The sequence below is a fragment of the Polaromonas sp. JS666 genome (assembly GCF_900103405.1).
Taxonomy (GTDB): Bacteria; Pseudomonadota; Gammaproteobacteria; order Burkholderiales; family Burkholderiaceae_C; genus Polaromonas.
The window spans coordinates 383,223-438,655 of record NZ_FNHX01000004.1 but is presented as its reverse complement, the minus strand read 5'-3'; the positions used below and the strand labels follow the sequence as shown (position 1 = coordinate 438,655).

55 protein-coding genes (2 of these 55 cut by a window edge) are annotated in these 55,433 nt (G+C 64.8%); 20 read left to right on the top strand and 35 right to left on the bottom strand.

Annotated elements, in window-relative coordinates; all coding sequences use genetic code 11:
- From era to nagZ, 5 genes are all read left to right on the top strand, one after another.
- On the top strand, positions 1–767 hold the 3' portion of the coding sequence (gene era, locus BLQ85_RS13120) for a GTPase Era (RefSeq protein ID WP_074577776.1). Its footprint begins 178 nt before the window's first position; 767 of the gene's 945 nt are visible here — the last part of the coding sequence; its start codon lies off the left edge, out of view; the stop codon is at positions 765–767.
- Between the two features lie 153 nt (positions 768–920).
- The gene (gene recO, locus BLQ85_RS13115) at positions 921–1,670 is read left to right on the top strand and encodes a DNA repair protein RecO (protein WP_074577775.1); all 750 of its coding nucleotides are present in this window, start codon (positions 921–923) and stop codon (positions 1,668–1,670) included.
- A 12-nt stretch (positions 1,671–1,682) separates the two neighbouring features.
- Positions 1,683–2,489, top strand: a complete 807-nt coding sequence (locus tag BLQ85_RS13110) for a pyridoxine 5'-phosphate synthase (protein WP_074577665.1) — start codon at positions 1,683–1,685, stop codon at positions 2,487–2,489.
- 127 nt (positions 2,490–2,616) lie between these two features.
- Entirely contained in the window at positions 2,617–3,012 is a 396-nt protein-coding gene (gene acpS, locus BLQ85_RS13105) for a holo-ACP synthase (protein ID WP_074577664.1), read from the top strand.
- A gap of 36 nt (positions 3,013–3,048) precedes the next feature.
- Complete coding sequence (nagZ, locus tag BLQ85_RS13100) at positions 3,049–4,107, top strand: beta-N-acetylhexosaminidase (protein ID WP_074577663.1); 1,059 nt, start codon at positions 3,049–3,051, stop codon at positions 4,105–4,107.
- 19 nt (positions 4,108–4,126) lie between these two features.
- Here nagZ and BLQ85_RS13095 read toward each other — a convergent pair whose 3' ends face one another.
- The 23 genes from BLQ85_RS13095 to BLQ85_RS12985 all read right to left on the bottom strand — a co-directional run bounded on the left by BLQ85_RS13095 (position 4,127) and on the right by BLQ85_RS12985 (position 27,382).
- Positions 4,127–4,660 (bottom strand): YgjP-like metallopeptidase domain-containing protein, encoded by a 534-nt coding sequence (locus tag BLQ85_RS13095; RefSeq protein ID WP_074577662.1) that lies wholly within the window; start codon positions 4,658–4,660, stop codon positions 4,127–4,129.
- Between the two features lie 35 nt (positions 4,661–4,695).
- Positions 4,696–6,243: a lysine--tRNA ligase gene (gene lysS / locus BLQ85_RS13090; RefSeq protein WP_074577661.1), complete on the bottom strand. Its 1,548-nt coding sequence runs from the start codon at positions 6,241–6,243 to the stop codon at positions 4,696–4,698.
- A gap of 151 nt (positions 6,244–6,394) precedes the next feature.
- On the bottom strand, positions 6,395–7,057 hold the full coding sequence (locus BLQ85_RS13085; RefSeq protein WP_074577660.1) for an LON peptidase substrate-binding domain-containing protein: 663 nt from the start codon (positions 7,055–7,057) through the stop codon (positions 6,395–6,397).
- A 130-nt stretch (positions 7,058–7,187) separates the two neighbouring features.
- On the bottom strand, positions 7,188–8,060 hold the full coding sequence (accD, locus tag BLQ85_RS13080) for an acetyl-CoA carboxylase, carboxyltransferase subunit beta (protein ID WP_007866591.1): 873 nt from the start codon (positions 8,058–8,060) through the stop codon (positions 7,188–7,190).
- 107 nt (positions 8,061–8,167) lie between these two features.
- Positions 8,168–8,986 carry a tryptophan synthase subunit alpha gene (trpA, locus tag BLQ85_RS13075; protein WP_074577659.1) on the bottom strand — a complete coding sequence of 273 codons (819 nt, stop codon included), beginning with the start codon at positions 8,984–8,986 and terminating at the stop codon, positions 8,168–8,170.
- Positions 8,983–10,251, bottom strand: a complete 1,269-nt coding sequence (gene trpB, locus BLQ85_RS13070) for a tryptophan synthase subunit beta (RefSeq protein WP_074577658.1) — start codon at positions 10,249–10,251, stop codon at positions 8,983–8,985. The genes trpA and trpB overlap by 4 nt, the downstream gene beginning before the upstream one ends.
- Positions 10,229–10,960, bottom strand: a complete 732-nt coding sequence (locus BLQ85_RS13065; RefSeq protein ID WP_139200966.1) for a phosphoribosylanthranilate isomerase — start codon at positions 10,958–10,960, stop codon at positions 10,229–10,231. The genes trpB and BLQ85_RS13065 overlap by 23 nt, the downstream gene beginning before the upstream one ends.
- A complete protein-coding gene (truA, locus tag BLQ85_RS13060; RefSeq protein ID WP_074577656.1) occupies positions 10,957–11,751 on the bottom strand; it encodes a tRNA pseudouridine(38-40) synthase TruA in 795 nt (264 codons plus the stop codon). Before truA ends, BLQ85_RS13065 begins: the two co-directional genes overlap by 4 nt.
- Before the next feature lie 39 nt (positions 11,752–11,790).
- On the bottom strand, positions 11,791–14,565 hold the full coding sequence (locus BLQ85_RS13055) for a FimV/HubP family polar landmark protein (RefSeq protein WP_074577655.1): 2,775 nt from the start codon (positions 14,563–14,565) through the stop codon (positions 11,791–11,793).
- 253 nt (positions 14,566–14,818) lie between these two features.
- The gene (gene asd, locus BLQ85_RS13050; protein ID WP_074577654.1) at positions 14,819–15,958 is read right to left on the bottom strand and encodes an aspartate-semialdehyde dehydrogenase; all 1,140 of its coding nucleotides are present in this window, start codon (positions 15,956–15,958) and stop codon (positions 14,819–14,821) included.
- Between the two features lie 285 nt (positions 15,959–16,243).
- A complete protein-coding gene (leuB, locus tag BLQ85_RS13045) occupies positions 16,244–17,314 on the bottom strand; it encodes a 3-isopropylmalate dehydrogenase (protein ID WP_074577653.1) in 1,071 nt (356 codons plus the stop codon).
- A complete protein-coding gene (locus tag BLQ85_RS24260) occupies positions 17,311–17,898 on the bottom strand; it encodes a hypothetical protein (RefSeq protein ID WP_217631822.1) in 588 nt (195 codons plus the stop codon). The genes leuB and BLQ85_RS24260 overlap by 4 nt, the downstream gene beginning before the upstream one ends.
- Positions 17,898–18,548, bottom strand: a complete 651-nt coding sequence (leuD, locus tag BLQ85_RS13035) for a 3-isopropylmalate dehydratase small subunit (RefSeq protein WP_074577651.1) — start codon at positions 18,546–18,548, stop codon at positions 17,898–17,900. The genes BLQ85_RS24260 and leuD overlap by 1 nt, the downstream gene beginning before the upstream one ends.
- Positions 18,549–18,686: an entericidin A/B family lipoprotein gene (locus BLQ85_RS13030; RefSeq protein WP_074577647.1), complete on the bottom strand. Its 138-nt coding sequence runs from the start codon at positions 18,684–18,686 to the stop codon at positions 18,549–18,551.
- Positions 18,687–18,710: 24 nt separating this feature from the next.
- Positions 18,711–20,132: a 3-isopropylmalate dehydratase large subunit gene (leuC, locus tag BLQ85_RS13025; RefSeq protein ID WP_074577645.1), complete on the bottom strand. Its 1,422-nt coding sequence runs from the start codon at positions 20,130–20,132 to the stop codon at positions 18,711–18,713.
- 52 nt (positions 20,133–20,184) lie between these two features.
- Positions 20,185–21,159, bottom strand: coding sequence for a LysR family transcriptional regulator (locus BLQ85_RS13020; RefSeq protein WP_074577774.1), 975 nt, complete (start codon positions 21,157–21,159; stop codon positions 20,185–20,187).
- 182 nt (positions 21,160–21,341) lie between these two features.
- Positions 21,342–22,652: a citrate synthase gene (gene gltA / locus BLQ85_RS13015; protein ID WP_007866641.1), complete on the bottom strand. Its 1,311-nt coding sequence runs from the start codon at positions 22,650–22,652 to the stop codon at positions 21,342–21,344.
- A gap of 49 nt (positions 22,653–22,701) precedes the next feature.
- Positions 22,702–23,010, bottom strand: coding sequence for an FAD assembly factor SdhE (locus BLQ85_RS13010; RefSeq protein ID WP_074577643.1), 309 nt, complete (start codon positions 23,008–23,010; stop codon positions 22,702–22,704).
- Positions 23,011–23,034: 24 nt separating this feature from the next.
- Positions 23,035–23,739 carry a succinate dehydrogenase iron-sulfur subunit gene (locus BLQ85_RS13005; protein ID WP_007866645.1) on the bottom strand — a complete coding sequence of 235 codons (705 nt, stop codon included), beginning with the start codon at positions 23,737–23,739 and terminating at the stop codon, positions 23,035–23,037.
- Between the two features lie 49 nt (positions 23,740–23,788).
- Positions 23,789–25,582 carry a succinate dehydrogenase flavoprotein subunit gene (gene sdhA / locus BLQ85_RS13000; protein ID WP_074577640.1) on the bottom strand — a complete coding sequence of 598 codons (1,794 nt, stop codon included), beginning with the start codon at positions 25,580–25,582 and terminating at the stop codon, positions 23,789–23,791.
- Between the two features lie 49 nt (positions 25,583–25,631).
- Positions 25,632–25,997, bottom strand: a complete 366-nt coding sequence (sdhD, locus tag BLQ85_RS12995) for a succinate dehydrogenase, hydrophobic membrane anchor protein (RefSeq protein ID WP_007866650.1) — start codon at positions 25,995–25,997, stop codon at positions 25,632–25,634.
- 18 nt (positions 25,998–26,015) lie between these two features.
- Positions 26,016–26,462 carry a succinate dehydrogenase, cytochrome b556 subunit gene (sdhC, locus tag BLQ85_RS12990; protein WP_007866652.1) on the bottom strand — a complete coding sequence of 149 codons (447 nt, stop codon included), beginning with the start codon at positions 26,460–26,462 and terminating at the stop codon, positions 26,016–26,018.
- Positions 26,463–26,584: 122 nt separating this feature from the next.
- Complete coding sequence (locus BLQ85_RS12985) at positions 26,585–27,382, bottom strand: GntR family transcriptional regulator (RefSeq protein ID WP_254806423.1); 798 nt, start codon at positions 27,380–27,382, stop codon at positions 26,585–26,587.
- A gap of 302 nt (positions 27,383–27,684) precedes the next feature.
- Between BLQ85_RS12985 and BLQ85_RS12980 the strand changes: the two genes are divergently transcribed.
- The 6 genes from BLQ85_RS12980 (at position 27,685) to BLQ85_RS12955 (ending at position 34,423) form a co-directional block, all read left to right on the top strand.
- A complete protein-coding gene (locus BLQ85_RS12980; protein ID WP_007866656.1) occupies positions 27,685–28,671 on the top strand; it encodes a malate dehydrogenase in 987 nt (328 codons plus the stop codon).
- Positions 28,672–28,729: 58 nt separating this feature from the next.
- Positions 28,730–29,515, top strand: a complete 786-nt coding sequence (gene tam / locus BLQ85_RS12975) for a trans-aconitate 2-methyltransferase (protein WP_074577638.1) — start codon at positions 28,730–28,732, stop codon at positions 29,513–29,515.
- Positions 29,512–30,513 carry an HpcH/HpaI aldolase/citrate lyase family protein gene (locus BLQ85_RS12970; protein ID WP_074577636.1) on the top strand — a complete coding sequence of 334 codons (1,002 nt, stop codon included), beginning with the start codon at positions 29,512–29,514 and terminating at the stop codon, positions 30,511–30,513. The genes tam and BLQ85_RS12970 overlap by 4 nt, the downstream gene beginning before the upstream one ends.
- A 108-nt stretch (positions 30,514–30,621) precedes the next feature.
- Positions 30,622–31,218 (top strand): hypothetical protein, encoded by a 597-nt coding sequence (locus BLQ85_RS12965; RefSeq protein ID WP_371327284.1) that lies wholly within the window; start codon positions 30,622–30,624, stop codon positions 31,216–31,218.
- A gap of 51 nt (positions 31,219–31,269) precedes the next feature.
- Positions 31,270–33,885 (top strand): bifunctional aconitate hydratase 2/2-methylisocitrate dehydratase, encoded by a 2,616-nt coding sequence (locus tag BLQ85_RS12960; protein WP_074577631.1) that lies wholly within the window; start codon positions 31,270–31,272, stop codon positions 33,883–33,885.
- 37 nt (positions 33,886–33,922) lie between these two features.
- Complete coding sequence (locus BLQ85_RS12955) at positions 33,923–34,423, top strand: BON domain-containing protein (RefSeq protein ID WP_074577629.1); 501 nt, start codon at positions 33,923–33,925, stop codon at positions 34,421–34,423.
- 69 nt (positions 34,424–34,492) lie between these two features.
- Here the strand turns inward: BLQ85_RS12955 and BLQ85_RS12950 are convergent, their stop codons facing one another.
- Entirely contained in the window at positions 34,493–34,876 is a 384-nt protein-coding gene (locus tag BLQ85_RS12950; protein WP_074577627.1) for a hypothetical protein, read from the bottom strand.
- 17 nt (positions 34,877–34,893) lie between these two features.
- Positions 34,894–35,397, bottom strand: a complete 504-nt coding sequence (locus tag BLQ85_RS12945) for a pyridoxamine 5'-phosphate oxidase family protein (RefSeq protein ID WP_074577625.1) — start codon at positions 35,395–35,397, stop codon at positions 34,894–34,896.
- 257 nt (positions 35,398–35,654) lie between these two features.
- On the opposite strand from BLQ85_RS12945, the gene BLQ85_RS12940 reads away from it, so the two are divergent.
- From BLQ85_RS12940 to BLQ85_RS12925, 4 genes are all read left to right on the top strand, one after another.
- Complete coding sequence (locus BLQ85_RS12940; protein WP_074577623.1) at positions 35,655–36,683, top strand: iron ABC transporter substrate-binding protein; 1,029 nt, start codon at positions 35,655–35,657, stop codon at positions 36,681–36,683.
- A 33-nt stretch (positions 36,684–36,716) separates the two neighbouring features.
- On the top strand, positions 36,717–38,318 hold the full coding sequence (locus tag BLQ85_RS12935) for an ABC transporter permease (protein ID WP_139200964.1): 1,602 nt from the start codon (positions 36,717–36,719) through the stop codon (positions 38,316–38,318).
- A gap of 4 nt (positions 38,319–38,322) precedes the next feature.
- Positions 38,323–39,429, top strand: a complete 1,107-nt coding sequence (locus BLQ85_RS12930; RefSeq protein WP_074577621.1) for an ABC transporter ATP-binding protein — start codon at positions 38,323–38,325, stop codon at positions 39,427–39,429.
- A 124-nt stretch (positions 39,430–39,553) separates the two neighbouring features.
- Entirely contained in the window at positions 39,554–39,916 is a 363-nt protein-coding gene (locus BLQ85_RS12925) for a DUF1428 domain-containing protein (protein ID WP_074577619.1), read from the top strand.
- 6 nt (positions 39,917–39,922) lie between these two features.
- Here BLQ85_RS12925 and BLQ85_RS12920 read toward each other — a convergent pair whose 3' ends face one another.
- Positions 39,923–40,756 (bottom strand): helix-turn-helix domain-containing protein, encoded by an 834-nt coding sequence (locus tag BLQ85_RS12920; protein ID WP_074577616.1) that lies wholly within the window; start codon positions 40,754–40,756, stop codon positions 39,923–39,925.
- 152 nt (positions 40,757–40,908) lie between these two features.
- Here BLQ85_RS12920 and BLQ85_RS12915 point away from each other — a divergent pair, with 152 nt between their 5' ends.
- The 3 genes from BLQ85_RS12915 (at position 40,909) to BLQ85_RS12905 (ending at position 45,522) form a co-directional block, all read left to right on the top strand.
- On the top strand, positions 40,909–41,322 hold the full coding sequence (locus BLQ85_RS12915) for a hypothetical protein (protein ID WP_074577614.1): 414 nt from the start codon (positions 40,909–40,911) through the stop codon (positions 41,320–41,322).
- Between the two features lie 115 nt (positions 41,323–41,437).
- Complete coding sequence (locus tag BLQ85_RS12910) at positions 41,438–44,326, top strand: aconitate hydratase (RefSeq protein ID WP_175456111.1); 2,889 nt, start codon at positions 41,438–41,440, stop codon at positions 44,324–44,326.
- The gene (locus BLQ85_RS12905; RefSeq protein ID WP_074577610.1) at positions 44,326–45,522 is read left to right on the top strand and encodes an FAD-dependent monooxygenase; all 1,197 of its coding nucleotides are present in this window, start codon (positions 44,326–44,328) and stop codon (positions 45,520–45,522) included. Before BLQ85_RS12910 ends, BLQ85_RS12905 begins: the two co-directional genes overlap by 1 nt.
- 49 nt (positions 45,523–45,571) lie before the next feature.
- Here the strand turns inward: BLQ85_RS12905 and BLQ85_RS12900 are convergent, their stop codons facing one another.
- Positions 45,572–46,552 (bottom strand): tripartite tricarboxylate transporter substrate-binding protein, encoded by a 981-nt coding sequence (locus BLQ85_RS12900; RefSeq protein WP_074577608.1) that lies wholly within the window; start codon positions 46,550–46,552, stop codon positions 45,572–45,574.
- A gap of 27 nt (positions 46,553–46,579) precedes the next feature.
- Entirely contained in the window at positions 46,580–47,257 is a 678-nt protein-coding gene (locus tag BLQ85_RS12895; RefSeq protein WP_074577605.1) for a DJ-1/PfpI family protein, read from the bottom strand.
- An 82-nt stretch (positions 47,258–47,339) separates the two neighbouring features.
- Here BLQ85_RS12895 and BLQ85_RS12890 point away from each other — a divergent pair, with 82 nt between their 5' ends.
- Entirely contained in the window at positions 47,340–48,263 is a 924-nt protein-coding gene (locus tag BLQ85_RS12890; protein WP_074577771.1) for a GlxA family transcriptional regulator, read from the top strand.
- An 83-nt stretch (positions 48,264–48,346) separates the two neighbouring features.
- Here the strand turns inward: BLQ85_RS12890 and BLQ85_RS12885 are convergent, their stop codons facing one another.
- From BLQ85_RS12885 to kynB, 7 genes are all read right to left on the bottom strand, one after another.
- A complete protein-coding gene (locus BLQ85_RS12885; protein WP_175456119.1) occupies positions 48,347–50,068 on the bottom strand; it encodes a flotillin family protein in 1,722 nt (573 codons plus the stop codon).
- A gap of 90 nt (positions 50,069–50,158) precedes the next feature.
- Complete coding sequence (locus BLQ85_RS12880) at positions 50,159–50,779, bottom strand: YqiJ family protein (protein ID WP_074577600.1); 621 nt, start codon at positions 50,777–50,779, stop codon at positions 50,159–50,161.
- A 10-nt stretch (positions 50,780–50,789) separates the two neighbouring features.
- Positions 50,790–51,455 (bottom strand): PspA/IM30 family protein, encoded by a 666-nt coding sequence (locus tag BLQ85_RS12875; RefSeq protein WP_074577598.1) that lies wholly within the window; start codon positions 51,453–51,455, stop codon positions 50,790–50,792.
- Positions 51,456–51,468: 13 nt separating this feature from the next.
- A complete protein-coding gene (locus BLQ85_RS12870) occupies positions 51,469–51,945 on the bottom strand; it encodes a hypothetical protein (protein WP_074577596.1) in 477 nt (158 codons plus the stop codon).
- 57 nt (positions 51,946–52,002) lie between these two features.
- A complete protein-coding gene (gene kynA, locus BLQ85_RS12865; protein ID WP_074577593.1) occupies positions 52,003–52,860 on the bottom strand; it encodes a tryptophan 2,3-dioxygenase in 858 nt (285 codons plus the stop codon).
- On the bottom strand, positions 52,860–54,140 hold the full coding sequence (gene kynU, locus BLQ85_RS12860) for a kynureninase (protein WP_074577590.1): 1,281 nt from the start codon (positions 54,138–54,140) through the stop codon (positions 52,860–52,862). The genes kynA and kynU overlap by 1 nt, the downstream gene beginning before the upstream one ends.
- A gap of 18 nt (positions 54,141–54,158) precedes the next feature.
- Positions 54,159–54,806, bottom strand: coding sequence for an arylformamidase (gene kynB, locus BLQ85_RS12855; protein ID WP_074577588.1), 648 nt, complete (start codon positions 54,804–54,806; stop codon positions 54,159–54,161).
- Positions 54,807–55,023: 217 nt separating this feature from the next.
- On the opposite strand from kynB, the gene BLQ85_RS12850 reads away from it, so the two are divergent.
- A protein-coding gene (locus BLQ85_RS12850; protein WP_074577586.1) for an SDR family oxidoreductase crosses the window boundary here: on the top strand, positions 55,024–55,433 show its 5' portion. 355 nt of this gene lie beyond the right edge of the window; 410 of the gene's 765 nt are visible here — the first part of the coding sequence; the start codon lies at positions 55,024–55,026; its stop codon lies off the right edge, out of view.

Here is a 55,433-nt window from a genome sequence, read left to right as displayed (position 1 = left end):
CCACGCGCCACCGCATCACCGGCATGCGCACGGTCAAGGCCACGCAGTTTGTGTTCGTCGACACGCCGGGTTTCCAGACCCGGCACGGCAACGCGCTGAACCGTTCTCTGAACCGCACCGTGGTTGGCGCCGTCAATGACGTGGACCTGATCGTGTTTGTCGTCGAGGCCGGCCAGTTCAACCAGGCCGATGCCAAGGTGCTGGCCCTGCTGCCCGAAAAGACGCCCGCGATCCTGCTGGCCAACAAATTCGACCTGATACACCGGCGCGCCGAGATCGCGCCCTGGCTCAGGGAGATGCAGGAGAGGCACAATTTCGCCGAATTCGTGCCCATGTCGGCCAACAACGCCAGGGACATCGAGCGCCTGTTCGGCATTTGCGAAAAATACCTGCCGGTCCAGCCCTGGATGTATGGCGCCGACGAGCTGACCGACCGCAGCGACCGCTTCATGGCCGCTGAGATCATCCGCGAAAAGCTGTTCCGCCTGACCGGCGACGAGCTGCCCTACACCTCCACCGTGGTCATCGACCAGTACGAGGAAGAGGGCACCCTGCGCAAGATCGCCGCCACCATCATTGTCGAGCGCGACGGCCACAAGGGCATGATCATTGGCGAGAAGGGCGAAAAGCTCAAACGCATAGGCACCGAAGCCCGGCATGAACTCGAAACCCTCACGGGCGGCAAGGTGTTCCTGGAGATCTGGGTCAAGGTCCGCTCGGGCTGGGCCGATGATGAAGCGAGAGTCAAAACCTTTGGCTACGAGTAGCGGAGTTACGGTGCGCCTAGAAATTCGATGGCCGGGATGCAGGCCAAGGCGCCCGGAGCACAGGACACCGGAATGCACTTGGGTGCATGAGGATTCCGAGCACCGCGCAACGCCGGCATGCGCCCGGCCATCGGATTTATAGGCGTACCGGCCATGGCCACCAAACGCATAGGCGATGAGCCGGCCTACGTTCTCCACCGCTACGACTGGAGCGAGTCCAGCCTGATCCTGGAGGTGTTTACCCGCAAGTACGGGCGGGTGGCGCTGGTGGCGCGTGGGGCCAAGAAGCCGAGTTCGAGTTTCCGGCCGATTTTGCTGCCGCTGCAGCCGCTGCATATCGCTTTCGGCGGCGACGCTGAAATTCGCACCCTCAAGAGCGCCGAATGGCAAGGCGGCCATGTGATGCCGACCGGGGATGCGCTGCTGTCGGGCTATTACCTCAATGAGCTGCTGATGCGCCTGCTGGCGCGCGACGATCCGCACCCCGTGCTGTTTGACGCCTATGCGGCCACGGTGCAACTGCTCGCCGCGCAGAGCGCCGAGACCTTGCAACTGGCCTTGCGCGCCTTCGAGCTGCGGCTGCTGCGCGACATCGGCCTTTTGCCGCTGCTGGATCTTGAGACCGCCACGCTGGCGCCGCTGGATCCGGGCATCCGCTATGTGCTGGTGCCCGAGGCGGGCCTGCGGCAGGCGCATGATGACGACCGCGCCAGCTTGCCCGGCGAGCAATGGCAGGCGCTGCAGCAGGCGCTGGGCGACGAGTCCCTGTTTTCCGACACTGTGCGGGCCTGTATACCGGGCTTCAATGAGCTTAAAACCCAGCTGCGCAGCCTCCTGCACTACCATTGTGGCGTCAAGGTCCTGAAAACGCGGCAAATGATGATGGACCTGCAAGCTTTTTAACGAGCCACCGCCATGAAAATCCTTTCGCCCGTTCCCGTCGTCTCCCATGCGCACGACAAGACCGCACTGTCTGTCAATGTCAACAAGGTTGCCTTGCTGCGCAATTCCCGCCACCTGGACATCCCCAGCGTGCTCCGCGCAGCCGAGTTGTGCCTGGAGGCCGGCGCCCAGGGCATCACGGTGCATCCGCGGCCCGACGAGCGCCATATCCGTCCCGACGACGTCTTTGAGCTTGCGGCGCTGATGAAGGACTGGCCCGACCGCGAATTCAACATCGAAGGCAATCCTTTTCAGAACCTCATGGGTTTTGTGCACGACCTGGCCGCCCGCGGCCTGCCGCTGCACCAGTGCACCTTTGTGCCCGACAGCGAAGATCAGTTCACCAGCGACCACGGCTGGAGCTTTCCCGAGGATGCCGAGCGCCTGCGGCCTTTGATCCAGCAGGCGCACGACCGCCGGGTGCGCGTCAGTCTTTTTATGGACCCGGTGCCCCAAGCCATGGCGGCGGCCAAGGCCGTAGGGGCCGACCGCGTGGAGTTTTATACGGAAACCTATGCCCGCGCCTGGCCCGGCCCCGAAAAAGCGCAGGCGCTGGCCCGCTTCACCGCGGCGGCGCAGGCTGCGGCGGCCGCCGGCCTGGGCATCAATGCCGGCCACGACCTGAACCGCGACAACCTCACGGAGTTTGTGCGCGAAGTGCCGGGCGTGCTGGAAGTCTCCATAGGCCACGCCCTGATCGCCGACGCGCTGGAACTGGGCTACGCCGCCACCGTCAGGAGCTATCTGGCCAGCATAGACCGGGCGTTTGCAGCCGCATGATTTCCCGCTACCGTGAAACTACCCTGAAGTACCAGCCTGAGCCGCGGAACCGGCTTTGCCGGGCCGCAGGCGGGCGGCCCCCTCGGGGGGCAGGGAGCCACACGCAGTGGGCGACCGTGGGGGCTCCATGATCTACGGCATCGGCACTGATATTTGCGACGTGCGCCGCATTCGCGCCAGCCTTGACAAGCACGGCGAGCGCTTTGCCAGGAGGATCCTGGCCGACGGCGAACTGGCTACCTGGAAGGCCCGCAGCGCGCGCTGGCCGGACCGCGGCGTCAGCTACCTGGCTACCCGTTTTTCCGCCAAGGAGGCCTTCAGCAAGGCGATAGGCATGGGCATGCGCATGCCCATGACCTGGCGCTCCTGTGAAATCGCCAAGGCCGCCAGCGGCAAGCCCGAAATCGTGCTGCACGGCACGCTCAAAGCCTGGTTCGAGGCGCGCCAGCTCACCGCCCATGTCACCGTCACCGACGAGACCGACTACGCCGCCAGTTTCTGCGTGGTGGAAAAACTCTCCTGACCCCTCAACGGAAGCTCCCAACTCCGGATTTTTCTTATGACCCAGCACGCCCCCCTCATCATCGACATCGCCGGCCATGCACTCACCAAGGCCGACCGCCGGCGCCTGAAACACCCGCTGACCGGCGGCATCATCCTGTTCGCCCGCAACTGGAAGGATCGCCGGCAGCTGTCCGACCTGTGCGCCGAGATCAAGGACATCCGAGAGGATTTGCTGATCTGCGTGGACCACGAAGGCGGCCGCGTGCAGCGCTTCAAGACCGATGGCTTCACTCACCTGCCGCCCATGCGCGAGCTGGGCCTGCTGTGGATGAAAGACCAGCTGGCCGCCACCAATGCCGCCACCGCCTGCGGTTATGTGCTGGGCGCCGAACTGCGCGCCTGCGGCGTCGATTTCAGCTTCACGCCGGTGCTGGACCTCGATTACGGTGAGAGCGGTGTGATCGGCGACCGCGCCTTCGGCCGCGACCCGCGCGTCGTCACGCTGCTGGCCAAGAGCCTGATGCACGGCCTGCTGCAGGCCGGCGTCGCCAACTGCGGCAAGCACTTCCCCGGCCACGGTTTTGTCAAGGCCGACTCCCACACCGACATTCCCGTCGACAAGCGCAGCCTCAAAGCCATACTGGCCGACGATGCCGCGCCTTACGGCTGGCTCAACACCACGCTCAGCAGCGTGATGCCCGCCCATGTGATCTATCCCAAGGTCGATGCCCGGCCGGCCGGTTTCTCCAGCCAGTGGCTGAATTTCATCCTGCGCAGCCAGCTGGGTTTTGGCGGCGCGATTTTCAGCGACGACCTCAGCATGGCCGGCGCCCGCCTGATCGACGGCAAGGAAGTGAGCTACACCGAGGCAGCCGTCACGGCACTCAACGCCGGCTGCGACATGGTGCTGCTGTGCAACCAGTCCGTGGGCGAGGGCCAGCCCGTCGACGAACTGCTGGACGGCATGTCCGAGGCCCTGCTCAAGGGCCAGTGGGAAGCCATGGAAGCCAGCGAGTTGCGGCGCCTGGCGCTGTTGCCGCAGGGCAGGGCGTTTGGCTGGGATGAGTTGATGGTGCAGCCGGCATATATGCACGCGCTTGGGTTGATTCCCTGACGCTGCCGCCTCCTGCGCCTCAGGCCGCCTGGCTTCCCGGCCAGGCCAGCTTCCCCACCGCGTCCACGTGCGTGAGGTAGACCCGCAAATCAAACTCGTACTGGTGATACTGCGGCTCCATGTGCGTGCACAGCTGGTAGAAAGCCTTGTCATGGGCTCGCTCCTTGATGTGGGCCAGCTCATGCACCGTGATCATGCGCAGGAACTCCGCCGGCACATCCTTGAACAAGGTGGCGACGCGGATCTCGCGTTTGGCCTTGAGTTTGTTGCCCTGCACGCGTGAGACGGTGGTGTGCGTGCCCAGCGCGTGGGCGATCACGTGGAGCTTGCTGTCGAAAGCCACCTTGGACAGCGGTTCGGAGCTGCGCAGGAAATCGTTCTTGAGTTCCATCACGTAGTCGTACAGTGCCTTGTCGGTCCGCACGCCGTGGCCCTGGGGGTATTTGGCGAGTAGCACCTCGCCCAGCCGGCCCTGGTCCAGCAATTGCTGAACCTGGACCCGCAGGTTTTCGGGATAGCCGGCGAGGTATTTCAAAGGGGAGGCACTGGCCATGAGGAGTTCAGGCCGGGCGCCTCATCGGTCCGGCTTCAGACCTCGCGGCGCAGGGCAGGGAACAAGATCACGTCGCGAATGCTGGGGCTGTCCGTCAGCAGCATCATCAGGCGGTCAATGCCCACGCCGCAGCCGCCGGTGGGGGGCATGCCGTATTCGAGGGCGCGCACGAAGTCGTGGTCGTAGAACATGGCTTCGTCGTCGCCGCTGTCCTTGGCCGCGACCTGTGCGTTGAAGCGGGCGGCCTGCTCTTCGGCGTCGTTGAGCTCGCTGAAGCCGTTGCCGAATTCGCGGCCGGTGATGTAGAGCTCAAAGCGCTCGGTCACTTCGGGCCGGCTGTCATTGGCGCGCGCCAGCGGCGAGATTTCCGTCGGGTGTTCCATGATGAAGGTCGGCTGCCAGAGCTTTTCCTCGACCAGTTCCTCGAAGTACAGCACCTGCAGGCTGGCCAGCGAACGCGTCGAGAGCCGGTCTTTTTCCTCGTTCATGCCCAGCTTTTTGAGGGCATTGGTCAGCCAGGCGGCGTCGTCGACATGGTCGCCGGCTTCGGTGTGCTTGAGGATGGCTTCGCGTATTGTGAGGCGGGCAAAGGGCTTGGCGAGGTCGATTTTTTCTTCCTTGCCGCCGTAGCTCAGCTGCAGCGTGCCCACGGCTTTTTGCGCCGCGTCGCGGATCAGCGCCTCGGTGAAGTCCATGAGGTCGTTGTAGTCCCAATAGGCCGCATAGAACTCCATCATGGTGAATTCGGGGTTGTGCCGCACCGAGATGCCCTCGTTGCGGTAGCTGCGGTTGATCTCGAAGACGCGGTCAAAACCCCCGACGATCAGGCGCTTGAGGTAGAGCTCGGGCGCGATGCGCAGGAACATCTCCTGGTCCAGCGCATTGTGGTGCGTCTTGAAGGGTTTGGCATTGGCGCCGCCCGGGATGGGGTGCAGCATGGGCGTCTCGACCTCGAGGAAGTCGTGCTTGACCATGAATTCGCGGATCGAGCTGACGGCCTTGCTGCGCGCGGTGAAACGCTTGCGTGCCTGCTCGTCGGTGATCAGGTCGACATAGCGCTGGCGGTATTTCTGTTCCTGGTCGGCCATGCCGTAAAAATCGCCGGGCAGGGGACGCAGGCTCTTGGTCAGCAGGCGCACGCTGGTGGCATGGATGGACAGCTCGCCGGTTTTGGTCTTGAAGACCTTGCCTTCGGCCGCCACGATATCGCCCAGGTCCCAGTGCTTGAAGGCGGCATACAGTTCTTCGCCTATCTCGTCGCGCGTGAGGAAAATCTGGATGCGCCCGGTGCTGTCCTGCAGGGTGGCAAAACTCGCCTTGCCCATCACGCGCTTGAGCATCATGCGGCCGGCGACCTTGGCGGGAATCGCCTCGGCGGCCAGCGCCTCGCCGTCCTTGTCGCCGTGCGCGGCGTGCAGCTTGCCCGCATGGTCGGCCGGCTTGAAGTCGTTCGGGAAGGCCACGCCTTTGCCGTCCGCCTGGTCTTTGCGCAAGGCCTTGAGCTTTTCGCGGCGCTCGACGATCAGCTTGTTCTCGTCTTGTGGCGCGGGGGTGGCGGTGGGCGTGTTCGGCTGGTTGGACATAAGGTCAAGGTTTCCGGAAAGAGGTCGAAAGGTGCCGGGCGCCCGGCCCACGCGAGGTGGGCCCGAAAAGCGCCGAATTGTCGATTTTAAGTTTTTACAGGGGTGTTTTGGCCCGGCTGCCTGAAAAGGCATTCGAGATGGCCAACAGGCCCTAAAGCGCGATGCCGGTGCGCTCCAGGATGTCGCTCACCAGTTCCAGCCGCATCAGGGGGTTGTCCAGCTGCATCAGGCGCTGCTTGAGTTCCAGGGGGATGGGCAGCAGTTCGCACCAGCGGTTGGAAACCCAGCCGCAGTCGTCCAGCCGGTAGGGCGACTGCAGCGGCATCTGGGCCTGCGGAATGTCGCGCACTTGCAGGCTTTTGATCAGCCTGCCCAGCGCGTCGGCCGCGGCTTGCAGGTCGGGCGGAATGGCGACGGGCTGATCGTCTTCCAACCGGGTGACGTCGGCGATCCACAGGCCGTGCTTGAGTTTTTCGCGGCGGGAGATTTCAAAGCGTTGCGCACCGGTGCAGCGTATGGCCATCAGGCCCGGCTGGGGGATGGAGAACTCGGTGATGGTGGCCAGGGTGCCCACGCTGCTGAAGGTCTCGTGCGCAAAGCCGTCGCCCGTCGGAGCACCGGCATCGGCGGGGCGGAGGACCTCGGATCCTTCGATGAGCGAAACCACGCCGAAGGGCGCGCCGGCCTTGTGGCACTTGCCGATCATGTCGAGGTAGCGGACCTCAAAAATGCGCAGCGGCAAGACACCGCCGGGGTACAGCACCGCACCCAGCGGAAACAGGGGAAGGGAGCTCAGGGTCAAGGCTTCTGACATGGTCTCATCGTGCTTTGGGGTGCCGTGAACCACATCATCCCATGTGACCCGCGCTGCGAACTTTTCGTGCGGCTAATACGCCTTGCTTGAGGGGCTTTTCGGGGGGGGAGAGGCAGGGCTTGCCGGTTTCTCAGCTGACGGCATCCGCAGGCTGGCGCAGCAGCATGGCCAGCGAGTTGGCCACGGTCTTGCGCAGTTCCCTGCGGTCGCAGATGAAGTCGATCGCACCCTTGGTCTGCAGGAATTCGGCGCGCTGGAAACCTTCCGGCAGCGTCACGCGCACGGTCGATTCAATCACGCGAGGCCCGGCAAAACCGATCAGGGCTTTGGGTTCGGCAATGACAACATCGCCGACAAAGGCGAAGCCGGCGCTCACCCCGCCCATGGTCGGGTCGGTCAGCACGCTGATGTAAGGCAGGCCTTTTTTGGCCAGGCGCGTCAGGGCGGCATTGGTTTTGGCCATCTGCATGAGGCTGAGCAGGCCTTCCTGCATACGCGCGCCGCCGGTGGCGGTAAAGCAGATGAAGGGGACTTTTTGTTCAATGGCCGCGTGCACGCCGCGCACAAAGCGCTCGCCCACCACGCTGCCCATGCTGCCGCCCATGAAGTCGAACTCAAAGCAGGCCACAACCACGCCTATGCTGTGCACCGCGCCGCCCATGACGACCAGCGCATCGGTTTCCTGGGTGTTTTCCAGGGCTTCTTTCAGGCGTTCCGGGTATTTGCGGCTGTCCTTGAACTTCAGGGCATCGACCGGCAGCACTTCCTGGCCCAGCTCGTAACGGCCTTCCGGGTCCAGGAAAGCGTCCAGCCGAGCGCGCGCGCCTATGCGGTGGTGGTGACTGCACTGCGGGCAGACGTTCTGGTTTTTTTCCAGGTCGGTTTTGTAAAGCACAGCCTCGCAGCTCGGGCACTTGATCCACAGGCCCTCGGGCACCTGGCGGCGTTCCGTCGGGTCGGTGGGGCTGATTTTGGGGGGGAGAAGTTTTTCTAGCCAAGACATGAAGTCAGTCCTTGTGGTGTCGGGCGGCGCCTGGGGCTTGCCGGGCGAAAAGCGCAATTATGCGCCGGTTTGCCCGGTGTCCGGCCCCAGGCCGGCCTGCTTGAAAGTCAGTCCAAAGCAGTACGGATTTCCTGCAAAAACGCCTGCGCGGTGGCGGCCACCTTGTCGCGCGGCTGGTTTTCGATCAGCTGGATGATTTTGCTGCCTATGACCACGGCATCGGCCACCTTGCCGATGGCCTTGGCCGTGGCGGCGTCGCGTATGCCGAAGCCCACGCCCACGGGCACGTTCACATGCTTGCGTATGCGCGGCAGCGTGGCTTCGACGGCCCCTACGTCCAGCGTGCCGGCGCCCGTCACGCCCTTGAGCGAGACGTAGTAGACATAGCCGCTGGCGACTTCGGCCACCTGGGCCATGCGCGCGTCGGTGCTGGTGGGCGCCAGCAAAAAGATCAAATCCATGTTGTGCGCGCGCAGCCGGGCGGCGAATTCCACGCATTCCTCGGGCGGGTAGTCGACGATGAGCACACCGTCCACGCCGGCCTGGGCGGCGTCGCGGATGAAAGCGCTTTCCGTTTTGCCGCCGCCGTGTTTGATGTCGTAGCGCTCCACGGGGTTGGCGTAACCCATCAGGACCACCGGCGTGCTGCTGTCTTTGCTGCGGAACTGGCGCACCATGTCCAGCACCTGGGCCAGGCCTATGCCGAAGGACAGGGCTTTGTCGCCGGCTTTCTGGATCACCGGACCGTCGGCGCTGGGGTCGGAAAACGGCACGCCCAGCTCGATCACGTCGGCGCCGCCGGCCACCATGGCATGCATCAGCTCCGGCGTGACGTCGGCAAAGGGAAAGCCCGCGGTGACGTAAGGAATCAAGGCCTTGCGGCCCTGGCTTTTGAGTGTGGAAAAGGTGGCGGCAATGCGGCTCATGGCTGTACCTCGCTACCCTTTGCGCCGCCCTTGACCGAAAGGCCTCGCATGGACGGCCGGTCGTAAAAGTCGGCACCCGAAAGGTCGGCCACCGTGCCTATGTCCTTGTCGCCCCGCCCCGAAAGGCAGACGAGCAGGCTCTGGTCGCTACGCATGCTGCGCGCCATCTTCATGGCGCAGGCCACGGCATGGCTGGATTCCAGTGCGGGAATGATGCCTTCGGTGCGGCACAGGTAATGGAAAGCTTCCAGCGCTTCCTTGTCGGTGATGCCGACATATTCAGCGCGGCCTATGTCTTTCAGGAAGGCGTGTTCCGGGCCCACGCCGGGGTAATCCAGCCCGGCGCTGATGCTGTGGGTCTCGGTGACCTGGCCGTCCTCGTTTTGCAGCACATAAGTGCGGTTGCCGTGCAGCACGCCGGGCAGGCCGCGCTGCAGCGAAGCCGAATGCTTGCCGCTTTCCAGGCCCTCGCCGGCGGCCTCGACGCCGATCAGGCGGGTTTTGGCGTGCTGGATATAGGGATGGAAGATGCCCATGGCATTGCTGCCGCCGCCCACGCAGGCGATCACCGCGTCGGGTTGTTTGCTGCCGATGAATTCCGGCATCTGCTGCAGGCATTCGGCGCCGATCACGCTCTGGAAGTCGCGCACCATCATGGGATAAGGGTGGGGGCCGGCCACCGTGCCTATGATGTAGAAGGTGTTGTCCACGTTGGCGACCCAGTCGCGCATGGCCTCGTTGAGCGCGTCTTTCAGCGTCTTGCTGCCGCTTTCGACCGGCACCACCGTGGCGCCCAGCAGGTTCATGCGGTAGACATTGGGGCTCTGGCGCTTGACGTCTTCGCTGCCCATGTAGACCACGCACTCCAGGCCGTAGCGCGCGCAGATGGTGGCGGTGGCCACACCGTGCTGGCCGGCGCCGGTCTCGGCGATGACGCGCGGCTTGCCCATGCGGCGCGCCAGCATGGCCTGGCCTATGGTGTTGTTGATCTTGTGCGCGCCGGTGTGGTTGAGGTCCTCGCGCTTGAGGTAGATCTGCGCGCCGCCCTGTTCGCGGCTCATGCGCGCGGCATGGTAGATCGGGGAAGGGCGGCCCACGAAATGCGCCAGCTCGGAATGGAATTCGGCGATGAATTCCGGGTCGTGCTGGTATTTGGCGTAGGCGGCCTTGAGTTCGTTGATCGCGTGGGTCAGCGTTTCCGAAACGAAACTGCCGCCGTAAATTCCGAAATGGCCTGAAGCGTCAGGCTGGTGGTACTCGTACATGATGGGGACTCTTTGCAAGTAACTCGTCGGCGGCGCGCACGGCCGCGACGAATTGGTTGATTTTGTCGGCGCTTTTGACTCCCTTGGAAATCTCGACGCCGGAACTGACATCAACGGCCAGCGTTGTGCAACGCGGCCTGACTTGCGAAATGCCATCGATCACGTTTGCAGGCGTCAATCCACCAGACAAAACGAGGTGAGCGTTGACGTTTGGAGGAAGAAGTGACCAATTGAATGTTTTCCCGCCGCCGCCATAACCCTCGACATGGGCGTCGAGGAGGATGGCTTGTGCGGCCTTGAAGTCCTGGGCGTATTTTACGAGATCAAAGCCGCCCGGGTTGCCCTGGGTGTTTGGGGCGGCTTTTTCATCAAGCGGAATGCGCGCCGCGCGCATAAAGGGCCGGCCGGCCTGCAGGCAGGTTTCGGGCGTTTCGTCCCCGTGAAATTGCAGAAAAGCCGTGGGCATGAGGGCGCAGGCGGCGCTGATGCGGGCCGTGGGCGCGTTGACGAAGAGCAGCACCGGGGTCACAAAGGGCGGCAGGCGGCGGGCCAGTTCGGCGGCGCGTTCGGCCGTCACATGGCGCGGGCTGGCCTCGTACATCACAAAACCGACCGCGTCCGCCCCGGCCGCCACGGCGGCATCCACGTCTTCCTCGCGGGTCAGGCCGCAGATTTTGATGCGGGTACGGGTAATTGGTGTCGGCGTCATGGCAGCCAATCATAGGCCGCCGTGCGACTTGGCAGGCCATAGTGGTCTTCATACACCGGCCCCAGGAAGTACAAACCATCAGGCGAGAACGTGGGCGCGGCTGCGTCGCGGCTGCGCGCAGCCATCACGCCGGCCAGCCAGTCCGGCGGGTAGCTGCCCTGGCCTATGGCGACCAGGCAGCCCATGATATTGCGGATCATGTGGTGCAAAAAGGCGTTGGCTTCGAACTCGAAGCGCCAGTACCGGGCTCCCGGCTCCCCACGGTGCGAGATCGTGATGCGCTTGATGGTTTTGACCGGGGACTTGGCCTGGCATTGCGCGGCCCGGAAGGAGCTGAAATCATGCTCGCCGACCAGGTGAGTGGCGGCCTGGCGCATGGCCGTCTCGTCCAGCGGCCGGTAGACCCAGCCGACGCGCCCGGCTTCCACGCTGGGCCGCACCGGCGACTCCAGCACCACGTAAGCATAGCGGCGCGCGATGGCGCTGCCGCGGCAATGGAATTCGTCCGGGACTTCGCGCGCCCACTGCACGGCGATGTCGGTCGGCAAAAAGGTGTTGGTGCCGCGCACCCAGGAGGCGATGTCGCGCTGCAGCAGGGTGTCGAAGTGCACGACCTGCATGAGGCCGTGCACGCCGGCGTCGGTGCGGCCGGCGCACAGCGTGCGGATCGGCTGGGCGGCGAATTTGCCGAGCGCCAGCTCCAGCTTGTCCTGGACCGTGTTGCCCGAAAGCTGGCTCTGCCAGCCTTCGTAGCCGCTGCCGCTATAGCTGATGCCAAGTGCGATCCTCACAGGCGGGCACGCAGTGAACGCAGCGCGTTCAGGCTGCGCTCACGACAGGGCGTTCAGGAAGGCCTGTGCCTTGACCTTCAGCGGGCCCTTGGCTTCGGCCATCACTTCTTCGGCCAGGGACCTGGCGCCATCGGAATCGCCGAGCGAACGGAATTCCTCGGCCAGCAGGAATTTGGTTTCCAGCGGGTCTCCGGACATGGACAAGGCTTCCTCGGGATGGGCAGGGCTTTCCGTGGTGGGGCCGTTGAGGTCCAGCGACAGCGAACCGAGGTCGAATTCCAGCATGCCGTTGTCAGCCGCCGGTGCCGGAGCTGCCGCTGGCGCAGGGGCCGGCGCGGGCGCCGCCGCCTTCACGGGGGCGGGTGCCGGTGCCGGTTTGGGCGCTGGTGTGAACGGCTCGGGCGTGAAGTTCAGGCCTTCATCGAGGAAAGAGGCCTCGGGCGCGGCGGCGGGTTTGGCGGCCGGCGGCGTGGCCGTCGGGAGCGCTACCGTGGCGCTGCTGAAATCCATGTTCAGGGGAGCGGGTTCCGGCGCCTTCATGGCCACCGTGGGCTCGACGCGCACGGGTGCCGGCGGCGGAGGCGGCGGGGCCGAGATGGCGGCCGGCGTGGTCGGCTCACTGGGTTCGTCACCGAGCGAGAAGTCCAGGTCGAGGTCGACATCCACGGAAGGCGTGGGCGCGGGGACGTGCGCCGGTTGTGCCACCATGGCCACGGTGCCGCCCGGGCTGAAGGCCGAGGTGCTGCCGCCATGGCCGGCGCCGGCGGGCTGCCCGCCCGGCTGGTACATCGGGTTGGCGGGGTCGAGTTCGCGGCCCATTTCGGTGATGTAGGCCCACTCGGGACCGCTACCGTGGGTGAGGTTGAAAGCCTCGATGGCGACGGTCTCAAACGCCTTGCTGTCACGGCGCTTGGCGTAGATTTCCATCAGCTTGGCATGGATGGCCACGCGCATCGGGCTGGTGCGCATGGCTTCCTTGAGGATTTCCTCGGCCTGCAGGTCGCGTCCATAGGCCAGGTACACATCGGCTTCGGCTACGGGGTCGACGTCGCCAGCGGCATCCAATTGACTGGGCGAATACACCAGGGACGAGCCTGTGGCGTTGCCTTCATTCGTGTCAATCCTTTGGCCGCCGCTGGCGCCGAAAAAAGAATCGGGCTGCAGCCTGCTTTCGAGGAAGGAACTGTCGACCTGGGCCGCGCCGCCGCGCTGGCGGTAGCGGTAAAAGCCGAAACCGGCGAGCAGCAACAGCAGGCCGCCGGCGATGGGCAGTATCAGCGGGTTGTCGAGGAGTTCGTCGACCAGGCTGGGTTCAGGCGGTGGCGGCGGTGCTGCCACGGGTTTTTTGGCGGCAGCCACAGGCGGCGTGACCGCGGCGCTGGCGGCCGGGGCCGGCTCGGAGGCCGCAGCTACCGGGGCGGGGCTGGCGGAGGCGGAGGCCGCCGCCACAGGGGCAGAAGTGGCTGCTGCGGGAGCGGACGCGGCGGCTGCCGGCGCCGGCGCGCTACCGGCAACTGCCGGCGGTGTGACGGCGGCAGCGGTCGGTGCCGATGCCGGCTTGCTGGCCGGGGCGGACGCGGCAGGGGTGGTTGCCGCGGCAGGAGCCGGTGCGACCGCTGGGGCCGGCACGCTGGCGGGCGCGGGAACGGCGACGCCGGGGGCTTTGGCCGCACTGGCGGCGGGCGCTGCCGCGGGAGCCGCACCCAGCTTGTTCAGTTCGCTGATGTTCTTGGACAGTTCGGCCACCCGCGTGGAGGCTTCCTTGGCCTGGCGTTCCTTGGCGATCTTGTCTTCGGCCGCCGTCGGGGCCGCCTTGCCCTGGACCGCGCCCTTGGAGAGGGTCAGCTTGTCGGGTGTGCTGCTGGCGGGTGCGCGGTCTTCGACCTTGGCCTGCACCTTGCCGCCGGCCTGGCGGTCGGCGCTGGCCACCTGGGTGGCCGGCACGCCTTCGGCCAGTTTGCGGCGGAAGCTGTTGAAGTCCTTGCTTTGCGCGACGATGGTCTGGCTGGCTTCACCGGCGGCAATCGCGCTGGCCGTTTCGGCGCTCGGGATGTCCAGCACGGCGCCGGATTTGATGCGGTTCACGTTGCCGCCGATGAAGGCGTCCGGGTTGCTGCGCAGCAGGGCCACCAGCATCTGGTCCAGCGACACGCTGGCGGGCTTGTTCTGGGCGGCGATCTTGCCGGCGGTGTCGCCGCTCTTGACGGTAACCTGTTTGTCACCGCCGGCGGGCACTTTCTCGAGGGGCGCGGCAGGGGCCTTGGCGACCGGCGCGGGCCGGGTGCTGGGGCCGGCCGGCGGCGAGTAGGGAATGGAGGCAATGCCCTTGGCGGGCGGCGCCGCGGGGCGGGACGACAGGACCGGCGCGGTAGGCGCGGCTGCGGAGCTGCCCGAGCGCAGGGCCGGCGGGTCGAACAGCATGGTGTAGTCGCGCGTGATACGGCCGTTGGCCCAGCTGGCTTCCAGGATCAGGTCGACAAAAGGCTCGGTGACGGGGCGGCTGCTGCTCAAGCGCAGAAAGGAGCGGCCGTCGGGGCGCCGCTGCAGGCTGACCTCGACGCCGGAAACCACGCTGCCGTATTCAAGCCCTGCGGCCTTGAAGGTATCGGGTGGGGCCACGCCAGCCTTGAGGCTGGACGCTTCATCGGGCCTGATGTCGGCAATCTCGATTTCCGCGCGAAGGGGCTCGCCCAATGCCGACTGAACTGTGATCCGGCCCAGCGCGAGCGCGTGGGCTTCCAGACTTGCCAGGCTGCCGAGCAGTGCAATGGCACTTGCCAGGGCGCCTATGCGCCAACGACCGCGATTATTCATGGGGTTGTGAGCCTCCAGTGCTCGGTCTGCATGTAACTTTATTCTGCTTATGCGCACAAAAACCTCGATGCGAATTTTCGAAAAACAACCTTAACATCAAGGCATTAGGCTGACAAGCTAAGACACCACTTAAGTTTTGACACAGCGAGTTAGCAGCAACTTACAAGTTTCGGATGTTGTCTGACGACAACGTCCTGTGACATGTAGTTACGGATGGGCGGCTGCATGTTGGCAGCCGCTCACCTTCATTATTTCAGGCCTGCAGCAGGATGCGCAGCATGCGGCGCAGCGGCTCGGCGGCGCCCCACAGCAGCTGGTCGCCCACCGTGAACGCACCCAGGTAGTCGGGGCCCATGGCCAGCTTGCGCAGCCGGCCCACCGGGATCTGCATGGTGCCGGTGACGGCCACGGGTGTGAGGTCCTTGATGGAAGCTTCGCGCGTGTTGGGCACGACTTTGACCCACTCGTTGTCGGCTGCGATCATGGCCTCGATGTCGGCCAGCGGCACGTCCTTCTTGAGCTTGAAGGTCAGCGCCTGGCTGTGGCAGCGCATCGCGCCTATGCGCACACAGAAGCCGTCCACGGGGGTTTCGGCCGTGCCGAAGCTCGCGCCCTGGCCCAAGATCTTGTTGGTCTCGGCGCCGCCCTTCCATTCTTCCTTGCTCATGCCGTTGCCCAGGTCCTTGTCGATCCAGGGAATCAGCGAGCCGCCCAGCGGCACGCCGAAGTTGGCGGTCTCACTGGTGCTCAAGCCCTGTTGTTTGGCCAGGATGCGGCGGTCGATTTCAAGGATGGCGGACTTGGGGTCGTCCAGCAGCGAGCGGACTTCGCTGTTGAGCGTGCCGAACTGCGTGAGCAATTCGCGCATGTGCTGCGCGCCGCCGCCCGAAGCCGCCTGGTAGGTCATGCTGGTCATCCACTCGACCAGGCCGGCCTTGTACAGCGCGCCCACGCCCATCAGCATGCAGCTGACCGTGCAGTTGCCGCCAATCCAGTTGCTGCCGCCCTTGGCCAGCGCGTTCTGGATCACCGGCAGGTTGACCGGGTCCAGGATGATGACGGCGTCGTCGTTCATGCGCAGCGTGGAGGCCGCGTCTATCCAGTGGCCCTTCCAGCCGGCCGCGCGCAGCTTGGGGAAGACTTCGGAGGTGTAGTCGCCGCCCTGGGCCGTGATGATGACGTCGCACTTCTTGAGCGCTTCAATGTCAAAGGCGTTTTTGAGCGTGGTCTCGTTCTTCGCCTGGGCGGGGGCTTTGCCGCCCGCGTTGGAGGTCGAAAAGAACACCGGCTCGATCAGGTCGAAATCGCCCTCGGCCTGCATGCGGTCGATCAGGACCGAGCCGACCATGCCGCGCCAACCGACGAGCCCTGTGAGATTGCCTTTGAGTTTCATTGGAACTGCCCCTTCAAAAAGTCAAAAATATGGCTTTTGGGCCCGGCTCATCGAGCCGGCAGGGCACGACGAACCAGGCTTGCTAGCCTTTAATGGTGGTCGTTTTGGTGATCTGGGCAAAAACCGGCGCGCCATGACCCGCGCGCAGGGCGGCGGGGCAGTGGGTGAAAGCGGGGTTTTTGCGCATAGGTGTCGATTGTAGCCAGGCTTGGCTTTGACTAGGCTGACAGCTGCCTCAAACCGTCGGTAAAACCGTGGTTTGAGGCAGTTTGCGGCAAAAAAACGTCAGCTTAGCGCTTTGACGACCGCATCGCCCATCTGCACCGTGCCGACCTTGGTCGTGCCTTCGCTATAAATGTCGGGTGTGCGCAGGCCCTGGCTCAGCACGGCGTCCACGGCTTTTTCGATGCGGGCGGCGGCTTCGGGCTGGTTCAGGCTGAAGCGCAGCATCATGGCCGCGCTCAAAATCGTTGCCAGCGGATTCGCCACGCCCTTGCCGGCGATGTCGGGCGCGCTGCCGTGGCTGGGCTCGTACAGGCCCTGGTTTTTGTCGTTGAGGCTGGCCGAGGGCAGCATGCCGATAGAGCCGGTCAGCATGGCGGCGGCGTCGCTGAGGATGTCGCCGAACATATTGCCGGTGACGACCACGTCGAACTTCTTGGGCGCCTTCACCAGCTGCATGGCGGCGTTGTCCACATACATGTGGTCCAGCGCGACGTCGGGGTATTGCGTGCCGACCTCGGTGACCACGTCTTTCCAGAGCTGGAAGGTTTCCAGCACGTTGGCCTTGTCGACGCTGGTCACGCGCTTGCCGCGCTTGCGGGCCGCCTGGAAGGCGACGTGGGCGATGCGCTCGATCTCCGGGCGCGAATAGCGCATGGTGTCGAAAGCTTCTTCCGAGCCGGGGAAATGGCCGTCGGGCGAGACGCGGCGGCCGCGCGGCTGGCCGAAGTAGATGTCGCCGGTCAGCTCGCGGATGATGAGGATATCCAGGCCGGACACCAGCTCGCGCTTGAGGCTGGAGGCGTCCACCAGCTGCGCGTAGCAGATCGCCGGGCGGAAGTTGGCGAACAGGCCCAGGTTTTTGCGCAGGCCCAGGATGGCCTGCTCGGGCCGCAGCGGACGGTCCAGTTTGTCGTATTTCCAGTCGCCTACCGCGCCGAAGAGCACGGCGTCGGCTTCCTTGGCGAGCTTGAGCGTGGCCTCGGGCAGCGGGTGGCCGTGGGCCTCGTAGGCGGCGCCGCCGACCAGCGCGCTTTCGGTTTCGAACTTCAGGTCCAGGGCCTTCAGGACCTTGACGGCCTCGGCGACGATTTCGGTGCCGATGCCGTCACCCGGGAGAATTGCAATTTTCATTTGGAGTTTGAGTTGGTTGTCAAAGCGCCGGACTTGACGATTTCGCCGGCGATTTCGGTTGCGAAGCTCGGAAATTTTCCTTCTCCGAGGATGTCGTTGGTAATGGGAATGTCAAAGTGGCGCTTGAACCTGGCTTCAAGCTTGGCTTGCTCGAATCCCGGTTGTTGCGACGCAGACTTGGCGAGGTACATCAACTGGTATTCAAGAAACAGGACTTGTGGGGAAGCGGCGACGTCTTTTCCGAACGAGACTTGCAGCAAAAAGTTGCAGTCGCAAGCCGCGATGTTGTTGCCTAGCTCCTGCTGGTATTCCGGGTATTTCGACCAGACAATGAATTTGGTGTTGCGCACGCCGGCCTTTTCCAGGGCCTCGGCCATTTGCTCTGCTGCGTTCGCGGCGGTTGCCGTATAGAAACGCTGAATCCTGGGATCCGAAAACCCGGACTGGGTGTGCGAGGCTCCACCCAGCACCAGCACAGACGGCGCAGCACTTTGGCCATATACCGCGGTGCAGCCCAGCAGTCCCACCATCATCGCGCCCGCCCAACAGCGCAGGCTTCGAATAAAACGGCGCGCGGCGAGCATCAACCCGCCACCGTGTGGTTCAGCCAGGGTTTGGTCGCCAGGCGCTCGGCTTCAAAGGCCTTGATCTTGTCGCTCTGGCGCAGGGTCAGGCCGATGTCGTCCAGGCCGTTGAGCAGGCAGTATTTGCGGAAGGCCTGCACCTCGAAGGGGAGCTCCCCGCCCTGCGGCTTGACGATCACCTGGCGCTCCAGATCCACCGTCAGCTGGTAGCCGGGAAAGGCCAGCGCCTCGTCGAACAGCTGGGCCACCTGCGCTTCGGGCAGCACGATGGGCAGCAGGCCGTTCTTGAAGCTGTTGTTAAAGAAGATGTCGGCGTAGCTGGGCGCGATGATGGCGCGAAAGCCGTATTGGTCCAGCGCCCAGGGCGCGTGTTCGCGCGAGGAGCCGCAGCCGAAGTTTTTGCGCGCCAGCAGGATGGAGGCGCCCGCATAGCGCGGCTGGTTCAGCACGAAGTCGGGGTTGGGTTTGCGCGTGGCCGGGTCCTGGCCGGGAAAGCCCGCGTCCAGGTAGCGCCATTCATCAAACAGGTTGGGTCCGAAGCCGGTCTTGCGTATCGACTTGAGGAACTGCTTGGGGATGATGGCGTCGGTGTCGACGTTCTCGCGGTCCATGGGGGCCACGAGGCCCTTGTGTAGGGTGAATTTTTTCATTTACTTCTTCGCCGCGTTTTCGATTTTCTCGCCGACTTTCTGGACGTCCTGGCCGACACCGCGGAAGGTGTTGCAGCCGGCCAGCAGCAGGGTCACGGACACCAGCGACAGCGCGAGCAGGGTGGTGATTTTTTTCATGGGAAGTTCCTCCTGTGGCTCGGGTTAGACAAACTTGCGGATATCGACAAAGTGGCCGTGCACGGCCGCCGCCGCCGCCATGGCGGGGCTGACCAGGTGGGTGCGTCCGCCGGCGCCCTGGCGGCCTTCGAAGTTGCGGTTGCTGGTGGAGGCGCAGCGCTCGCCCGGCTCCAGCCGGTCGGCGTTCATGGCCAGGCACATGGAGCAGCCCGGTTCGCGCCATTCAAAGCCGGCGGCCACAAAGATCTTGTCCAGGCCTTCGCGCTCGGCCTGCTCCTTGACCAGGCCGGAGCCCGGCACCACCAGTGCGAGCTTGACGTTTTTGGCGACCTTCTGGCCGATCTTCTTGATCACGGCGGCGGCTTCGCGCATGTCCTCGATGCGGCTGTTGGTGCAGGAGCCTATGAACACCTTGTCGATGTAGAGGTCGTTCAGCGCCTTGCCGGGCTCCAGGCCCATGTATTTCAGGGCGCGTTCGATGGCATCGCGCTTGTTGGCGTCTTTTTCCTTGTCGGGGTCGGGCACGCGGTCGTCAATCGACAGCACCATTTCGGGCGAGGTGCCCCAGGTGACCTGCGGCAGGATCTGGCTGGCGTCGAGCTCGACCACGGCATCGAATTTCGCATCGGCATCGGAGTGCAGCGTGTTCCAGTATTTGACGGCCATGTCCCATTCGACGCCGGTGGGCGATAGCAGGCGGCCCTTGACGTAGTCGATGGTTTTCTGGTCGACGGCGACCAGGCCGGCGCGCGCGCCGGCTTCAATCGCCATGTTGCAGACCGTCATGCGGCCTTCCATGCTGAGCGCGCGTATCGCCGAGCCGGCGAATTCAATCGTGTAGCCGGTGCCGCCGGCCGTGCCTATCTTGCCGATGATGGCCAGCACGATGTCCTTGCCGGTCAGGCCGGGGGCGAGCTTGCCTTCCACCTTTACGAGCATGTTCTTGGCTTTTTTGGCCAGCAGGGTTTGCGTGGCCATCACGTGCTCGACCTCGCTGGTGCCTATGCCGTGCGCCAGCGCGCCGAAGGCGCCGTGGGTGGAGGTGTGCGAGTCGCCGCAGACCACCGTCATGCCGGGCAGGGTGGCGCCGTTTTCGGGGCCGATGACGTGCACGATGCCCTGGCGTTTGGAGAGGAAGGGGAAGAAGGCGGCCGCGCCAAATTCCTTGATGTTGCTGTCCAACGTGGTGATCTGTTCCTTGCTGACCTGGTCGGTGATGCCGTCATAGCCCAGTTCCCAGCCGGTGGTGGGCGTGTTGTGGTCGGCGGTGGCGACGATGGAGCTGATGCGCCAGACCTTGCGGCCGGCCTCGCGCAGGCCTTCAAAGGCCTGCGGGCTGGTGACTTCGTGCACCAGGTGGCGGTCTATGTAGAGGATGGCCGTGCCGTCGTCTTCGGTATGAACGACGTGCTCGTCCCAGATCTTGTCGTAGAGGGTGCGTCCCATGGTTTTCCTTCGTGGTCTCTCGTTGCCGTGTGTGTTTGTCGTTGGGGTGATTTTAGGCGGCCGCACCGGCGGGAGCGGCCCCGGTGTGGGCCGGTTTGGCGCGGGCGGCCGGCGCCGTGGGCTGCGTCAGGTGCTCCACCAGCAGCCGGGCCGTCAGCGGCAGCGTGGAAAAGTCGCGGGCCACCAGCTGGATCTGGCGCTCCGCCCAGCTGTCCAGCAGCGGTATGGATTCAAGCTCGCCCACGCCGTGCGTCAGCTCAAAGGCGCGCTGCGGCATCACGCCCACGCCCAGGCCGTTGTGGATCATGCGGCACATGGCGTCCAGGCCGGTCACGTGGATGCGCAGCTTGATGGTGCGGCCCAGGCGCGCCGCGGCTTCGCGCATGGCCAGGTAAATCGAGCTGTTGGAATGCAGGCCGACCTGGTCGTAATCCAGCGCGGCTTCGAAGCGGATGGCGCCCTGCGCGCACAGCGGGTGGCCCCGGGGGACGATGAGCACCAGCTTGTCGCTGCGGTAGGGCAGGGCCTGCAGGTCGCCCGCGCCGTCGGCGGTGTTGCAGATGCCCAGGTCGGCCGCGCCTTCCTGCACCGCGCGCACGACCTCGGTGCTCAGGTGCTCTTCGAGGTCTATCTTGATGCCGGAATGCTCGCGCGTGAAAGCGCCCAGGTCCTCGGGCAAAAACTGCACGATGGCCGAGATGCTCGCGTGCACGCGCACATGGCCGCGCACGCCGTCGGCGTACTCGCTGAGTTCGCTCTGCATTTTTTCGAGGCTGAACAGCACCGATCGCGCATGGTGCAGCAGGCTTTCGCCGGCCGGCGTCAGGTCGACTCCGCGGGTGTGGCGGTACAGCAGCGGGGTGTCCAGCGTGGCCTCCAGGTCGGAAAGGCGCTTGCTGACGGCCGAGGCGGCGATGAATTCGCGTTCGGCGGCCTTGCCTATGCTGCCCAGCTCGCAGACGGCCACAAAGAGCTGAAGCGAGGTCAGGTCTATGCGGCGGGCAAAGTTGCGTTCTGAGCTTTTCATGGGCGTAGGGCGTGCCGTCATCGCGTTAGACGACGGTGAATCGCTATTTTGCCGCTAAGAACCGGGTTTTGCCATCGCAATACGCGATGACCCGCTTGCCGACGGGCGTTTTCCGGCCGGGGGGCGTGAAAAAGCCCGCCGATGCTGCCATCAGGCGGGCTTTGCGCGGGGCGCGGGCTTGCTTAGCGCTTGGCCAGCGGCTTGACCTGGCGGGTCGTGGCGCCGGTGAACAGCTGGCGCGGGCGGCCGATCTTGTACTCGGGGTCGCCGATCATTTCATTGAGCTGGGCGATCCAGCCGACGGTGCGGGCCAGCGCGAAGATCGCGGTGAACAGCGGCACGGGGATGCCGATGGCGCGCTGCACGATGCCGGAGTAGAAGTCGACATTGGGGTAGAGCTTGCGCGAGACGAAGTAGTCGTCTTCGAGGGCGATCTTTTCCAGGGCCATGGCCAGCTTGAACAGCGGGTCGTTTTCCAGGCCCATTTCCTGGAGCACTTCCTTGCAGGTTTCCTGCATGAGCTTGGCGCGCGGGTCGTAGTTTTTGTAAACGCGGTGGCCGAAGCCCATCAGCTTGACGCCGGAGCTCTTGTCCTTGACCTGCTTGATGAATTCGCCGATTTTCTCGACGCCGCCCTGCTTCTGGATGTCGCCCAGCATGTTGAGGGCCGCTTCGTTGGCGCCGCCGTGGGCCGGACCCCAGAGGCAGGCCACGCCGGCCGCGATGGCGGCAAACGGGTTGGTGCCGGAGGAGCCGCACAGGCGCACGGTGGAGGTCGAGGCGTTCTGCTCGTGGTCGGCGTGCAGGATGAAGATGCGGTCCAACGCGCGTTCGAGCACCGGGTTGACCTTGTATTCCTCGCACGGCGTGGCGAACATCATGTGCAGGAAGTTGCCGGCGTAGCTCAGGTTGTTCTTGGGGTACATGTAGGGCTGGCCCACGGTGTACTTGTAGGCCATGGCGACCAGGGTCGGCATCTTGGCGATCAGGCGGATAGCGGCGATTTCGCGGTGTTCCGGGTTGTTGATGTCGGTGCTGTCATGGTAGAAGGCCGACAGGGCGCCAACCAGGCCGGTCATGATGGCCATGGGGTGCGCGTCGCGGCGGAAACCACGCAGGAAGAACTGCATCTGCTCGTTGACCATGGTGTGGTTGGTCACGCGGTGCACGAAGTCGGCTTTCTGCGCAACATTCGGCAGCTCTCCGTACAACAGCAGGTGGCAGGTTTCCATGTAGTCGCAGTTGGTGGCCAGCTGCTCGATGGGGTAGCCGCGGTACAGCAGCTCGCCCTTGTCGCCGTCGATGTAGGTGATGGCCGACTGGCAGGAAGCGGTCGACAGGAAACCGGGGTCGTAGGTGAACATGCCGGTCTGGGCATACAGCTTGCGGATGTCGACGACGTCCGGGCCGACATTGCCCTGGTACACCGGCAGTTCAATGCTGGGGCTGCCGTTGCTGAAGGACAGGGTGGCTTTGTTGTCAGCTAGCTTCATTTCTTGCTTCTTTCTTTCGTATCAGTGTCAAATTGGGTCGGGCTGGGAATCACGGAGCCGGGGTCGAGGGCTGCAGCAACTTTAAAACGTCATGGGCTTCAGAAGTAGAGGCGCTTGCCTTGGCCGATTCGTCCGCCAGCTGGCCGGCGTCCTTCCGTTTTAACAGCAGGTCGAGCAGGTCGTTGTCGGACAAATCCATTAAATCACTCAACCCTTTAGCCTGCCTGACGGTCAGGGTGGCCTCGTAGCCCTGGAAGAAGCGCGCTATCAGCAGGTCGTTTTCCAGCAGGCCGCGCCGGCAGCGCCACTTGAGCTTGCTCAGGGCGCGCTCATCGAGCAGGGCGTCGGCAGTTTCCATAGCGTCGGGTCGGTCAGCGAATGGTCAGACTGTCCTCAAAACCATCATTTCCTTGATCTTGCCGATGGCTTTCGTCGGGTTCAGGCCCTTGGGGCAGACGTCGACGCAGTTCATGATGGTGTGGCAGCGGAACAGGCGGTAGGGGTCTTCCAGGTTGTCCAGGCGCTCGGCAGTGGCTTCGTCGCGGCTGTCGGCGATGAAGCGGTAGGCCTGCAGCAGGCCGGCCGGACCGACGAACTTGTCGGGATTCCACCAGAAGCTGGGGCAGGAGGTCGAGCAGCTGGCGCACAGGATGCACTCGTAGAGGCCGTTGAGCTCGTCGCGCTCTTCGGGGCTCTGCAGGCGCTCTTTTTCGGGCGGCACGTTGTCGTTGATCAGGTAGGGCTTGATCGAGTTGTACTGCTTGAAGAACTGCGTCATGTCGACGATCAGGTCGCGCACCACGGGCAGGCCCGGCAGCGGCTTGAGCACGATGACCTCGGGCAGCGTGCGCATATTGGTCAGGCAGGCCAGGCCGTTCTTGCCGTTGATGTTCATCGCGTCGGAGCCGCAGACACCTTCGCGGCAGGAGCGGCGAAAGCTGATGGACGGGTCCTGCGCCTTGAGCTTCATCAGCGCGTCCAGCAGCATGCGCTCATGGCCGTCGAGTTCCACCTCGATGGTCTGCATGTAGGGCTTGGCGTCGGTGTCCGGGTCGTAGCGGTAGATCTTGAAGGTGCGTTTGGTCATGGGGTTCTCGCTTCTTGTGGGGTCGCAGGCCGGCTGTGCGTCGGTGGCGTCAGAACGTGCGCGTCTTCAGCGGCACGGAATCGACGGTCAGGGGCTTCATCTGCACCGGCTTGTAGGCCAGGCGGCTGCCTTCGCTGTACCACAGCGTGTGCTTGTGCCAGTCGGTGTCGTTGCGGCCGTTCGGGTGCTCAGGGGTATCGCCGTAGTCGTCGACCGAGTGTGCGCCGCGGCTTTCCTTGCGGGCGGCGGCCGACACGATGGTGGCCTCCGCGGCTTCGATCAGGTTTTCAACTTCCAGCGCCTCAATGCGCGCGGTGTTGAAGATCTTGGACTTGTCTTTGAGGCCGATGCGGTTGACGCGCTCTCGCAGGGCGGCGATCTTGGTCACGCCCTCGTCCATGATGGCCTGGGTGCGGAACACGCCGGCGTGCTGCTGCATGGCGGCGCGCAGGTCGTTGGCCACGTCCTGGGCGTATTCGCCGTCGGTCGCGTTGTCCAGGCGCGCGATGCGGGCCAGGGTCTTGTCGGCCGCGTCGGCCGGCAGCGGCTTGTGCGTGGTGGTCTTGGCGAACTCGACGATGTGGTTGCCGGCGGCCTTGCCGAAGACCAGCAGATCCAGCAGCGAATTGGTGCCCAGGCGGTTGGCGCCGTGCACGCTGACGCAGGAGCATTCACCCACCGCGTAAAGGCCATTGACGACCTGGCTCTGGTTGTTGGCGTCCTGCGTGACGACCTGGCCGTGGATATTGGTCGGGATGCCGCCCATCTGGTAGTGAATGGTGGGCACCACGGGAATCGGTTCCTTGGTGATGTCGACGTTGGCGAAGTTGTGGCCGATCTCGAACACCGAGGGCAGGCGCTTCATGATGGCGTCCACGCCCAAGTGGGTCATGTCCAGCAGGATGTAGTCCTTGTTGGGGCCGCAGCCGCGGCCTTCCTTGATTTCCTGGTCCATGGAGCGCGAGACGAAGTCGCGCGGCGCCAGGTCCTTCAGCGTGGGCGCGTAGCGCTCCATGAAGCGCTCGCCGTTGCTGTTGCGCAGGATGGCGCCTTCACCGCGGCAGCCTTCGGTCAGCAGCACGCCGGCGCCGGCCACGCCGGTCGGGTGGAACTGCCAGAACTCCATGTCTTCCAGCGGGATGCCGGCGCGCGCCGCCATGCCCAGGCCGTCGCCGGTGTTGATGAAGGCATTGGTCGAGGCGGCAAAAATGCGGCCCGCGCCGCCGGTGGCCAGCAGCGTGGTTTTGGCTTCAAAAATGTGGACGTCGCCGGTCTCCATTTCGAGGGCGGTCACGCCCACGACGTCGCCCGCGGCGTCGCGGATCAGGTCCAGCGCCATCCATTCGACGAAGAAGCTGGTTTTTTCCTTGACGTTTTGCTGGTACAGCGTATGCAACATGGCGTGGCCGGTGCGGTCGGCCGCGGCGCAGGCGCGCTGCACGGGTTTTTCGCCGTAGTTGGCGGTGTGGCCGCCGAAGGGGCGCTGGTAAATCGTGCCGTCGGGGTTGCGGTCGAAGGGCATGCCCATGTGCTCGAGGTCGTACACGACCTTGGGCGCTTCGCGGCACATGTATTCGATCGCGTCCTGGTCACCGAGCCAGTCGGAGCCCTTGACGGTGTCGTAGAAGTGGTAGTGCCAGTTATCTTCGCTCATGTTGCCGAGCGAGGCGCCTATGCCGCCTTGCGCCGCGACGGTGTGCGAACGCGTGGGGAACACTTTGGAGAGCACGGCCACGTTGAGGCCGGCGCGCGCCAGCTGCAGTGATGCGCGCATGCCGGAGCCGCCGGCACCGACGATGACGACGTCAAATTTGCGCTTGGGGAGTTGGGAAGTTGCGGTCATGATTTTTGTGGGGGTGTCGGTCTTCTTGTCGGGTCTGCGGGGCGGCGGCTCAGAGGCGCCAGAGAACCTGGATGCCCCAGCCGGCGCAGGCCACCAGCCAGACGATGGTGAACACATTCAGGACCAGCTTGATCGAGGCCGGCTTGATGTAGTCCATCCAGATGTCGCGCATGCCGACCCACACGTGGTAGAGCAGGGCGATGATGACCGTGAAGGTCAGCACTTTCATCCATTGCGCCGAAAAGATGCCGGCCCATTTGTCGTAGCCGATGGGGCCCTTGCTGAAGATGACCTGGGCCAGCAGCAGCACGGTGAAGAGGGCCATCAGGGCGGCCGTGACGCGCTGCGCGAGCCAGTCGCGCAAACCGTAGTGGGCGCCGACAACAATGCGCTTGGAGCCGTAGTTAACTGCCATTTTTGATGCTCCTTGTGATCAGTAAAGGCCGAACAGCTTGGCGCCGAGGACCAGTGTCAGGGCGATGCTCGCGGCCAGCGTGAAGATGGCGGAGGACTTGCCGAACTCCTTGCTGACGGCGGCGTGGCTCACGTCCATCCAGAGGTGGCGCAGGCCGGCGATGAAGTGGTGCAGGTAGGCCCAGATCAGGGCCAGGGCCGCGAGCTTCCAGAGGAAGCCGGGCAGGCCCAGCATGCCGATGTTGAAGGCGGCCTTGAATTTTTCGAAGGAAATCTCGGAAGAGATCGAGGTGTCGAACATCCAGATGATGAAAGGCATCAGCAGGAACATGATGAAGCCGCTGATACGGTGGAGGATGGAAACCCAGCCAGCAGGCGGCAGACGATAGGAAGGGAGGTCGGAAAGGGCGTTGATGTTGCGGAACTCGGGCCGCTTGGGACGCTGTTTGGAGGCCAGCTCTGTCATTTTTAGGCTTTCGTGGGGTGTAACTGGTTGGTAACCGGGCGTGCAATTACAGCTAAACAGCCGAATTCTATTGCAACGCAACAATAAGCTTACAAACGTTTGCAGCTTCTTGATGAATCCCGTCAACTAAGGTCGTTTTTGTAGTGATGGGTGTCGGTGCGGTACAGGCCCCGGCGCAATTCCATGGGCAGGTCGTTGTAAGTAAAGGCGATGCGCTCCACGCTGAGCAGCGGTGCGCCCACCGGCACGCCGAGCAGCGTCGCGGACGCTTCATCGGCCGCGATGGCGCGGATTTTTTCCTCGGCGCGCACCATGCGCACGCCGAACTCGGTTTCAAACAGCGCGTACATGGGGCCGCGGTGGGTGGCCAGCCGTTCGGCGGTCAGGCCCTTGAAGGGGCCGCCGGGCAGCCAGACGTCTTCGAGGATGGTTGGTGTGCCCTGGAAGGCCAGCACGCGGCGCAGCTGCAGCACGGCGTCGCCGGTGCGCAGCGACAGCGGTCGCGCGATGTCGGCCGGCGCGCGCAGGCGCTTGCAATCGATGATCTGCCGCTCGGCCGGGCCTTCGCTGGTGGTGTCGCCGCTGTCGGGCATGAGGCGCAGGAAGCGGTACTGCACATGCTGCTCGGCATGCGTGGCCACGAAGGTGCCCTTGCCCTGGCGGCGCACCACCAGGTTTTCGGCGGCCAGTTCGTCAATCGCCTTGCGCACCGTGCCCTGGCTCACGCGAAAGCGCGCGGCCAGGTCCATTTCGCTGGGGATGGCCTCGCCGGGCTTCCATTCGCCGGCCTGCAGGCTTTGCAGGATCAGCACCTTGATCTGCTGGTATAGCGGGCTGAAGGCCGGTGCCACGCCCGCTGCCGCGCCGGCATCGCCGGCGAGGGCGGCGGGATCGGTCAATGAGGACGTATTGATGGCCATGGCAGCAGTTTGGCGGCGGTTAACAGCAGGTTGCGGCGACGCCGCGGCGGGCGCGCGGCATCCCGGGAAATAAACTCCGAATCAAGCCCGAATCATATCTTATATAAGACATAAGACAAATTGACGCCTGTCACTTTTCAAGCGTAAAATCTTGGGCTGAGCCAGTGCATGGCCTGCCGTTTTGCGGTGATTTTGAGGGGCGAAACCCCGCCAAACCATCCCTGAATATCCCAGGCTCGCGCCAGACATCTCACACCACACCCCTCATCAACCGATTCTTAACTTTCCTGGAGCCCTCGATCATGAGCAAAAAACCCGTCCGTGTTGCAGTCACCGGTGCAGCTGGCCAAATCGGTTACGCACTGCTGTTTCGCATTGCCTCCGGCGAAATGCTCGGCAAGGATCAGCCCGTCATTCTGCAACTGCTCGAAGTGCCTGTTGAGGGCCCGCAAAAAGCGCTCAAGGGCGTGATGATGGAACTCGACGACTGCGCCTTCCCGCTGCTCGTCGGCATGGAAGCCCACAGCGACCCGATGACGGCTTTCAAGGATGCCGACTACGCGCTGCTGGTCGGCTCGCGCCCGCGCGGCCCCGGCATGGAACGCGCCGAACTGCTGGCCGTCAACGGCGCCATCTTCACGGCGCAGGGCAAGGCCCTCAATGCCGTCGCCAGCCGCAACGTCAAGGTGCTGGTGGTCGGCAACCCCGCCAACACCAACGCCTACATCGCCATGAAGAGCGCGCCCGACTTGCCGCGCAAGAACTTCACCGCCATGCTGCGCCTGGATCACAACCGCGCCGCCAGCCAGATCGCCGCCAAGACCGGCAAGCCCGTGGCCGACATTGAAAAGCTCACCGTCTGGGGCAACCACTCGCCCACGATGTACGCAGACTACCGATTCGCCACCATCAAGGGCGAGAGCGTCGCCAAGATGATCAACGACCAGGAATGGAACGCCAATGTGTTCCTGCCCACCGTCGGCAAGCGCGGCGCCGCCATCATTGAAGCACGCGGCCTGTCCTCGGCCGCATCGGCCGCCAACGCCGCGATCGACCACATGCGCGACTGGGCGCTGGGCACCAACGGCAAGTGGGTCACCATGGGTATCCCCTCAGACGGCCAGTACGGCATTCCCAAGGACATCATGTTCGGCTTCCCCGTGACCTGCGAGAACGGCGAGTACAAACTGGTCGAAGGCCTGGAAATCGACGCCTTCAGCCAGGAACGCATCACCAAGACCCTGGACGAGCTCAAGGGTGAGCAGGACGGCGTCAAGCACCTGCTGTAAACCAGTACCCAGCACCGAGGCCGCCCAGCACCTTGCCCGCACACCACCGCCGCCCCTCATGAGCGACTGGAACCCCGCACTCTACAGCCGCTATGAGGACGAGCGCACGCGCCCGGCCCAGGAGCTGCTGGCGCGGGTTCCGCTGACGCAGGCGGCCACGGTGTTCGACCTGGGCTGCGGGCCGGGCAACTCCACCGAGTTGCTGGTCCGCCGCTTTGCGGGCGCCACGGTCACGGGCACCGACAATTCCGAAGCCATGCTGGCCAGCGCGCGCAAGCGTTTGCCGGCCGCGCGTTTCGAGTTGAGCGACGTCGCCGATTGGCAACCCGCTGCCGGCGATGCCGCGCCCCAGCTGATTTATGCGAATGCGGCCCTGCAATGGGTGCCCGATCACGCCACACTGGTCCCGCGGCTGTTCGCCGCGCTGGCGCCCGGCGGCGTGCTGGCCATCCAGATGCCCGACAACCGCGACGAGCCTACGCACCGCCTGATGCGCGAGCTGGCGGCCGAGGCGCCCTGGGCCGAAGCCATAGGCGACTATTCGAAGCTGCGCACGGATCTCTTTTCCATAGACCGCTATTACGACCTGCTGGCCGACAAGGCCGCGCATGTCGATGTCTGGCGCACGGCCTACCAGCACCCCATGGCTTCGGCTGCGGCGATTGTGGAGTGGGTGCGCGCGACAGGCCTCAAGCCATTTGTCGACCGCCTCCCGCCTGAATTACAAGCGAGTTACCTCGCCGAATACGAGCGGCGCGTTGCCAAGGCTTACCCTGGGCGCACCGATGGCAAGCTGCTTTTAGCTTTCCCGCGCATGTTTATCGTGGCGCAGCGCAAGCCATGAGCACCACCGCCGTTCATCCCGCGCAAGTGCTGCTGGGCGCCCAGGCCGGCGCCATGATTTTGCCGGTCTGCGACCACTACAGCGGCGTGGAAGCGCGTATGCGCAAAAGCCTGCAGCTGCAGGCTGAGATGATCGAGGAGTTCGGCGCCTGCGTGTTCGACGTGACGCTGGACTGTGAGGACGGCGCACCCGTGGGCGGCGAGGCCGAGCACGCGGCCATGGTGGTGGCCCTGGCGGCCCTGGCCGGTGACAAGGCCCGCGTCGCGGTGCGCGTGCATGCGGTCGGCCATCCGGCTTTTGAGGCCGACATGGCGGTGATCGCCGGCAAGCTGGCGCGCCATCTCTCGCACATCATGGTGCCCAAGGTCGAATCGCTGGCCGACGTGCTGCGTGCCGAAGAGGCGCTGCTGGCCGCCGGCGCCGGCAACTTGCCCCTGCATGTGCTGATCGAGTCGCCGCTGGCGGTGCGCAACGCCTTTGAGATCGCGGCGCACCCGCGCGTGCAATCGCTGAGCTTCGGGCTCATGGATTTTGTGTCCGCCCATGCGGGCGCGATCCCGGCCGCCGGCATGAGCAGCCGGGGCCAGTTCACGCACCCGCTGGTGCTGCGCGCCAAGCTCGAAATCGCGTCCGCCTGCCATGCCCACGGCAAAGTGCCTTCGCATTGTGTTGTCACGGAATTCAACGACATTGAAGCCATGACCGCCGCCGCACGCCATGCCGCCCGTGAACTGGGCTACACCCGGATGTGGAGCATCCACCCGAACCAGATCCGCCCCATCCTGGAGGCCTTCGCGCCCGGCGAAGGAGAGATTGAGGACGCTAGCAAAATCATCACCGCCGCCGCCCGCGCCGACTGGGCGCCCACCAGCTTTGAAGGCAAGCTGCACGACCGCGCGAGTTACCGTTACTTCTGGCATGTCCTGGAGCGCGCGCACCAGACCGGCCGGGCGCTTCCCCCCGAGGCGCAGGCTTATTTCAAGACCGCGTTTCATTGAACGTTCACCCACTCATCACTGTACGAAAGCCCCATGCAAAAACTCCACACCCCCTCCGTTGTCCACGCACTGGCCGCCGCTGTTTTGCTGGCCGCTTCCGGCTTCTCCATGGCTCAGACCGACGCGGCCGCCAAGCCCGCGGCAAAACCCGCCGCCAAGAAGCAGCCCGTCGTCAACCCGTCCAGCCGCACCAACCTCAAGAGTGCCGCCAAGAACGTGGCTGCCGGCATTGAGGCCGCCGAAGCCGCGCTGACGCCGGCCGAACTGGCCATCGCCGAGCGTGTGCATGTGGGCAAGCTGCCCTGCGAACTGGGTGCGGCGGTCGACCTCACGGCCGACCCCAAGGCGCCCGGCTATTTCAATGTCAGCGGCAAGAACTTCAAGTACCGCATGTTCCCCGTGGCCACCACCACCGGCGCGATCCGCCTGGAAGACCACAAGGCCGGCGCCGTCTGGCTGCAACTGGCGAATAAATCCATGCTGATGAACCAGAAGCTGGGCGTGCGCCTGGCCGACGAGTGCATGAGCCCGGCGCAGCTGGCGGTGGCTGAGGCCATCAAGCTGAACCCGCCCGCCAGCGTGCTGGACGCACCCAAGCCGGCCGTCGCCGCGGCCCCTGCTGCCGCCGCGCCTGTTGCTTCCGATGCGCAGCCCGTGCCAGCCGCTGCCGCGGCGGCAGCGCAGCCCGCTTCGACCGCCAAATAAACAAAGTCCGCTTTCTTTACACACCACGATTTCGATACAGGAGAAACCAGCATGTCATCCGAGTTCTTGCAAACCTACCGCAACCACGTCGCTGAGCGCGCGGTGATCGGCATCCCGCCGCTGCCGCTGTCCGCCAAGCAGACCGGCGACGTCATCGAGCTGCTGAAGAACCCGCCCAAGGGCGAAGAAGCTTTCCTGGTCGAACTCATCACCCACCGTGTTCCCGCCGGTGTGGACGATGCCGCCAAGGTCAAGGCCAGCTATCTGGCCGCCGTGGCCCACGGCACGGAAAAATGCGCGCTGATCTCGCGTGAAAAAGCCACGCAGCTGCTGGGCACCATGCTGGGCGGCTACAACATCAGCCCCATGGTCGAGCTGCTCGACGACGCCGAAGACAGCGTCGCCACGCAAGCCGCCAGCGGCCTGAAAAACACCCTGCTGATGTTCGACCAGTTCCACGACGTGCAGGAAAAGGCCGAAAAGGGCAACAAATACGCCAAGGCCGTGCTGCAAAGCTGGGCCGACGCCGAATGGTTCACCAGCCGCCCTGAAGTGCCCCAGTCCATCAAGCTGACCGTCTTCAAGGTGGCCGGCGAGATCAACACCGACGACCTCTCGCCCGCGCCTGACGCCTGGAGCCGCCCCGACATCCCGCTGCACGCCCTGGCCATGCACAAGAACGCGCGGCCCGGTGTCACGCCCGAGGAAGACGGCAAGCGCGGCCCGGTCAAGTTCATTGAAGAACTCAAGGGCAAGGGCAACCTCGTGGCCTACGTCGGCGACGTGGTCGGCACCGGTTCCTCGCGCAAGTCCGCGACCAACTCCGTGCTCTGGTGGACCGGCGAAGACATTCCCTTCGTGCCCAACAAGCGCTTCGGTGGTGTCTGCCTGGGCGGCAAGATCGCCCCGATTTTTTACAACACCATGGAAGACTCCGGCGCGCTGCCGATTGAGCTTGACGTGAGCCAGATGGACATGGGCGACGTGATCGAGCTGCGCCCCTACGAAGGCAAGGCACTCAAGGACGGCAAGGTGATCGCCGAGTTCAAGCTCAAGAGCGACGTGTTGTTCGACGAAGTGCGCGCCGGCGGCCGCATTCCGCTGATCGTCGGCCGCGGCCTCACGGCCAAGGCGCGCTTCGCGCTGGGCCTGCCCGTGTCCACCCAGTTCCGCCTGCCGGTCAGCCCTGAAGACAACGGCCGCGGCTTCACGTTGGCGCAAAAAATGGTCGGCCGCGCGGTCGGCCTGCCGGAAGGCCAGGGCGTGCGCCCCGGCACCTACTGCGAACCCAAGATGACGTCGGTCGGCTCGCAGGACACCACCGGCCCCATGACCCGCGACGAACTCAAAGACCTGGCTTGCCTGGGCTTCAGCTCCGACCTGGTCATGCAGTCCTTCTGCCACACCGCGGCTTATCCCAAGCCTGTCGACGTGAAGATGCACCACGAGTTGCCTGAGTTCATCAGCACGCGCGGCGGCATTTCGCTGCGTCCCGGCGACGGCATCATCCACAGCTGGCTCAACCGCATGCTGCTGCCCGACACCGTGGGCACCGGCGGCGACAGCCACACGCGCTTCCCCATCGGCATCAGCTTCCCCGCGGGCTCCGGCCTCGTGGCTTTCGGCGCCGCCACCGGCGTCATGCCGCTGGACATGCCTGAATCGGTGCTGGTGCGCTTCAAGGGCAAGATGCAGCCCGGCATCACGCTGCGCGACCTGGTCAACGCGATCCCGCTCTACGCCATCAAGGCCGGCCTGCTGACGGTCGCCAAGCAGGGCAAGAAGAACATCTTCTCGGGCCGTATCCTGGAAATCGAAGGACTGCCCGACCTCAAGGTGGAGCAGGCCTTCGAGCTCAGCGACGCCTCGGCCGAGCGCTCCGCCGGCGGCTGCACGGTGCACCTGAACAAGGAACCCATCATCGAGTACATCAACAGCAACATCACGATGCTGAAGTGGATGATCGCCACGGGTTACTCGGACGTGCGCACCATCAAGCGCCGCATCGCCGCCATGGAAGCCTGGCTGGCCGACCCGCAGCTGCTCAAGGCCGACGCGGACGCCGAATACGCCGCCGTCATCGAGATCGATCTGGCCGACATCCACGAACCCATCGTGGCCTGCCCGAACGACCCCGACGACGTGAAGATCCTGGCCGAAGTGGCCGGCTGCAAGATCGATGAAGTCTTCATCGGCAGCTGCATGACCAACATCGGCCACTTCCGCGCGGCCTCCAAGCTGCTGGAAAACAAGCGTGACATCCCGGTCAAGCTGTGGATGGCGCCGCCCACCAAGATGGATGCCAAGCAGCTCACGGAAGAAGGCCACTACGGCGTGCTCGGCTCGGCCGGCGCCCGCATGGAAATGCCGGGCTGCAGCCTGTGCATGGGCAACCAGGCGCAGGTAAAAGAGGGCGCGACGGTGTTCTCCACCTCCACCCGCAACTTCCCGAACCGCCTGGGCAAGAACTCCAACGTCTACCTCGGCTCCGCCGAGCTGGCCGCGATCTGCTCCAAGCTGGGCCGCATCCCCACCAAGGCCGAGTACATGGCCGACATGGGCGTGCTGACGGCCGCCAGCGCGCAGGTCTACCAGTACCTCAACTTCGACCAGGTCAAGGATTACACCGACATGGCCGATACCGTGAAGGACGGCGTCACGGCCTGAGCTTGACACCCGCAAGCTGAAATGGAAGGATGAAGTGATGTTGAAACCGTCACTTCTTTCCTTCCTTTTTTTTGTGCTTGTGTCGGCCACGGGCGCGGGCGCCCAGGAGGCACGCAGCAACGCCTTCAACGACCCCTTTGTGCAGGTCACCTCGGCTATTACCCAGTGCCCGATTCCCGAAGGGCCGCTTTACACGGAGCAGGAAGTGCGCGACGTGGCCCATGTGCGGGCGCAGCACGGCGGCAGCTGCTACCGTGTGGGCCGTTGCCGCCTGGCCAACTCGTATTGGTACGACCAGGAAATCATTCCGCGCGTGTCGCAGTACATCAAACTCGACGGCCGTTTTGACGACACCAGTGTCTGGGTGCAGGGCGAGCGGCGGCTGGTGTTTCTCAAAGGCTGCGTGAAGACGCGCGAGCAGTCCGAGGCCCTTGAAAAAGCCGTCTGGCTGGTCGACGACGTGATGGGCGTGGTGAACTACCTGCGTGTGGGTGATGAGCCTGTCCGCTACGTGCCCGCGCAATCAGCCTCGAAATAATCCGGCGTCACGACACAAAGCCCTGCTGGTTTCAGCAGGGCTTTTCTTTTGGGCAAGTGGAGTGCGGTGTCAAAGCTCCGAGGGCAGCGGGTCCGCCACCCGCAGCTCCGACCCGTCGACAAATTTCAGGTACCAGAATTCCGGCGCCAGCGGCAGGTTGGGGCGTATATAACTCACGTTGGCCGTCTGCACATAAACCGTGGACGCGCCGTCCTCGGGCGGTGGCGCCAGGTAGTGGCGCCTGAAGCCCACCAGGCCGCCCAGGGTGGAGACCACGGTGCCTATGGACTCGGTGACGGCATTGACCGTGCCGCCCTGGCCCAGCATGTGGATCAAGGTCCGGCCGACCAGGTCGGGCGGCGAAGCCTCCACATACAGCACCGCGGCGCTGTTGATGCGGAGGTCGTCGGGCGCGGCCGGCTCGGTGGATTTGTTGAAGGCGATAAAGGGCATGGGGCAGGCCTTCAGGGTCAGGAAATGTGCAGCTCTTTGTGCTCGCCCAGTTTGCGCGGCAGCTCGCCCGTGATGGCCGCCTTAGCCATCTTGAACAGCTGCACCATCTTGCTTTCCTTGACGTCCCAGTATTCGGCGTGGTGGACGCGCACTTCGAGCAAAGCCAAGTCCGGGTCGTGGACACCGGCGGGAAACCAGCTGCGGGCCAGCGGCGACCAGAGCTCCTCTTTTTTATCTTGGTCCTCGGCGATCAGCGCCTGGCCCGACAGCGACACATAGCTGTCCTCGCCGGGGTCGGCATAAGACACGTTGACGTTGCCGTCCTGCTGCAGGCGCTGCGCCAGCTCGCTTTTGCGGGAGATAAAGAAATACAGCCGCGCGTCCTCGTCCAGCGACTGGTTCTGGGTGGTCAGCGGATGGGCGTGCAGCATGCCGTTGGCATGGCGGTGCGTCAGCATGCCAAAGCGTATGCCCTGGATCAGCTCCCACAGCGTGTCGTGGTCGGATTTGGGTGTGCTCATGGGAATTCCCTGAAAAAAGTTGGCGTATCCGGCCCATGCTAGGGGTGCATTCGGGGCCGGCCCATCAGCTTCGGTCGCGGCCGGCTGTCAGCGCGGGCCCACAGCCTCGCAGTCCGCCTGCGTTTACCCGCCAGACATGCCCGGAGCGGTAGAAGCGGTTACCATACAGATGCAAGTAATTCGCATTTGTATTACGGTAGGCTTACAGGCGTGGCTCGCCCGAAGCGCTTGCCGTTTTCCATCCCTAAAGGTGTTTCATGAAATTGTCCCTCCCATCCCTTGCCGCCGCCGCCACGCTGGCCGCCGGCCTGCTGGCCGCGCCCCTGGCCGCCACCGCCCAGGGCGTTAAGCCCACGCCGGAAGGCATCGTGGTCTACAACGCGCAGCACGCCAGCCTGACCAAGGCCTGGGCCGATGCCTTCAGCAAGGAAACCGGCATCAAGGTCACGCTGCGCAACGGCAGCGACACCGAGCTGGGCAACCAAATCGTGCAGGAGGGCGCCGCATCACCCGCCGACGTGTTCCTGACCGAGAACTCGCCCGCCATGGCGCTGGTCGACAGCGCCGGGCTGTTTGCCCCGCTGGACGCGGCCACGCTGTCTGAAGTACCCGCCAACTTCCGGCCTGCGCATGGCCGCTGGATAGGCATCGCCGCGCGCAGCACCGTGTTTGTCTACAACAAGGCCAAGCTCACCCCGGCCCAGTTGCCCAAGTCCATGCTGGACCTGGCCACGCCCGCCTGGAAGGGCCGCTGGGCCGCATCGCCTTCGGGCGCCGACTTCCAGGCCATCGTGAGCGCGCTGCTCGAGCTCAAGGGCGAGGCCGCCACCGCCGCCTGGCTCAAGGCCATGAAGGAAAATGCCACGCCTTACAAGGGCAACGGCACGGTGCTCAAGGCCGTCAACGCCGGCCAGATCGAGGGCGGCGTGATTTACCACTATTACTACTACGGCGACCAGGCCAAGACCGGCGAGAACAGCAACAACACCCAGCTGCACTATTTCCGCAACCAGGATGCTGGCGCTTTTGTGAGCATCTCCGGCGGCGGCGTGCTGGCCTCCAGCAAGCACCAGCCCGAAGCCCAGGCTTTTGTGAAATGGATCGCCGGCAAGGGCGGCCAGGACATCCTGAAGACCGGCGATGCCTATGAATACGCCGTCGGCACGGGCGCGCAGTCCAACCCCAAGCTGGTGCCGCTGGCCGAGCTGCAGGCGCCCAAGGTCGAGCCCTCCAGGCTCAACAGCAAAAAAGTCACCGACCTGATGACCCAGGCCGGCCTGTTGTAAACCGTTTTTGGGTCCGCTGACCGGACACTTGCCTTGAGCGCCTTGCCCCTTGATGTTGGTGCCGATGCCGCCCTGAAGCCGGCGGTTGCGGTGCTGCTGCCCGCACCAGCGGTCGGCCGTAGCGGCTGGCGCCTGTCCTGGGTGGGCGGCGCGGCCTTGGTGGTGTCGCTGCTGGCTTTGTTGCCGCTGGGTTTTGTGCTCTGGGTGGGCGTCCAGACCGGCTGGGATACGGCCTCGGCCCTGATCTTCCGGCCCCGCGTCGGCGAGCTGCTGCTCAATACCGCGCTGCTGGTGGTGCTCACGGTGCCGCTGTGCGCGGTGCTGGCGGTGGCGCTGGCCTGGCTCACCGAGCGCAGCGACCTGCCCGGCGCGCGCACCTGGGCCTGGCTGCTGGTGGCGCCGCTGGCCGTGCCGGCTTTTGTGCACAGCTATGCCTGGATGACGGTGGCGCCCGGCCTGCACGGCTTGCCAGCCGGTGTGATGGTTTCCTTGATCGCCTATTTCCCGTTTCTGTATTTGCCGGTGGCCGCGGCCCTGCGGCGGCTGGACCCGGGCATGGAAGACAGCGCCGCCTCGCTGGGCCTGGGCCCCTGGGCCGTGTTCTTTCGTGTGGTGCTGCCGCAGCTGCGCCTCGCGGTATGCGGCGGCTCGCTGCTGGTGGGGCTTCACTTGCTGGCCGAGTACGGCCTTTACGTGATGATCCGCTTCGATACCTTCACCACCGCCATCGTCGACCAGTTCCAGTCCACCTACAACGGGCCCGCCGCCAACATGCTTTCAGGCGTGCTGGTGGTCTGCTGCTTCGCGCTGCTGGGGCTGGAAGCGGCCGCGCGCGGCAAGGAGCGTTATGCCCGTGTGGGTACGGGCGCGGCGCGCATGCCGTCCAAGCGCAAGCTGGGCCGCATGGCCGCCTTGGGCTTGCTGCTGCCCGCGCTGCTCAGCGTGTTGGCGCTGGGCGTGCCTCTGTTCACGCTGGGGCGTTGGCTGCTGGCGGGCGGTGCGGCGGTCTGGCGCCTTGATGAACTCGGTCCGTCGCTTGTGCAAACCCTGGGCCTCGCGCTCGCTGGCGCCCTGCTGACCAGCGTGGCTGCCGTGCCCATGGCCTGGCTGTCGATTCGCTCGCCCGGCCGGCTGCAGCGTGTGCTGGAGGCCTGCAACTACATGGTCGGCTCGCTGCCCGGCGTGGTGGTGGCGTTGGCGCTTGTCACCGTGACCGTGCGCCTGCCGATCTACCAGACGGCGATCACGGCGCTGCTGGCTTATTTGCTGATGTTCCTGCCGCGTGCCCTGATCAGCCTGCGCGCCGGCATCGCGCAGGCACCGGTGGAGCTCGAGCAGGCCGCGCGCAGCCTGGGCCGCACACCCGCGCAGGCGTTGTGGGCCGTCACCCTGCGGCTGGCCGCACCGAGTGCTGCGGCCGGCGCGGCGCTGGTGGGCCTGGGCATCACCAACGAACTCACCGCCACCTTGATGCTCGCGCCCAACGGCACGCGCACGCTGGCGACCTCTTTCTGGGCCTACAGCAGCGAGATCGACTACGCCGCCGCCGCGCCCTATGCGCTCATCATGGTGCTGCTCTCCTTGCCCATGACCTGGCTGCTTTACCAACAATCCAAACGCACGGCAGGACGATGACGCGATGACGACTTCCCTGGAATTGCAAGCGATACACAAACACTACGGCGCTGTGCAGGCGCTGAGCGGCGTGGACCTGAGCGTCGCGCCCGGCAGCCGCACCGCCATCGTCGGCCCCTCGGGCTCGGGCAAGACCACGCTGCTGCGCATCATTGCCGGCTTCGAAGCGCCCGACGCGGGCCGCGTCACCCTGGGTGGCCGGCAACTGGCCAATGGGCCGGAGGCCGTGCCCGCGCACGAGCGCGGCATCGGTTATGTGCCGCAGGACGGCGCGCTGTTTCCGCACCTCACGATTGAAGGCAACGTCGGCTTCGGCCTGCCGCGCAACACGCCGCGGCGCGCCGAACGCATTGCCGAGCTGATGGACATGGTCGCGCTGGACAGCGCCATGTTGGCGCGCCGCCCGCACGAGCTCTCGGGCGGCCAGCAGCAGCGCGTGGCGCTGGCACGCGCGCTGGCGCAGCGGCCGCGGCTGATGCTGCTGGACGAACCCTTTTCGGCACTCGACACCGGCCTGCGTGCCAGTACCCGCAAGGCCGTGGCGCAGCTGCTGGGCGCGGCGGGCATCACCACCATCCTCGTCACGCATGACCAGGCCGAGGCGCTTTCGTTTGCCGACCAGGTGGCCGTGATGCGCGCAGGGCTGCTGGTGCAGGCCGGCCGGCCGCTTGACCTGTATTTGCGGCCGCGCGACGCGGCGGTGGCGGGCTTCCTGGGCGACAGCATCGTGCTGCCCGCGCAACTGGCCGGCGGCTGGGCCGATTGCGCGCTGGGACGTGTCGCCGTCAACGACAGCGGGCGCCGGGGCGCGGCGCAGATCATGCTGCGGCCCGAGCAGTTGCAGGTGGCCGAGGTGCCCGCCGAAACGGCGGTGCATGGCCCGCAAGACGGCGCCTGCTACGGCGCGGTCACCGACACCGATTTCGGCGGCTCGGTGTGCGTGCTGTCGGTGCGCCTGGTGCGCGGCACCGGCCCGGCCGCCGCGGCGCCAGCACCCTCGGCCGCCTGGGATGAAGCGCTGCTGGTGCACAGCCCGAGCATGCATGTGCCGGCCCTGGGCGCCATGGTGCGCATCACGGTGGCCGGCCAGGCCCACGTTTTCAGCGCCTGAAGGTTGCCCGCCCGCCGGGCCAACAAGCTTTGTTACTTTTTCCACAGAGGGAATTCCTGTTTTTGGCTATATTGTGTACGGCGTACACAATATGTCAGCAAACCCTTTAACCAGGAGATTTCCCATGGCCCGTTATGTAGATGGATTCATTGTTGCCGTCCCCGCCAAGAAAGTGGAGGACTACCGCAAGCTGTCCCGCAAGGCCGGCAAGATCTGGAAGGAATACGGCGCGATCGAATACACCGAGTGCCTTGCCGACGACGTGCAGCCCGGCAAGCTCACGTCTTTCCCGCAAAGCGTCAAGCTCAAAGCCGGCGAGGTGGTGGTGTTTTCGTGGATCACCTACAAATCGCGCAAGCACCGCGACAGCGTCAACAAAAAAGTCATGTCCGACCCGCGCCTGGAGGCCATGATGGACCCGAAGAACCTCCCCTTCGACGGCAAACGCATGATCTGGGGCGGCTTCAAAACCATCGTCGAACTCTGAGCGGCGCTAAGCCTGCGCGGCCAGCGCCTGCAGCGCCTGGCGTGTGAAGTCATCCGCCGGGAAAAAGGTCTCCATCGCAAGTTCCTGCAAGGTCACGTCCACCGGCGTGCCGAAGATGGTGGTGGTGCTGATAAAGCTCAGCATGCCGGCTGGGGTTCTGAACAAAAAGGGCATGACCACGCCCGGGTGCTCGCCTTCGAGGTGCTCCGTCGCTTCCTCAGGCACGGGATAGGCCTTGAGTTCCTCCAGCAAGGCCGTCAGCAGCGGGTCTGCTGTTGCCACGACCTGCTGGCGCAGGCGCTCAAAGATATGCGTGCGCCACTGCGGCAGGTTGGCGATGCGCGGCGCCAGGCCCTTGGGGTGCAGGCTCAGGCGCAGCACATTCACCGGTCCCTCCAGCAGCGAGGCATCAGCGCCCTCCATCAGGTGCGGCACCATGCGGTTGGCGGCCACCAGGTTCCAGTGCCTGTCCACCGCCAGGGCCGGGTAGGGCTCATGGCTTTTGAGCAGCAGCTCCACGGCCTGCCGGGCCGAGGCCAGGGCAGGGTCGTCCAGCGGGCGCTCGCGGTACATGGGCGCGTAACCGGCTGCCACCAGCAAGGCATTGCGCTCGCGCAGCGGAATGTCCAGCCGCTCCGACAGCCGCAGCACCATCTCGCGGCTGGGCACCGAACGCCCGGTTTCCACAAAACTCAGGTGGCGCGTCGAGATGTCGGCCTCATGGGCCAGGTCCAGCTGGCTCAGGCGCCGGTGCTGGCGCCAGTGGCGCAGGTGGTCGCCAAAGGGCTGGGGCGCGCTGCGCTGCGCCGGGCGGTTGGGGTGGTGGGTGCTGGCGGTCATGGCCACATCGTAAGGGGAGACGGGTGGTTTTCCATTACCTGTCAGGTTATCGACGGGCCGCCGCCGTGCGGGAATGATGGCCTCCATGCGCACCGACCCGGCAGCCCGGCGCGCTGATCCCCATCACCGGCTGCTGCTTCAGGAGTTTTGCCATGTCTTCGAGTTCTATCCTGTCCTCCCCCAACTTCCTGCGTAACGTCCTGCGCGTGGATGCGCTGTCCTGCATAGCCTGCGGGGTATTGCAAGTGGCTTTCCCGGCCGCGATGGCCCGCCTCTTGAACCTGCCCGAGGGCCTGGTCGCCTACACCGGCGAGTTCCTGCTGGTCTACGCCGCAGTCGTTGCGTTTGTTTCAACGCGTAATCCCTTGCCGCGGCCCATCGTCTGGGTATTGGTGGCGGGCAATATCGGCTGGGCGCTGGCTTGTGTGCTGCTGTTGGCCAGCGGCCTCATGTCGCCTTCCATGCTGGGCGTGGCTTATGTGGTGGTGCAGGCACTGACAGTCGCGGTGCTGGCCGAGCTGCAATACTTCGGCCTGCGCCGCGCGGCGCCGCAACCGGCCTGGTAAGAAAAAAGAAGAAGGCACAAGACTGGGCAGGAGGGCAGGATATGCGGGCTCGGCCCCCCACGGGGCCGCGGTGCCTGCCAGAATGGGGGCTGCCGTCAATAAAAAGGAGTCCGCCATGGCCAAACCGCCTCCCCACGCTTTTCCCTCCACGCTCAAAAGCTTCAAGACCGCCTCCGGCAAAACCGGCAAGTTCTACTCCCTGCCGGAACTGGCCAAACAATTCCCCAAAGTCGCGCGCCTGCCGGTTTCCATGCGCATCGTGCTCGAATCGGTGCTGCGCAACTGTGACGGCAAAAAAGTCACGGCTGAGCACGTGGGCCAGCTGGCCAACTGGCTGCCCCAGGCCGAGCGCAGCGAGGAAATCCCCTTTGTGGTCTCGCGCGTGGTGCTGCAGGACTTCACCGGCGTGCCGCTGCTGGCCGACCTGGCCGCCATGCGCAGCGTGGCGCTCAAGCTGGGCAAGAACCCGAAAGCCATAGAGCCGCTGGTGCCGGTGGATCTGGTGGTGGACCACTCCATCATGGTCGACTACTACGGCAAGAAAAATTCGCTGGACCTCAACATGAAGCTCGAGTTCCAGCGCAACCGGGAGCGCTATGAATTCATGAAATGGGGCATGCAGGCCTTCGACACCTTCGGCGTTGTGCCGCCGGGCTTTGGCATCGTGCACCAGGTCAACCTCGAATACCTGGCGCGCGGCGTGCATAAGACGGCGGGCGGCGTCTATTACCCCGACTCGCTGGTGGGCACCGACAGCCACACCACCATGATCAACGGCATTGGCGTGGTCGCCTGGGGCGTGGGCGGCATCGAGGCCGAGGCCGCCATGCTGGGCCAGCCGGTCTACTTCCTCACGCCCGACGTGGTCGGCTTTGAGCTGACCGGCCGCCTGCGTGAAGGCGTCACCGCCACCGACCTGGTGCTGCGCGTGACGGAGCAGTTGCGCAAGGAAAAGGTGGTCGGCAAGTTTGTTGAATTCTTCGGCGAGGGTACCCGCACGCTGGCCTTGCCCGACCGCGCCACCATAGGCAATATGGCGCCCGAGTACGGCGCCACCATGGGTTTCTTCCCGGTCGACGAAAAAACCATCGACTACTTCAAGGGCACGGGCCGCACCAAGGAAGAGATCGAAGCCTTTGAAGCCTACTTCAAGGCCCAGGGCATGTTCGGCGTGGCAAAAACCGGCGAGATCGACTACTCGCATGTGGTCAAGCTCGACCTGGGCGACGTCACGCCCAGCCTGGCCGGCCCCAAGCGCCCGCAAGACCGCATCGAGCTGGGCAATGTCGCAGGCCAGTTCAAGTCGTTGTTCAGCAAGCCGATTGCCGAGAACGGTTTTAACCAGCCGCCAGCCATGCTGAATACGCGCCACCTGGTGCGCCGCACCGACGAAGGCCGCCAGGACACCCTGCCGGCCGCGCCGCCCACGCCGGCGGGCGCGGCGCGCGCCGTGGTCGAGATGGAAGGCAACCGGCCCACGCTGGCCCACGCCCGCGCGAGCAACACCACGGACGCACCGGCCACGGCGCAGACCGAGGTGGTGCATTCGCCGCCCGGCGTGACGGTGGGCAACGGCGACGTGCTGATCGCCGCCATCACCAGCTGCACCAACACCTCCAACCCCAGCGTGCTGCTGGCCGCCGGCCTGCTGGCCAAGAAGGCGGTGGAGGCGGGCCTGAAGGTGCAGCCGCACATCAAGACCTCGCTGGCACCCGGCTCGCGCATCGTGACCGAATACCTCACGGAAACCGGTTTGCTGCCCTACCTTGAAAAGCTCGGCTTCGCGCTGGCCGGCTATGGCTGCACCACCTGCATAGGCAATGCCGGCGACCTGACGCCCGAGCTCAACGAAGCTATTACCAAAAGCGACCTGGTCTGTGCGGCCGTGCTCTCGGGCAACCGCAACTTCGAGGCGCGCATACACCCCAACCTCAAGGCCAACTTCCTGGCCAGCCCGCCGCTGGTGGTGGCTTACGCGATTGCCGGCACGGTGATGCGCGACCTGATGACCGAGCCCGTCGGCAAGGGCAAGGGTGGCAAGGATGTGTACCTGGGTGACATCTGGCCGAGCAGCGACGAGATCTACAAGCTCATGAAGTACGCCATGAACGGCAAGGCCTTCCGCGCCAATTACGCCAAGGTGAAAACCGAACCCGGCAAGCTCTGGGAAAACATCAAGGGCGTCAAGGGAACGTCCTACACCTGGCCCGCCAGCACTTACATCGCCGAGCCGCCTTTCTTCAAGGACTTCACGATGGATGCCGGCAAAGCCGGCAGCGTCGATGTCAAGGGCGCGCGCATCATGGCGCTGTTTGCCGACTCCATCACGACGGACCACATCTCGCCGGCCGGCTCCATCAAGGCTAGCTCACCCGCGGGCCTGTGGCTGCAGGCCAACGGCGTGCAGAAGGCCGACTTCAACAGCTACGGTGCGCGCCGCGGCAACCACGACGTGATGATGCGCGGCACGTTTGCCAACGTGCGCATCAAGAACCTCATGATCCCGCCCGGCGCCGACGGCTCGCGTGAAGAGGGCGGCGTCACGCTGTTCCAGCCCGGTGGCGAGAAGATGTTTATCTACGACGCCGCCATGAAGTACATGGCCGAGGGCACGCCCACGGTGATTTTTGCCGGCGAGGAATACGGCACAGGCTCCTCGCGCGACTGGGCCGCCAAAGGCACGCAGCTGCTGGGCATCAAGGCCGTGGTGGCGCGCAGCTTTGAGCGCATACACCGCAGCAACCTGGTGGGCATGGGCGTGCTGCCCCTGCAGTTCAAGCCGGGCGAATCGTGGCAAACCCTCAAGCTCACCGGCACCGAAGTCATAGACGTGATCCCGCACCCCGAGCTCAAGCCGCAAAGCGAGGCCAAGCTGGTCATCACGCGCGCCGACGGCTCGCGCGAGCAAGTCACCGTGATCCTGCGCGTGGACACGCCCATCGAGGTCGACTACTACCGCAACGGCGGCATCCTGCCTTTTGTGTTGCGGCAGTTGCTGGCTTGATGTTCAGGCAAGCCCTGATAGCCGGCGGCGGCATCGGCGGACTCGCGGCGGCGCTCGCGGCCTCGCGCGCCGGCTGGGATGTGCGCCTCTTTGAACGCGCCAACGCCTTCAGTGAAGTCGGCGCCGGTATCCAGCTCGGCCCTAACGTCGTCAAGGTGCTGCAGGGCTGGGGCCTGGCCGGCGCCTTGCAGATCGTGGCCGCGTTTCCTGAACGCCTGCAGGTGCGCAGCGCCATTTCGGGCCAGGTGCTGGGCGAGCTGCCGCTGGGTGCCACCATCGCCCAGCGCTATGGTGCGCCCTATGCCACCTTGCACCGCGCCGATCTGCACCGCCTGTTGCTGGAGGCCGTGCAGCAAAACGCCGACGTCAAGCTGCACCTGAGCCGGCCGCTGCAGTCCTTCAGCCAGACCGCGCAAGCCGTCACGGTGCAGGCCGACGACGGCCCCGGCATTGAGGGCGACGCCCTCATAGGCGCCGACGGCCTGTGGAGCACGGTGCGCCAGGAGTTATTGGGTGACGGCCTGCCGCGCCGCACCGGCCACCTGGCCTACCGCGCGCTGGTGCGGCAGGCCGACCTGCCTGAGCTGCTCAGGAGCCAGCAGGTCACCGCCTGGCTCGGGCCGCGCATGCACGTGGTGCAGTACCCGGTGCGCGGCGGCGAGTCGCTCAACGTGGTGGCCATCGTGCACGGCGAGGTTGCGGCCGAGGCCGACCTCTGGGACCACAGCGCCAATGCCGCCGACCTGGCGGCTGCGACGGCCGGCTGCTGCGCCGCCCTGCGCGAAGTACTGGGCGCCATCGAAAGCTGGCGCCTCTGGGTGTTGCACGACCGCGCGCCCATGCAGGGCGCCCACCAGCATGCGGTCGGCCGCGTGGCCCTGCTGGGCGATGCCGCCCATCCCATGCGCCCCTACCTGGCGCAAGGCGCCGGCATGGCGATTGAAGACGCCGCCGAATTGGGCCGCACCCTGGCCCAGGCGTTGGACCCGGCCCTGGACGTGCCCACCATGCTGCAGCGCTATGCGCTCAACCGCTGGCAGCGCAATGCGCGTGTGCAGGCCAGGGCGCTGCGCAACGGGCAGATATTCCATGCCGATGGCGTGATTCGGTGGGGGCGGGACATGGCGATGAAGATGCTGGGGGAGAAGGTGCTGGATTTGCCCTGGTTGTATGGAGCCGCAAGCGCGCAGTCCTGATGGTTCGAGAAACCGTCGGGTGATGCATCGCCGCGCTGTTCCTTCCGGCCTAGTCCGCGTAGGCCCCCGCCGCCTTGATCACCGGCGTCCAGCGGGCAATTTCACTGCGCAGGTATTCGCGATGGCCCGCGGGCGTGTTGCGCGCATCTCGAACCACATCGATTCCGGAAGCGAGTTGCGCCTTTTTGAAGGCGTCCGTCTGGATTGCGGCCAGCAATGCGCTGTTGACCCTGGCTTGTACCGCCTGAGGCGTGTTCTTCGGCGCGTACAAGCCGTACCAGACGCCAACCCGGACGGAGGGAATCCCGAATTTCTCGAGCGTCGGGATCGCCGAGGCGCCGGGAACGTTGAGCGGCTTGGCTGATGTCACGCCGACGGGCCTGGTTTTCCCGCTGAATACATGGGGAAGCACGTTGGCCGTCAAATCGCACATCAGGTCTACATGGCCTCCGAGCAAATCCGCCAATGCCGGGGCGGTCCCGCGATACGGAACGGTGGTCATGCCGATGCCCAGCGAAGACTGGAGCAGCAGGCCGCACAGATGCGATGCCGACCCGATGCCGCCGTTGGCCAGCTTGACCTGTGGTTGTGTGGCTATCCACCGCACCAGTTCCACCGCTGAGCCTGCAGCGATCTGAGGGCGCGTCACCAGCATCAGTGGCGATTCAGCCATGATGCCCAAAGGTTCAAAATCCGTTTCCGGGCTGAATCCGAGGCGGCGGTACAGCGCGGGGGCTGTCGCCATCCCGATATGGTTTAACAGCAGGGTATAGCCGTCCGCAGGCGCACGCAAGGCAACGACACTGCCCAGGTTGCCTCCGGCGCCCGACAGGTTCTGGATGACGACGGCTTGCCCCAACTGCTTTTCCATCGGCGGGGCGAGCTCCCGCGCGAGCTTGTCCATAGGACCTCCCGCGGGATAGGGAACAATCAATGTCACCGGTTTCGAAGGATAAGCACCTTGCGCCTGCGCGCCCATGCCGCATGCCAGCAAGGCCCACACAAGCAGTGAAAACATTTTTTTGCTCATAGGTTTCTCCAGGGTTACCGATGCTTTTCAAGCTGGCATGCGCAGGGCCGCATGGCCGACGGCCGAGGCCCGCAGGGCTCGCCGCGCCTGCGTCGCCGCCAGGCATTTTTCAACGATGGCCGGCTCCGATGTCAAAGGTGTACCACCTGGAAAGGGCGGCTTGGGGTCGTATTCGATCTGGAGCTGGATTTGTTTGGCTGCTTCGTCTCCCTTCAGCATGGCGACGACCTTCAAGGCCATGTCGATGCCGGAGGTTACGCCGCCCGCCGTGAAGATATTTCCGTCCACACACATACGCTCCCGGGTGACGATGGCGCCGAAGGCCGGCAGAAAATCAATGGCCTGCCAGTGGCAGGTGCTTCGCCGGCCCTTGAGAAGACCCGCGGCGCCAAGCAGCAGCGAGCCCGTGCAGATGCCAAAGATGTACTTCGCCGACTTTGCCTGCCTGCGGGTGAAACTGACCCACTCGGCATCCAGTATGGCGTCGTCGGTTCCAGGTCCCCCCGGCACCACCAGCAGGTCGCAGGGCGGTGCGTTTGCGATGGTCGTGGTGGGCACCAGCGTGAGGCCGCGGTCCGAGCGGACCGGCTCCAGTGATTTCCCCACGAGCTCGACCTGCACCGCCGGCACACGTGCCAGGACTTCAAAAGGCCCTGTCAAATCGAGTTGTGTCAGTGCATTGAAGAGAATAATATTAACTTTCATGAACACGCTCCTTAAGACGCTGAAGGTAAGACCAGGTGCCGCGGGGACAGTGCCAAAAGCGGGCGAATGTGCGCCAAAATGGGTGGCCTTTCTTTTGTTCGACGGCTTCCAGCCGATTGACCTGGCCGGACCGTGGCAGGCATTTGCCACGGCCAATGAGGAGGTGGGCGTTCCGGTGTATCGCCTGGCCACCGTGGCGCAGAAGGACGCCGTCACGAGCGCCGATGGCGCGCTGAAAATCCATGTGGACCACGGTCTGGAGGCTGCCGCGGCATGGCCGATCGACGCGCTGGTAGTGCCGGGCGGCGGCGGTGTCCATGCGGCATGTGCCGATCTTCAACTGGTCAACTGGCTGCGTGAAAGAGACCAGGCCACACACAGAACCTGCAGCGTTTGCACGGGAGCCTTCCTGCTTGCCGCCGCCGGGCTGTTGAGCGGCCGGGAGGTCACCACCCACTGGCGATCCGCCGGGAGGTTGCAGCGGGACTTCCCCGACCTGAAGGTCAACGACGACAAGATCTACTGCGAAAGCGGCAAGTACTGGACCACGGCGGGTGTTACGGCCGGCATCGACCTCGCGCTGGCCCTGATCGAGCGCGACCATGGCGCCGACATCTCGCAGCGTGTCGCGCGGCGGCTGCTTGTCTATTTACGCAGGGACGGCGATCAGCGCCAGTACAGCCAGGCTTTGAGGATTCAGGATAGGGCCGCTGCGCCCTTTCGCCCGCTGATCGAGCTGTTGCAGGCCCGGCTTGACCACGACTGGTCCGTCGACGCGATGGCGGATGTGTGCAATATGTCCCGGCGCACTTTTCAGCGCAAGTTTGCGGAAAACTTCGGCATGGGCCCCATCGCCGCACTCAACAGCCTGCGGCGTGAACAGGCGGAAATCCTCGCCAGCTCGGGGCGCCTGTCGGGGAAGGAAGTCCAGAGGCATACCAGACCGACCCGGGGTATTTCCGGGACGGCGGCCGCAGCGCGTCATCGCGCCGGCGGCGCTTGCTGATCACCAAAGCCCCGCCGATGAAAAAACCGGAGGTCCCTGTCGAGATGCTCCGGTTTATTGGCCGCGCCCAAGGATGCGGCGTTTCAGGGCTTTGGTTCGGCGTGAGGCACTGCCGCCACACCCGCCGCGGGCGGCTGCGGCATGGCCACCATGGCGGCTACCGATTCGGCAATTCCCGTCAGTGAGGGGTTGCTGAGCCCCGCATCTTTCATGATGGCGTCGACGATCGGCTTGGCCACCTGGTATTGAAGCGCGGAGTTGACGACCTGCTCAGGCAGGGTGCCCGCGCCGCCGGAACCTCCGGGCTGGCCCGCGCCGCCCGCGCCATTGCCTGCCGGCATGCCGTTGACCTGGAACAGGCGGATCGACTCGATTTTCTCCAGCGGCTTGACCGACTGCTGGATGATCAGCGGCAGCGACTGGATCAGCTGCAGGCGCACGGCAAGGTCGATTTGCGCCGCGCCCAGGCGGTTTTTGGCCTCGTTGATGGCGCTGATACCTTCGGCTTCGGCCAGTGCCGCGGCTTTCTTGGCATCCGCTTCGACCCGCAGCGCCAGCGCGCGATTCTCGGCGGCTTCGCGCTCGGCCGCAGCGGCCACGGTGATCGAGATCGCCTGCTGCTCGGCTTCACGCGCGGCATCAATCAGCTGGATGGATTTGCCGCGTTCGGCAATCGCCACTTCACGGGCCGTGTTGACCAGTTCTTCGGACTTGACGGCTTCGGCGCGCGCCGTGTTGGCGGCGGCATCGGCCTGGGACTGCTCCTGGGACTTTTGCGCGATGGCAATCGATGCGCTCTGGTTGGCGAGTTCGATCGACTGGCGCTGCTCGGCCTGTTTGACTTTGGTTTCCCGGTCGGCTTCGATCTGCTTTTTCTGAACGGAAAGGTTTTTGTCGATCTCGGCGCTGTTGACGGTGCGGTCGGCTTCGATGCGCCGTTCCTTCACGAGGCGGTCGGCGTTGATGCGGACTTCTTCGGCTTCGCGCTGGCGTTCGGCCTCAATCTTGGCGATGGCGGTGGTCTGGTCGGCCTTGGCGTTGGAGATTTCCTGCTGCTGCGTCAAGGTCGCAAATTCCTGCTCCTTGGAGATGGTCAGCTTCAGGCGTTCGGCTTCGAGGTTTTTGGTGCGCACCTGGACTTCGGTGTCCTGCTCGATGTCATTGCGCTGTTTGCGGCGACTTTCGGTTTCTTCGGTCAGCCGGGTCAAGCCTTCGGCGTCAAAGGCGTTGCTGGGATTGAAGAATTCCTTGGCGGTCTGGTCCATGCTGGTGAGCGAGACCGATTCCAGTTCCAGGCCGTTTTTCTCGAGATCTTCGGCCACGGCGTTTTGCACGGCCTGGACAAACTCCCGGCGCTTGTCCTGCAACTCGCGCATCGACATAGTGGCCGCGGTGGCACGCAAGGCATCGACGAACTTGTCTTCGACCAGGACCTTGAGCGCCGCCGGCTCCATGGTTTTGCGTCCCAGGGTCTGGGCCGCCGTGCTGACCGATTCCGAGGTCTGCTTGACGCGCACGAAGAAGGCGGCGGCCACGTCCACACGCATGCGGTCCAGCGCGATCAGGCTCTGCTCTTCGCGGCGCGAGACCTCGAGCTTGAGCGTGTTCATGTTCACTGGAATGGTTTCATGGAAGATAGGCAGCACGATGGCACCGCCGTCCATGATGACCTTCTGGCCGCCCAGGCCGGTGCGCACAAAAGCGGTTTCCTTGGTGGCGCGGTGGTACAGCCGCGCGAAGATGATGCCGATAAGCAGCAGCGGGAAAAATACCAGTCCTGCGGGAATTGCTATGTTGATAAGCATGTCAATCACGATCTACTTCCTCCGGTTGTTGTTTTTGGCCGGCCGCTGGGGCCGTTTTTTGCCATTTGATTTCAATTCTTCCGACTCGTCTCACAAAAGCTCAGGGTGCGGGTTGCGTATGCATTTGAAGCGGGCGCCGGCCTTGCGCACCAGCACGATGGCCGTGCCTTCGTCCAGCGTCTGCTCCGCGATGTCGGGCTCGACCATCACGTAGTGCGCGCGGCCGTTCGCATCGCGCACTTTGGCTTCGGCCGCCACGCCGTCGCGCGCATGGCCGCTGACGATGACGCCGGCGCGGCCTATCAAGGTCTGTTCACTGACCGCGCTGGTTTCATCCCCGGGCACGATCTTCGCCAGCAGCCCACCCACACCGTTGACCGTGGAGACGCCCGCGAGGAAGGCCGGTATGCAGGCCAGCCACGCGGGAAACAGCGAACCGGTCAGCCCGTGGGCTACCGACTGGATCACATAGCCTGAGACGGTGAAGCCCGCCAGGAACAAAATCAGCAGCACCAGCAAGGGCACCTTGCCGACATGCAGCCAGCCCAACGGGCCCTCAACGCCGTCGGGCATGTCGGGCATCAGGCTTTCAAGAAGGTGCGAGGGGCTATGCGCCAGCATCAGGCCCGCCCCTTCCACAATGCTCAGGCCGACCATCACGGCTAGCGCGGCGCCAAAGGGCCAGGTTTCCGGTGCGGTGAAGATGATCATCGCGGCGGCCTCAATGGCTCGCCTTGAGCTCGGCCAGGCGTTCGCTGATCTTGTTGTCGCGCACCAGCTGGTTGAGTTCATTGAGTTTGGCCGCCTGCTCCAGCCCGCCGCTACCGGTGCCGTTCAGGCCGGTATGGCGCCTGAAGGTGCGGTCAAACGCCGATTGGGCGGAATTCATCCTGGCTTCGGCGGTACCGGTGGGGTTTTTGCGCAGCTTGCTGCTTTCGGCGAGGCGGCGCGAGGCCTCGAAGTCCTGGATGGTTTTCTCCATCTCGCGCTTCTTGCCCATCAGCGCATCCACGAATCCGGACAGCTCTTTGTCCTGCTGGCCCATTTCGCTGAGGCTGGTCTCGAGGATGGGCAGCTGGGCCTCTATGTCCAGCTGGCGGGCGATCGCCTGTTTGGCCAGGTCTTCGCGGTTTTCGGCAATCGCCATGGCCACGGAGGCCGACAAGGCGTCATGTTCCTTGTTGAGCTGCAGGTGCTGCTGCTGGGCGAGGTGCCGGTTCGCGACGATGCGCCCGAGTTCGGCCCTGACCTCGTCGGTCACCTGCTCGACTTCGCGCACCGATTGTTCGAGCACGGCGACGGGCGCGGCGTCTTCTATTTTGTCCAGCAACGCATGCGCGCCGCCCGTGATCACGCGGGTAACCCGGGTACGTAAGCTATCGGCCATAAAACCTCCCTTTTTAGCGTGGTGACGAAATCAGCTGTGCCAACTCAAGGACGCGAGTTGAATTATCAATGACGACTTTTTCATCATAGGCGGCGGCGCGCGTGGTGACCGCTTGCCTGAGCAGCGTTTCCGCCAGCTGCATGGTGCGTTTGACCAGGACAGCCTCCAGTTCCCGGGCGCTGCTAGGGGACGAGGGCTGGCTGGCGTGCAGCATGGCGATCAAAGCGGGAAGGTGTTCCATGAACGCCGCCAGCACTTCGGAGTGCTGGCCGGTTTTGCGTTCGAGCTGGGCGATCTGTTCGCGCGTGCTGCGGCCCAGGTCGCGGTACATGGCCAGGGCGTCTATGTAATCGGCGTCGCCATCGTGCATGCGCTTGAGGTGGAGTACGGCGACGCGGAGCTTGTCGCTCAGGGTGGTCGCGTCCTCCATCGGCAGCGTCGACAGCCACTCGTAGAGATCGTCGGGGAGACGGGCGGAAATAGGTACCATGTCGACGATTGTATTCAAATGAATACGGGCGTCAACAACTAAATAAATACCGGATTTTCAGAGGTCGGTACGCAATTTCCAGATTTCCGGGAACAACACCACATCCAGCATCTTGCGCAGGTAGCTGACGCCGCCGGTACCGCCGGTTCCGCGCTTGAAGCCGATCACGCGCTCCACGGTCGTGACGTGCCGGAAGCGCCAGAGCCTGAAAGCGTCCTCCAGGTCGGTGAGTTCCTCGCCGAGCTGGTACAGGTCCCAATATTTCTTTGGGTCGCGGTACACCACCAGCCAGGCCTGTTCGACTTCATCGCTCTCGACGTAGCTCTGGGTCCAGTCGCGTTGCGTGTGGCTGGCCGGAACGGCCAGGCCGCGGCGGGCCAGCAGGCGCAGGGCTTCGTCGTAGAGCGAAGGGGCTTGGTAGGCGGCCTGCACCTGCGCCAGCAGGTCGGGCCTGTGGGCGTGGGGTTTGAGCATGGCGGCGTTCTTGTTGCCTAGCGCGAATTCGATACAGCGGTACTGCGCGCTTTGGAAGCCGCTGGAGTTGGCGAGGTAGGGGCGTATGGCGCTGTACTCGGGCGGGGTCATGGTGGCCAGCACGTCCCAGGCGTGCACCAGCTGCTCCATGATGCGGCTCACGCGTGCCAGCATCTTGAAGGCGCCGCCCAGCTCGTCGTTGGCGACGTTGGCGATCGCGGCGCGCAGCTCGTGCAGCATCAGCTTCATCCAGAGTTCGCTGGTCTGGTGCTGGATGATGAACAGCATCTCGTTGTGGTCGGGCGAGAGCGGTTTCTGCGCGCCCAGGATGGCGTCGAGCTGCAAATAGTCGCCGTAGCTCATGGATTTGCTGAAGTCGAGCTGCGCTTTTTCGTCGCGCACGATGTCTTCAGGGGCTTGGGGTTTGCTGTGGGTATTCATCATGTGACCGCGTGCTTCTGGTTGAACTCGCTTTTTTGCCATTCGGCGCTTTCAAGCACCTGCTTCAAATGCTCAACGGCGTTCCACACGTCTTCAAAACCGATGTAGAGCGGGGTGAAACCAAAGCGCAGGATGTCCAGGTGCTTGCCGGCGCCGCCGTCACCGGCGCGGAAGTCGCCGATCACGCCGCGTGCAATCAGCGCTTGCACGATGGCGTACGCGCCTTCGGTTCGGGTCAGGCACACCTGGGAGCCGCGTTGTGCATGTTCGCGCGGCGTGGCCAGGCCCAGTCCGTGGCCCGCGCAGCGTTCTTCGACAAGCCGGATAAACAGGTCGGTGAGTGCCAGCGATTTTTTGCGCAGGGCCTGCATGCCGCCGAGTGCTTCGGATGCGAGCACGGTGTCCAGGCCGCACTCGAGCGCCGTCATGCTCAGGATGGGCTGGGTGCCGCAGAGGTAGCGCGAGATGCCTGCCGCGGGCCGGTAATCGGGCGTGAATTCGAACGGCGCGGCATGGCCCCACCAGCCGGCCAGCGGCTGCCAGAAGCGGTCGGCATGCCTGGGGTTGACCCAGACAAAGGCCGGCGCACCGGGGCCGCCGTTGAGGTATTTGTAGCCGCAGCCGATGGAGAAGTCAGCCTTCGCCGCAGTCAGGTCTACCGGCACGGCGCCCGCGCTGTGCGCCAGGTCCCAGACGGTGAGCGCGCCGGCGGCATGGGCCGCGGCGGTCACAGCGGCCATGTCGTGCATGGCGCCGGTACGGTAGTTCACATGGGTCAGCATCAGCACGGCCACGTCGCGGGTGAGCGCGGCCGCGATTTCTTCAGGCTCCACCAGCTGCAGGCGAAAGCCGCGCTCGCGGCACAGCGCCTCGGCGATGTAGAGGTCGGTCGGGAAGTTGCTGCGCTCGCTGACGATCACTTTGCGCTCGGGCGCGTCCTGGGCCGCGATATGCAGCGCGGCGCTCAGCACCTTGTAGAGGTTGATGGAGGTGCTGTCGGTGGCCACCACCTCGCCGGGGGCCGCGCCTACCAGCCGGGCGATCTTGTTGCCCAGGCGCTGCGGCAGCTCGAACCAGCCGGCGCTGTTCCAGGATCGGATCAGGCCCTGGCCCCATTCGGCCGTGACGGCCTCGGCGACGCGGGCGGCCGCCGTCACGGGCAGCACGCCCAGCGAGTTGCCGTCGAGGTAGATCACGCCCTCGGGCAGCGTGAATTGCTGGCGCAGCGTGCGCAGCGGGTCTTGCGCGTCAAGGGCGCGGCAGTCCTGGAGTGTCGTCATAGATAGGGGTTGTGGGTTTCAGGGAAGTTCGCGCAGCACGGCGCGCACGGGGGAGGCATCGGCCCGGGTCAGTTTGAGCGGCAGGGCAATCAGTTCGTAATCGCCTTCGGCCACCTCGTCGAGCACCAGGTTTTCCAGCACGCGCAGGCCGTGCGCCAGCAACTGGTGGTGGCTGGGCAGGTCCTGGCTGGTGGCCGGGTCCACGCTGGGCGTGTCTATGCCGATCAGGCAAATGCTTTTGCTTGCCAGCAACGCCAGCGTTTCGGGTGCGATGGCGGTAAAGGCGTCCCAGGCCTGGCTGGCGCTGCGCGAAGTGCGCAGCAGCACGCGCGGCGGCAGGCCGTCCAGCGCGTGGGCGACGTGTTCGGGCAAGACCAGCGGGCCGCAGTCCAGGCAGTGGATGACGCGGCAGGGCCCCAAGTAGGGGACAAGGTCCAGCTCGCCGGCGCTGGACTCGCCATTGGCATAGTGCAGCGGCGCATCGGCATGGGCGCCGGTGTGCGGCGACAGCGTGATGCTGTTGACGTTGACCGGACAGCCCGGTGCCAGGGAGAAATGCAGTGTCTGGGAGTAGGCTGTGTCACCGGGGAACACGGCCGCGTTTTCATCGACCGATGGCGAGATGTCCCAGAGTTTGCGCGATGCTGATGGGGTGGAGGCAGGCATGGATCCAAAGGTAGCACCGGCAAAAAAGCCGTGGTGTCGGTTATTTCCAACAATTTCAAAAATAGTTGAGACCTAAAGTATCTGCGGGCGCTGGCCTGTCCAGAGCCATGCGGCCTGGGCGAGGCTGGGGCACAATCCAGACCTGCGGCGCATCGCTGCATCGATTTACCAATCAGCAATACCTCCCTCCAACCTTTCAAGAGAGACAAGGCAGACCATGAATTCCGAGAACAAGTCCAACGGCAAAGTCGCATTCGTCACCGGCGCGGGCACAGGCATCGGCAAGGCCGTGGCCTTGGCTCTGCTGCGTGAAGGCTATAGCGTGGCGCTGGTGGGGCGCCGCGTGGAGCCGCTCAATGAAGTCGCCAAGGAATCCGGCACGGACCGCGCACTGGCGCTGCCCACCGACGTGAGCAAGCCCGAGTCCGTGGCGGCGGCTTTTGCCAAGGTCAAGGAAAAGTTCGGCCGCCTCGACCTGCTGTTCAACAACGCCGGCGTGGGTGCGCCGCCGGTGAACATCGAGGACATCACGTTCGAGCAGTGGACCAATGTGGTCGACATCAACCTCACGGGTTCTTTCCTTTGCGCGCAGGGCGCCATCAGGCTGATGAAAGACCAATCGCCCCA

Coding starts and splice junctions, on each gene's coding strand:
- BLQ85_RS12980 (WP_007866656.1), top strand. CDS start 27,685: ATGAGCAAAAAACCCGTCCGTGTTGCAGTCACCGGTGCAGCTGGCCAA.
- BLQ85_RS12920 (WP_074577616.1), bottom strand. CDS start 40,756: ATGACCGCCAGCACCCACCACCCCAACCGCCCGGCGCAGCGCAGCGCG.
- BLQ85_RS13085 (WP_074577660.1), bottom strand. CDS start 7,057: ATGTCAGAAGCCTTGACCCTGAGCTCCCTTCCCCTGTTTCCGCTGGGT.
- gltA (WP_007866641.1), bottom strand. CDS start 22,652: ATGAAGCTAGCTGACAACAAAGCCACCCTGTCCTTCAGCAACGGCAGC.
- leuC (WP_074577645.1), bottom strand. CDS start 20,132: ATGGGACGCACCCTCTACGACAAGATCTGGGACGAGCACGTCGTTCAT.
- recO (WP_074577775.1), top strand. CDS start 921: ATGGCCACCAAACGCATAGGCGATGAGCCGGCCTACGTTCTCCACCGC.
- BLQ85_RS13065 (WP_139200966.1), bottom strand. CDS start 10,960: ATGACGCCGACACCAATTACCCGTACCCGCATCAAAATCTGCGGCCTG.
- BLQ85_RS24260 (WP_217631822.1), bottom strand. CDS start 17,898: ATGCTCGCCGCGCGCCGTTTTATTCGAAGCCTGCGCTGTTGGGCGGGC.
- sdhD (WP_007866650.1), bottom strand. CDS start 25,997: ATGGCAGTTAACTACGGCTCCAAGCGCATTGTTGTCGGCGCCCACTAC.
- BLQ85_RS13055 (WP_074577655.1), bottom strand. CDS start 14,565: ATGAATAATCGCGGTCGTTGGCGCATAGGCGCCCTGGCAAGTGCCATT.
- leuB (WP_074577653.1), bottom strand. CDS start 17,314: ATGAAAATTGCAATTCTCCCGGGTGACGGCATCGGCACCGAAATCGTC.
- BLQ85_RS12880 (WP_074577600.1), bottom strand. CDS start 50,779: ATGATCATCTTCACCGCACCGGAAACCTGGCCCTTTGGCGCCGCGCTA.
- BLQ85_RS13110 (WP_074577665.1), top strand. CDS start 1,683: ATGAAAATCCTTTCGCCCGTTCCCGTCGTCTCCCATGCGCACGACAAG.
- BLQ85_RS13010 (WP_074577643.1), bottom strand. CDS start 23,010: ATGGAAACTGCCGACGCCCTGCTCGATGAGCGCGCCCTGAGCAAGCTC.
- BLQ85_RS12985 (WP_254806423.1), bottom strand. CDS start 27,382: ATGGCCATCAATACGTCCTCATTGACCGATCCCGCCGCCCTCGCCGGC.
- BLQ85_RS12950 (WP_074577627.1), bottom strand. CDS start 34,876: ATGCCCTTTATCGCCTTCAACAAATCCACCGAGCCGGCCGCGCCCGAC.
- kynB (WP_074577588.1), bottom strand. CDS start 54,806: ATGCCTGCCTCCACCCCATCAGCATCGCGCAAACTCTGGGACATCTCG.
- sdhC (WP_007866652.1), bottom strand. CDS start 26,462: ATGACAGAGCTGGCCTCCAAACAGCGTCCCAAGCGGCCCGAGTTCCGC.
- asd (WP_074577654.1), bottom strand. CDS start 15,958: ATGAAACTCAAAGGCAATCTCACAGGGCTCGTCGGTTGGCGCGGCATG.
- BLQ85_RS12870 (WP_074577596.1), bottom strand. CDS start 51,945: ATGGTACCTATTTCCGCCCGTCTCCCCGACGATCTCTACGAGTGGCTG.
- BLQ85_RS12900 (WP_074577608.1), bottom strand. CDS start 46,552: ATGAGCAAAAAAATGTTTTCACTGCTTGTGTGGGCCTTGCTGGCATGC.
- BLQ85_RS13005 (WP_007866645.1), bottom strand. CDS start 23,739: ATGACCAAACGCACCTTCAAGATCTACCGCTACGACCCGGACACCGAC.
- BLQ85_RS12960 (WP_074577631.1), top strand. CDS start 31,270: ATGTCATCCGAGTTCTTGCAAACCTACCGCAACCACGTCGCTGAGCGC.
- BLQ85_RS13030 (WP_074577647.1), bottom strand. CDS start 18,686: ATGAAAAAAATCACCACCCTGCTCGCGCTGTCGCTGGTGTCCGTGACC.
- BLQ85_RS12970 (WP_074577636.1), top strand. CDS start 29,512: ATGAGCACCACCGCCGTTCATCCCGCGCAAGTGCTGCTGGGCGCCCAG.
- BLQ85_RS12955 (WP_074577629.1), top strand. CDS start 33,923: ATGTTGAAACCGTCACTTCTTTCCTTCCTTTTTTTTGTGCTTGTGTCG.
- BLQ85_RS12910 (WP_175456111.1), top strand. CDS start 41,438: ATGGCCAAACCGCCTCCCCACGCTTTTCCCTCCACGCTCAAAAGCTTC.
- leuD (WP_074577651.1), bottom strand. CDS start 18,548: ATGAAAAAATTCACCCTACACAAGGGCCTCGTGGCCCCCATGGACCGC.
- nagZ (WP_074577663.1), top strand. CDS start 3,049: ATGACCCAGCACGCCCCCCTCATCATCGACATCGCCGGCCATGCACTC.
- trpA (WP_074577659.1), bottom strand. CDS start 8,986: ATGAGCCGCATTGCCGCCACCTTTTCCACACTCAAAAGCCAGGGCCGC.
- BLQ85_RS12915 (WP_074577614.1), top strand. CDS start 40,909: ATGTCTTCGAGTTCTATCCTGTCCTCCCCCAACTTCCTGCGTAACGTC.
- lysS (WP_074577661.1), bottom strand. CDS start 6,243: ATGTCCAACCAGCCGAACACGCCCACCGCCACCCCCGCGCCACAAGAC.
- BLQ85_RS13095 (WP_074577662.1), bottom strand. CDS start 4,660: ATGGCCAGTGCCTCCCCTTTGAAATACCTCGCCGGCTATCCCGAAAAC.
- acpS (WP_074577664.1), top strand. CDS start 2,617: ATGATCTACGGCATCGGCACTGATATTTGCGACGTGCGCCGCATTCGC.
- kynU (WP_074577590.1), bottom strand. CDS start 54,140: ATGACGACACTCCAGGACTGCCGCGCCCTTGACGCGCAAGACCCGCTG.
- kynA (WP_074577593.1), bottom strand. CDS start 52,860: ATGAATACCCACAGCAAACCCCAAGCCCCTGAAGACATCGTGCGCGAC.
- tam (WP_074577638.1), top strand. CDS start 28,730: ATGAGCGACTGGAACCCCGCACTCTACAGCCGCTATGAGGACGAGCGC.
- sdhA (WP_074577640.1), bottom strand. CDS start 25,582: ATGACCGCAACTTCCCAACTCCCCAAGCGCAAATTTGACGTCGTCATC.
- BLQ85_RS12965 (WP_371327284.1), top strand. CDS start 30,622: ATGGCTCAGACCGACGCGGCCGCCAAGCCCGCGGCAAAACCCGCCGCC.
- BLQ85_RS12875 (WP_074577598.1), bottom strand. CDS start 51,455: ATGGCCGATAGCTTACGTACCCGGGTTACCCGCGTGATCACGGGCGGC.
- accD (WP_007866591.1), bottom strand. CDS start 8,060: ATGTCTTGGCTAGAAAAACTTCTCCCCCCCAAAATCAGCCCCACCGAC.
- BLQ85_RS12930 (WP_074577621.1), top strand. CDS start 38,323: ATGACGACTTCCCTGGAATTGCAAGCGATACACAAACACTACGGCGCT.
- BLQ85_RS13020 (WP_074577774.1), bottom strand. CDS start 21,159: ATGAAAAGCTCAGAACGCAACTTTGCCCGCCGCATAGACCTGACCTCG.
- BLQ85_RS12945 (WP_074577625.1), bottom strand. CDS start 35,397: ATGAGCACACCCAAATCCGACCACGACACGCTGTGGGAGCTGATCCAG.
- BLQ85_RS12925 (WP_074577619.1), top strand. CDS start 39,554: ATGGCCCGTTATGTAGATGGATTCATTGTTGCCGTCCCCGCCAAGAAA.
- BLQ85_RS12895 (WP_074577605.1), bottom strand. CDS start 47,257: ATGAAAGTTAATATTATTCTCTTCAATGCACTGACACAACTCGATTTG.
- BLQ85_RS12940 (WP_074577623.1), top strand. CDS start 35,655: ATGAAATTGTCCCTCCCATCCCTTGCCGCCGCCGCCACGCTGGCCGCC.
- BLQ85_RS12885 (WP_175456119.1), bottom strand. CDS start 50,068: ATGCTTATCAACATAGCAATTCCCGCAGGACTGGTATTTTTCCCGCTG.
- BLQ85_RS12905 (WP_074577610.1), top strand. CDS start 44,326: ATGTTCAGGCAAGCCCTGATAGCCGGCGGCGGCATCGGCGGACTCGCG.
- trpB (WP_074577658.1), bottom strand. CDS start 10,251: ATGTACGAGTACCACCAGCCTGACGCTTCAGGCCATTTCGGAATTTAC.